Raw genomic sequence first — 57,219 nt, 5'->3', positions numbered from 1 at the left:
TGAGTCGCATCCACCGTACCTGCCGCCGTCTGACTGGAGAGGCTCTCCAACTCACGCAGCTTCTGGCGCGCGCGTTTGATCACATCACGCGGTACACCTGCCAACGCCGCCACCGCCAAGCCGTAGCTCTTACTGGCCGCACCATCTTGCACACTATGCATAAAGGCGATGGTATCGCCGTGCTCCAGCGCATCCAAATGCACGTTCACCACGCCCTCCATTTTCTCCGGCAAGGTGGTCAGTTCAAAATAATGGGTGGCAAACAGCGTCATAGCCTTGATTCGGCTGGCCAGGTTTTCTGCACAAGCCCAGGCCAGAGAAAGCCCGTCGTAAGTGGAGGTACCACGGCCAATCTCGTCCATCAACACCAGGCTGTTTTCCGTGGCGTTATGCAGAATATTGGCGGTCTCGGTCATTTCCACCATAAAGGTTGAGCGGCCAGAAGCCAGATCGTCTGCCGCGCCCACGCGGGTAAAGATACGATCCACCGGCCCGATGGTGGCTTTTGCCGCCGGTACATAGCTGCCGATGTGCGCCAGCAACACAATCAGTGCCGTTTGCCGCATATAGGTACTTTTACCGCCCATATTCGGGCCGGTAATGATCAGCATACGGCGCTGCGGCGAAAGAGAAACCGGGTTGGCAATAAAGGGTTCGCTCAGCACCTGCTCCACCACCGGGTGGCGGCCGTCGACGATGCGAATGCCGGGTTGTTCACTGATGGTCGGACAGGCGTAGTTCAGCGTTTCGGCACGTTCTGCCAGGTTGGCCAACACATCCAGCTCGGCCAAGGCTCCGGCGCTCTGTTGCAGTTGCTCCAGGTGCGGCAACAGCAGATCGAACAGCTCGTCATACAGCCCTTTTTCGATCGCCAAGGCTTTGCCTTTTGAGGTCAGTACCTTGTCTTCATACTCTTTCAGCTCGGGAATGATGTAGCGTTCCGCATTCTTCAGCGTTTGGCGGCGCACATAGTGGATCGGCACCAGATGGCTCTGCCCACGGCTGACCTGAATGTAGTAACCATGCACGCCGTTGAAACCGACCTTCAGCGTATCCAGGCCCAGCTTCTCGCGCTCACGGATCTCCAGGCGATCCAGATAGTCGGTAGCACCGTCGGCCAGCGCCCGCCATTCATCCAGCTCTTCGTTATAACCCGGGGCAATCACGCCGCCATCACGGACCAGCACCGGTGGGGATTCCACAATGGCGCGCTCCAGCAGTGCCTGTAATTCGTCAAACTGGCCGACCTGTGACAACAGCTTTTGCATCTGTGGTGCATCAGCGTTTTCCAGCAGGGCGCGGATATCCGGCAACTGTTGGAAGGCGTGGCGCATGCGGGCCAGATCTCGTGGGCGAGCCGTGCGCAGTGCCAAACGGGCAAGAATACGTTCCAGATCGCCCACCTGGCGCAGTGGCTGCTGCAACTCGCTGCTCAATGGCTGCAATGCGGCGATAGCTTGCTGACGGTTGTTCAGCACCTGGACGTCGCGAGTTGGCATATGCAACCAGCGCTTGAGCATACGGCTACCCATGGGGGTAACGGTACGATCGAGGATGGCGGCCAAGGTATTTTCACTGCCGCCGGACAGGCTTTGGGTGATCTCCAGGTTACGGCGAGTGGCCGCATCCATGATGATGCCGTCCTGCTGGCGCTCCATGGTGAGGCCACGGATATGCGGCAGCGAGGTACGCTGGGTATCTTTGACATATTGCAGCAGGCAGCCCGCAGCGCGCAGCGCCTGATGGGCCTGCTCGACGCCAAAGCCGGTCAGATCGCGGGTGCCGAACTGCAGGTTCAACTGCTGGCGTGCGGTGTCCAGCTCAAATTCCCACAGTGGGCGGCGGCGCAGGCCGTGGCGCTGTTCGATCAGCGCCATTTGCTCGAAGTTTTCCGGGTACAGCAGTTCTGCCGGGTGGGTTCGTTGCAGCTCGGCCGCCATGGTTTCAAGATCTTCTGGCTGGGCGACGCGGAAGCGGCCGGAGCTGAGATCCAAGGTGGCATAGCCAAAGCCGCGGCCATCCTGCCAGATGGCGGCCAGCAGGTTGTCCTGGCGCTCTTGCAGCAGGGCTTCGTCGGTGATGGTGCCTGGGGTGACGATGCGCACCACTTTACGTTCGACCGGGCCTTTGCTGGTGGCCGGATCGCCAATCTGCTCACAGATCGCGGCCGATTCCCCAAGCTGTACCAGCTTGGCCAGGTAGTTTTCCACCGCATGGTGAGGTACGCCAGCCATTGGGATAGGTTCACCCGCGGAGGCACCGCGTTTGGTCAGCGAGATATCCAGCAACTGAGAGGCGCGTTTGGCATCGTCATAGAATAGCTCGTAGAAATCCCCCATCCGATAGAACAGCAAGATCTCCGGATGTTGCGCCTTAAGGCGCAGGTATTGCTGCATCATCGGGGTATGCGAATCAAGTTTTTCGGTGCTAGTCATAACGTTACTGTTTCCAATCCATTGAATTTAAAGTTGATTGTGATATTCGTTGTCATCATTAGGTATCACTTAGTCTCATTAAAAACCACTAACTCCCACGTGTAAGTGTAGGTTGTTATGTAGGCTACGGTATAATTAAACCACTAAAACGGATAACCTACACTTTCTGAACTAAAATGGATATCAGCCTAAGTAAATCAATCAGTTGGTCATAAAACGGAGCATATATGACAGGCAAACAAGCTGGCAAACCATTGTCATCAAAAACCATAGAGACGATGAAACCAACGGACAAAAACAAAGCTGATACCGGTGAAAATCGAGGCTTGCGCGTTGCTTGCGGCGCTACGGGCATTAAGACCTTTTCTACCGCTATACTAGCCCAGTGACCAATAAGCTGTCACAGGTAAAAATTGGAAGCTTCCCGCAAACTACGCTTGCAATGGCCCAGATGAGGTTGCAAGAGCTAAAGTAAATTAGAAATACAGGGCGCTGTCAGGGTATTGCAGACGTTATCGATTATATCGACAGTTTTTAGAATCTGGAGCGGCGGCATTACCGGCTGGGAAACATCTCGCCGGATGAATACGAACGACGACTACAACAATGTGCCTAAATCGGTGTCCGGTTTTACTTGACCATTACACTGGCCTCATTAGTGTCATGGCTTATCACAGCCCAGCAATTTGCCAGGTTCACAGAGAGTCGGTTCTACCTGTCACTACATCAACTCTTTGACTTCATTTGATAAAGAGGCTTCGCTATATAAACTGTTTTCTGCTCCACCAGTGCCCATGCCATTCGCGCATTTTTGTTCGCTAGTGCCACTACCGCTTTATTCACGCCGCTTCAGGTGATTATTCCTTTCAGAGCCAGCGTTGCAGGCCATTGCCCCTCTCATCCGGGAGGTTTACGACGCGATAGACCACTGACCGGACAGCATGGATAACCGAGTCTCCGTTGTGGGGCATAAGCATCGCTAAAAGTCGGCGGGCGTGATTTTCGTCCTGTGTCTGTTGGATAATTTTTTTCATGATTTTGCGTTCATCAGTCGCACGACTATGCGTTCAAAGGTCGGCTAACCTGCATACTTCCCACTTGCCCTAAACTTCGGGAGGAGCGTTATTAAACGCAGTTATTTAGAGGCTTAGCTATAAGAAAGTGTAGAAATGACGTCGGCATACCAACCGTTAGTTTTTATGCCGCCGTATTGGTCATGTATTGGATTAATAGGGTGGTTTATATGGATAATAAATTTTTAAGTGCTAACAACTCTAATCGGAATTATCAAAATTTTTTCGGTAAAGAGTTTATGCTAATTAATAGCCCTTTCTTGATGACAATATATCCTCCCTCCTTTAGAGAGGAGAGTGTTTTCATTATCCCACTACGCGAAAGTATGCTTCGTTCCTGGATGTATTCCAATGCAGTGGTGGTTGCTCTTATTTCAAAACTTTCAAGACTAAGGGAAACGAGTAAGTTACAGATCAGTTCGTAATTACTTACCCCCACCGTTTCTCTTTGATATTCACTGAAACGTGTTGCCGAAAGCATTAGCATGTAGCTTATTTCTTTCCAAAGGTGATGCTCATCCGCATAGGTTAAAAAATCATCCACGGCTACCATGCCATACTCTACGTCATTGACTGCCAAAAGATGTATATCTGATTTTTCATGAAAAACATCGTGCAAACCGAAAACACTTGGAGAATTGATCGTCGACAATACCAAAGAATCGTTAGTTCTTTTTGCGATACAAGTTCCACTGTAAAGTAAAAAGCACATTTTCTTATCCGTTTGGTCAAGGTAGAATCGCTGGCTTGGTCGACCTTGCCTTATTTTAATTATTGATTTTATTGAATTTAATATTATATCAATAAATGGGGCAGACTTAGATTGTTGCAAAATCTTACTGAAATTATACATGCGGTTTCCTCCAGTAAAGGATAAAACGCGATCATTAAAACCAATGAGTTACAGAGCCAGTGCTAGGTAGTGTTTGAAAATAATTAACTCATTGTTGTTAATACTTTATTGGTTTTTTTACTTTTAAATTAATTTTTTTAAATCAATACATGAACAATCCTTGTAAAAAATTAATTAAACCATAACCCATAAAATAAAAACCATGTATTATATCCTTGCGTTAATTACTTCTAAGCATTATCCTATAAATAACTTAAGGCCTCAAAGACTTTGTTGTTCATTTTTGTCCTGTTTGTCCAAAATTAGACATTCAATCTAAATGGCTCGATGCTTGGTATGGGTAATAAAGTTGAGGAAGGTAATTGCAGACAGATAAATCCATTTCCTGACAAGAAGCATGCTCAGGAATGCTTAGCAACATTAGGATTAGTTATTTATGCGCGATCAAAATACGTTGCGCCGCATAATAATCTGTCATTGTGTTTTTATTGTGGATAAAATATTACAATGATATATATTTTTAAATATATACTTTTTACTTATTAAGGAGATGAGTCTCTCAGTGTTGAAGGGGCAAGCGTGGATGACGACAGTTCTACGCAATAATATTTCGCATGGCAACCAGTTGAGCATAATTATTCATCTCCAATTTATGCATTGCATTACCCTTATGGCTGGAGACGGTTTTGCAACTACGCTTCATTAACACAGCAATCTCACTGATGGAAAGGCCTTGCACGACCAAGTTTATGACGCGTAGTTCTAATGCTGAAAGTTTCTCACGACTAAATTTCTGCTGCTTGCCGTTAGTTAGGTAAATTTGCAAATTTTCTCTATTTTGATGTTGGCTCAATAATGCTTGCCATACAATCAGGGATTCCCCTAAATACATGATGTCGCCTACACCTAAATTACGTAACTTTGTCACTAGGTATGGCACGGGCGAATCCAGCACAATCAGAAGTTGAGTCTCTGGCTGAAAGTTTTTTACTTTTTGAATGAATCGTAATATTTGCGATAAGTCAGTCTGTAAAACGTAAAATGACAAGATCAATAGTTTCACTGGTTGCAGTTTCAAACTTAATTCTGCCTCTGATACGCTTTTACTATGCCAACTCAACGTGGTATTGAAGGTCATAATGAGTGCCTCGATGCCATTATGAAACATCTGGCACTGCGAAACCACAGCAACACTACCTTTCAGAATGGTCATTATTAATTAACATCCCTTTATAATGGTTTGTAAATATCCGAATGGTATTGTATATCTAAAATACTGTATACAAGCTAAGGGGGTTATATTTCTTGTAATATATTTACTGATGGCAATCCATCCTGGCTTTTATGCAAGATTTTACTAATGATATGTTACGAGTAATTAATGTCGTTTGAATAATAAAAAACTCCTCTTAAGAGAGAACAAAGCTGCGTCACTATATACTCCCAGTTTATACATGGCCTTACGTTTATGAGCGCTGATGGTCTTAATGCTGCATTGCAATCGATGGGCCACTTCTATAGAACTCAATCCACAGAAAAGATATTCAATGACTATATACTCACGAGCCGTTAATTTTTCTAATCCTACCGCATACTTAGGGATATTACTCTGAATTATAGGACTATAGACTCTATTTCCTGATAGTGCCTGTAAAAAACAGTCATGTATTATTTCTGGCGTCTCATAACGGGAAATGATACTTGTCTGCGGAAGGTGGTAAAGTGATAGCAGAGTAACGGTGTCATAAGTAGATGTATAAACAATCAGATGGATATCTGGTCGCGAATGATAAAATAACTCCAGTTCTTTTCCCGTTTGCTGTACGGCGTCCTCTACACCACCTAGCTCACAGATCAACAGCTCGATCTGCTGCTCTTGGATGTTGTTGCGTAAAAGCTGCACTGAAGAAAATTGAAGAGTACAACGTATCTCTGGTCGCAGGACTTGAACTAATTCTTCAATCCCTAACCGGGTTAATGGGCTTTCGGCTACGATAGCCAACTGGGCGAGCTGTGATGTCATGTTCATTTTTCTTTCGCATCTGATCAGTTAAATAAGCCGTTTTTCGCCATCCACTTTCCGCGCGAAAAAAGCTCATAGTTATTTCGATAGCCGAGTTTAGCCATGGCACTGCGCTTGTGAGAGCTGATTGTACGGATATCGCGCTGCATTTTTAGTGCGGTATGACTTACGCTATAGCCAGCAAACAAGAGTGTTAGTACATCAATTTCTCTGCTGGTGAGCACAGAAAAATGAGAACTGCGGCAGTCAAAAAGTTGCTGAATTGCCGGACTATCCCGATATGACCACGCCATAGCGGCATCGATACAATGCTCTAATTCCTGTAACGTGTCATGCTTATGACAAATGCTGAGGATTTTAAGTAATTTAACCTGATATAAAAAACGTATATCAGTGAGAGTGGTGCAAATCACTATTGGTGAATGTGGCCAACGTTGTTGGCAAGAGGCAATGCTACGTAATCCTTGCAACACTGATTCATTTTCACCACACAGATCCATTACTATTATATTAGGTGAGTTTGATGTTATATATGATGGTATATCGGAAGCCCTATTGAGCATGACGATCTCACCTGTGCGAAATAGTGACCTTTTCAATACCGCGCATAGGCCAGCACGGGTCATTGGACAAGCATCCATAATTAATGCCCAGGAATGTGATCCAGAAGACAAAGAACCGCTATTGATAGCAGGGATATTTGCCAGTTGATTGTTCATGATTTGGTCCACCATTTAATTAGATGCGCGGGGCTAATACATAATATATAACAACTTTTTAAATCTAAAGTAAACTCTATTTTTAATGGGGGTTGATTTTGCTTTTCTATATAAAAGTATGAAAGCACATTGTTAATCACAGTATTGTATTGCTTGCAATATAATTTGAACTTACAGTGCCATCAAAATGCTACCGACATTGTTCTTCACATGTCGGTAGCATTAATGATAAAAGAGGTTGGATCAGTTATCTATATAAACAGAAGCGGAAAAGAAAAATTCCGGACACCTCATTTATCCTATGACTATAAACAATCTCTACAGGTAATACGAGCTAAATAAAGTCTAATTGATAACCATAAGTCCAAAAAAACACCAAGCCTATTGGTAAGTAAAATTAATGAGTACGGTACTGTTAAAACTACCCGCTGTGGTATTACCATGTACACTATATATTCGGCTTGCAAGGTCAAAAACGGCATTATGTTGGGCGTCAACGTTCATCGTCATGCTGCTGCCGTTGCCTTGCACCACACTTTTGTCCGCATTTTGCGCGATTTGCACCGCCACATTCCCCGCCGTGCCGCTGTTGGCAAAGAGTGTTATGTCATCGGTGGACGGGGTACCACTGAAGGTCGCTGTTACTCTGTTAGTTGAGATTGGGCACTGGGTTACCCTTACGGTAAAGGGAATCCATATAGTAGCAGTACCATTGTCTTTCAAATCGCTGCTGCGTAGCGGGCCAAAATCAACGTCCTGGTTAACTGAGCCGCTGTCAACATTGCAGGAACTTGCCACCACTGTGCCGTTAATATTTAGATTGGTAGCCTGAAGTGTACTACTCATCATTCCAGTGATCGTTATCAGCAGCGCGTTTTTAATCAGTTTTCTCATTCAGGCTTCTCCCTGTGAAACGTGTGTTTTAGTTATAGGTGAAGTTGGCTACAACTACTGCGCTGATAGTACCAGGCGCAGCCTGGCCTGTTGCATTAGCGCGGGCACTTAACACATAGGTCACGGTTCTGTCGGCCTGAACGGACTGTGTTAGCGCGCTGTTGTTACTCAGAATGGTCCCTGTGCTTGGTTGCGACAATTCAACCGAGATGTTTGTTGCTGTACCCGTGTTTTTAAAGCGGGTGCCGCCTGTTGCGGTATCTGGGGTTCCGGTAAAGGTTACCTTGACGCTGTTGGTACCGACAGGGCAGTTGGTTAACACCAGAGCAAATGGTGTCGGCGTTGAGCTTGCACCGGTCGTCAAGGTTGAAGCTGGGATGGCAGTCCCCAAATTAACGTTCAGATCACTGAGGTTGTTATTCACCGTACAAGCTGAAGCCACTACAACACCGGTAATATTGATATTGACCGGATCAGCATGAACAATGGTCATGCCTGAAATTATGACCAGCATAGCCAGGGCGGAATTTTTAAATGCTGATTTCATAATATTTTCCTTATTACGTTTATGTTTCTCTGGAAGTATGATAAAAGAACTTCCTTCATGAACCTTTGTCAAATAAATGTCAATGGCTATTGATAGGTTAATTCTAAAGTTACCGTCGCGTTAGCTGAACCGGTAGTTGGTGTTGCTCTAGTCTGGTAATATTGCGCGGTGAGTGGAAGTGTTTCCGTGCCGCCAGTAGATGTTTTCAATACAGCATTATTACCATTAATCGCAAATGGTGCGCTATTATACAATAATTGAATGCCTACACCAGTTGCTACACCCGCAGTACCCGCATTCGATAGTTTTAATACCCCATTCGCACTAGTATCAGGGTTTTGTGTTCCAATCAGCCTGGCATTAATACGGGCACCAGAGCCGCAATTTAAGCTGATGTTGAATGCTTTGGGTTTCAGCGTCTTACCAACGGCTGTCAGATCGCTAGTCAAAACAGGATCTAATGGAACGGTGATAGACGAATTATTAATCGTACATGAAGTAGATAACACATTAATGTTAGTTGCAGAAAACGTGAGTTCGTTTGTAACAATAGTGATATACTTTAATTGTGCGGTTGGAGACGGAAATGATACCGGTCCAGATTGCAGTGAACCTAACGCAACCAATTGCACTCTATATAAGGATGAAGGTATATACTCCATTCCTGGTCCCGCATCGAAAGCTTCTGCGCGGGCCGGATAATAGACTGTTCGAATCCATTGCCCCAAGAATGGTGTGTTTGCAAAATATGTCCTTATTCCAATCGTGCTGTTGGTGGTTTTATATACATCGCTGTACCCAGGGACTAAAGTCATAGGGGAGACATAGCCCAGATATGTATAATCAGCCCCAGAGCAGTAAAGATCACTAGTACCACCATTTACCCAGCCAGAATCCCAGAGAATCGTTCCTGGAGCAGTATCCCTTCCGAAAGTCAAACTTGCAGGGAGATTCACCCGGGTTTGGATTTTGGAAGCATTGTAGAAGTGACATTCTGAGGCCAGTGATTGTTGGCTGAAAATAATGGATATTACAGCCAATCCTAGCCGTAGCATTTTTTTAGCAGTAATTACTAACATAATAAAACCCTTTACTTACACTGTCCGTTCATGGTCTGAACGCCCAGATTTGTTTTCTGTTTTGTCAGGGAATAGTTCACCTGGCACTGTTGAGAGGCTTCGTTACCCCATTTGACGTTTAAAATACCGCTATCAGCCAGTCCAGTCAGATAAACCTGCCCACCGTCACCCACAATAAAACCTTGTGCCGTCTTCTGCCCTGGAGTGGTTACCGTTGCGCCGAACGGGATAGGTGCATTGCTACCTTGGCGTAGTAGGGTCATTAACACGCGTTGACCCACGTTGGCATTAAAGTTGGCTTGTACCACGGCACCTCGTGTTGGTACTACGTTCTGGCTGGACAGAGTCAAATCAACATCATCTGGTAATGTTGCCGTATCAAGTTGTACCTGGTTTTTCCGGTATGGCGAGGCGTATGGCACGATAGCGTATCCCCGCCAGTCGGTTTTTACTCCGGTCTGGTTGTTGACGCCTACCCCGTTTGCTCCCGGTGCTTTCACCAGCATAATCGTTTCGCCCATCGATTGACCAAAGGTCACACCGTCTTGGTGAACAATTACCCCACCTTGTAGGCCATAGTTCACCCGTCCACTGTTTTTGTCATATGAATAACCAGCGTTCACTTGCCCGTAGGTACCACGGTAGTCCGCATTCACGTTGCCGCTATTGCCTCTCCCTTGGTCGCCATGGCTTTGCTGTACGTTCCAGCTCAGGTTATTGTCCGTCAGTAGCGTACCGTTGAGTCCCGCCGTGTTGGAGGTCCCACCATTTTTGCTGGTGCTCATGTTATAAGTGGCATAGGTGTTGCCTAACCAACGTGACAGCGGGACACTGATGCTGAAGGCCAACACCTGGTCGCGATCGTATATACGACCACTGCTGCCATTATTTGGATTACTGTCGCTATAGTTATTACCTGCCGTTGAGTTTTTGTTATAGCTATAATTCAGACCATAGCTGATACCATTCCAACTGTTGTTATAACCCACACCAATCGACTTCATATTGCGCTTGCTGTTCCAGTAGTCTTCACTCACCAGGCTGATAGACAGCGCCCCGGCGTTTTGCCACAAGTTTTGGCTCATGGTGATTTCGGCCCGGTTACGACGGCGCTCAATCAATGGGCTGCTGTTACCACTTCGATAAGTGTCCATCACTTCCTGCAGACTGTAGTAACCTGCCGTAGAGTAACGATAACCAGCAATGGCAAAGTTGGTTCCGGTCTGGGGGATGTTTTTGCTGTAACGAACCCGCCAGGACTGGCCGCTCTCTTTAGCTCGATCCTGCATGGTTGACCAGGCCTGCGTTACGTCGGTTGACAGGGCTCCAAAGCCACCAAGATTTTTACCTACCCCCAGTGCCAACGACTGATACTTGCTGGCAAACTGGCCACCGCCGTACGCAGTAAAGCCATTGCGCAGGCCGTAAATAACCGTTCCTTGGCTGAATGGGGTTTTATCTACGTTGCTATCATATGAACGGTATTGCCCACCAGTGACCGCATACTTCAGGCGACCTTCACGCTGCAACACTGGCAGAGATGCAAACGGCACCACCAGTTGTTGTTCGCTGCCATCGGCTTCTTTAATGGTGACGTATAAATCACCACTGCCCCCTGTCGGGAACATATCGTTGATTTCAAACGCGCCCGGTGCCACATAGGTCTGGTAAATGACATAGCCGTTCTGGCGAATAATCACCTGTGCATTGCTGCGGGCAATGCCACGGACCACCGGGGCATAGCCCTGCAGGCTGTCCGGGATCATGCCATCGTCGGAAGCCAACTGCGCCCCTCTAAAGGAGATACTGTCAAACACATCCGCCAGTGAACTGGAGTCCCCCAGGATCAGTTGACTCTTCAGCGCCACAATATCGCGCTGTGCATAGGTGTAGACCGTGTCCCACCGATCTTGTCCGGTGCTTAAACGGTTGTAGGTAGTGTAATTACGTAACCGCCAAGAGCCGACGTTCAGCCCTGGGCGCAGGTTGACGTATTGACTGCTATTGCTCTGTGACGTGCCATTGCGAGCGTTATTGTTAGCCCCAGTCATGCTGTAGTTCAGTAACACAGCCGGAATACCGTTATCCCACTGTTCCGGGGCAACATATCCGCGTGCCGTCTGAGAGACCGCCGCTTGCGGAATACTGATCAACAACTGTTGAGCACTGAATCGATATTCCGTACTGGCCATAGGAATGGCGCTCAGATTGGCGCATTCACTTTCGCCCAATCCAGGAAATAGGTCGATTTTTACGCCCATTGCAGCTAGGAATTTACTGCTTAGGCAAGGTTGTAATTGTGGTTTTCCATCCTTCCCCTCGATGGACTTGAAAGCGACATCGCGGGTATCAACCTGTTCATTGTTGAGGTAAATATCAACATGATAAGTGCCCGGTGCTTGGCTTCCGCTCTCTTCAAATACTGATAGGTCGGTCATCCCTTGTTGCGGGTTATCTATTTGCAACAACTCAGGATTAAAATAATCTCGCGCTTGGGCCGTGAAAGTGATGCTGCCCAACACTGTGGCAACCAGATAGGCAAGTTGGCTTATGCGTGGAACATGACGCCATGTGTTTTTATATTTTCTACTTTTCATCCGTTATTGCTCCCATGCTTACAAGGCTTAATGATTGCCCTGGTTCCTTGCCTCACGATCCTGCGAGGTTGATGTTCTTGCCTGGTGTAAAATAAAACTTACAATGTGCTGGTATGTGGCTCACCTATGCCACCGTAGTCGCTGATAATTTTCCACTGAACGTTGCCACTACTAGCAGCAGGCAGTGCAAAGCTAGCACTACTCATTGGTGCTACATAGGTGGCATCTTTTACTTCCTTACCGCCCACTTCAACAGACTGGAAATTCATGTAAAACGGCGTTGGGTTGGTGACCTGTAACTGATTTCCATTGCGCTTCCATTTCAGACTGTTGGCGACATCTTCGGGCACACCATTCAGACCTTGTGGTCGGAAAATCAATTTAATTCGGGTTTTTACAGCGACCTGCAGAGTATTCTTTCCCTCAAGTTTCGGGGCTGAGGGAATAGATTTAATATTTAGCCAATAGAGCGTTTCCTGGCTGTTGGAAAGGTTTCCGCCAGCTCTCACTACGCGCAGCACGTTATCCTGTCCACCGTCAAGGCGGAATAGCGGTGGCGTGACCATAAAGGGGGCTTTCTCAGCGGCATCACCGGTTGTTTCAACCCAAGACTGGATTAAATAAGGCACTTTATCCGGGTTGCTGACGTTCAGTGAAGCCTCCTTTTTATTGCCGTCATAAATCAGCCTGGTTCCACCTACCACCACACCGGCCTGTGCAGCGCCAATAGTAAATAACAGAGCAGCGGTAACTATTCTGGGAATAAATTTCATTTTGAGGTCCATATAGGATTAAGAAGAGCGGGTCAACACACAGTGGCGCTGACCCGGATTTCAACGCCTGTAAACAGCGGACAAAATCTTAGTTGTAGACAACAGTGAAGCTAGCAACAGCGTTTGCCGGGCCTGCTGTTACAGTTGCAGAGTTAGAGATATAACGTGCTACGAAGTCCAGATTGTTCATGCCGGTAGACACAAGTGGATAGGATGCTGAAGCGGTAAACAGTGGCAACACATTTTGAGAAGAATCAGTCAGCTGGATGCCTACACCGGTAGCAACACCGCTCTGTTGAGTCAGAGCCAGGATGTTGTTGTCACCGTTTGCCGCAGTACCATCGAACTTGACTGAAGCTTTGGTTACCGTGACCGGACAGTCTTTCAACTGCAAGGTAAACTTGGTAGCAGCGGCCGTATCGCCAGCAGCTGTGAACGCAGTTTTGGAAACCTGGCCCAGAGTTACGTCCAGCGGATTGGTCATGTCATTAACAACGGTACAGGCTGAATCAATGATTTCGCCTTTGAAGTTAACCTGACCATCAGCAGCAAAAGCAGAGGCAGAAGACAGAACGGAAACAGCAGCGATGGCAACAGCAATAAGACTCTTATTCATGACAAAATTTCCTTAAAAATTAAATGTTCGCCAGTAAAGAACGCGCAGGTTAATTGTGAAACTGGCGGCTGTTTTACGTGGCTTTTCCATGGTGATGATAGAGCAACAGTAAAAAAAGCTAAGTATTGCTTAACATTAAAATAACAGGCACACAAGACAATGCCGTGACTGTAATTAACATTACGCTTTTACTTAAATCATTTTCCATCTGTTAATTGTCATTATCCATGTTCGACGTGGTAGCTCAACTGATTTCAGGTTTAAATATGTATTAAAAGTCTTTTTTTGGACTTTTTAATTTATTTTACCACTCAGATCCATTGGTGATCACATAAGATACCCTCCAAAAATAAATACAATAACAGTAAAGCTTAGGTGTTCTAGATGTTAAAATCAGGCTGGTTTTAAAATCTTTTTGGCAAGGAGTTTATCTTGATAAGTACGCCTTTTTTCATGGTTACATACCCTCCTTCTTTTAACGACGAGAGTATTTTCATTATTCCACTACGTGAAAGCATACTGCGCTCCTGGATATACTCTAATGCAGTGGTTGTCGCTCTTATTTCAAAGCACTCAGTGCTAAGGGAAATTAGTAGGTTGCAAATGAGTTGATAATTGCTGATGCCTACAGTTTCTTTTTGATACTCGCAAAAACGTGTTGCTGATAACATGAGTATATAACTAATTTTTTTCCATAGATCATGTTTATCCGCATGGGATAAAAAATCATCCACTGACATTATTTCATATTCTATATCACTAATTGCTAATAGGTGCATATCTGATTTGATATTAAAAATGTCCTGCAAGCCGAATATATGTGGGGATTGTATTGTTGATAAAACCAGAGAGTCCTGGGTTCTTTTGACAATGCAAGCCCCGCTATAGAGTAATAAACACATTTTTTTATCAGCATATTTAAGGTCGAGTCGCTGCCCTGCGCACCCTTGCTTTAGTTTATTTCTTGAATTTAGTAGTGTTAATATCTCTTCAATAAATGAGGTGAGTTCGGAGTGTTCTGTTAGCTTATTGAAATCAAACATACAACTTCCTCAAGTAAATGGCAATATTCTATCTTGAAAGAGATGTGACCCTTTCGTGTTTTTACGATATTTTTTCGTCAGAGAGCCTTCGGTATTGTAGATGTTCATGCTGTATTTGGCATGGCTCAATCCGCTTGGTGATTCAGGATATTAGGCGATAGTTTAGATTACTTTAATTGTTTAACCTTCAGCTCGTTCTATGGCGCTTATAGTAACTAGGGGGATTCTGTCAAAACATAAGGAATTCCTTAAAGTGAAAATGTCCTTTTTCCTGTTCCCTAATCTGTTGATGGCTTAGTGGAAGGCCTATGGTAAATGGCAGACAGCATGACCCTACCCCAAAATCCTGCTCCATTCAGAAACAGAATTCCGGCATGATAAACACTCCCCCTGAGTGGAGGTTGTGCCGATGAAAAAGTCACGATTCACCGAAGAACAGATTGTCTTTGCCCTGAAACAGGCCGAGCTGGGTACATCGGTGCCTGAAGTCTGCCGTAAACTGGGTATCTCTGATGCCACCTTTTACACGTGGCGTAAAAAATACGGTGGAATTTCTCCTTCAGAGCTGAAGCACATGCGGCAGCTCGAAGAAGAAAATCTCAGGTTGAAGAGGCTGGTTGCCGATCTGAGCCTCGACAAGGCGATGCTGCAGGATGTGCTGGCAAAAAAGAACTGACGCTGGCACGCCTGCGCGAATGGGTCAGGGATTTACAGGCCCGATACGGTGCCAGCGAAAGACAAATCTGTTTTGCGCTACGGCTCAGCCGCAGCTCGTTTAGATATCGTTCTGTTGCTGCTGATGACAGCGCACTGCGCCTGCGTATTCGTGAGATCACCGAAACGCGAATTCACTACGGATATCGCCGGGTACATGTGATGCTCCGGCGTGAGGGCTGGCGTGACAATCACAAACGGATCTACCGCCTCCCTCGCGCAGCGCCAAACTGCTCGGGACTGATTGATACAGGCCGGTTAACGGCCGGAACTGCAGGTTTATATTGGCATCGATAAAGTCGGAGGATTGTCCACAACTGGTGATGAGTGGATAGGATTGCACGGCCAGCTCGGCCCCGGCCTGCGGGTCCTTCATCACGTTGCCAAAGGCGATTGAAATGGGGGTATTGACCGCACACTCGAGCGTGGATATGCGCAGCTTGATAGCGGACGGGAGGATTGAAGCTCTTCTATCCCCAGCCGCTACCTCTGAGAAACTGGCAGCATACATCTCCGGTAAGGTTATTTCGGCAGCCTTCTGTTGACCATCGGCAACCAGCACCCAGGTACCCGATATTACGGCAGCACGAGTCGTGGAAGGGGAATAAAAATATTCCTGAGAAGTCATTGCTGGCGGCAGGCACCAGCTATAAGCCTCAGGTGAGGTTACTTGAGTTCCGTTGCTGCTTACCCCTTTGGTTTCTGGCAGCCCCAGCGTACCGGATAGCAAAACGAAGCTGCCCATAAAGGTGTAATAGCCTACCTGACCGCTGGCTCTGGGTATGAGCCCCACGCCCGGTGCTATCTCTAGGGCTGGATAACCCGCAATGACCTTCAGAAAACCAGTCCCTTGGCAACTGCCCTTACTTGAAGAAACAGCCAATAGCCCGTGTTTGACATTAAGGCGTGCATGCTCCATAGAGCCACTTAAGCTTGCCGTAAACGGCAGACCTTCCCACAAAATCCCCGTCCCTTTACCCATGATAATGGTTTTTGCCAGAACGGCTGGTGGGGTCAGGCTCAATAACAGCGCCAGCAGGCCGAGTGCGCAGCAGCGGTGGCAATATAGAGTAGGCTTTGGCGTACTGGCGCTGTTTTTCACTTTATTGTCCTAGCTATGCTAATTAAACGTCACCAGCATTTCGGCGGCGGCACTAACGTCACCGAGTGGCAGATCTTTGCCGCCGGAACACAAGCGCCAGGTCACCTGATTGCTGATACTCAGGCTGGTTTGCGCCTTGGTGATACGGCCGATTTTTAGCTGGCGATTATCGAACTTCAGTCCGCTGGTGGCGATACAGCTTCCGCTGCCGGTCACGCCGTTATCAATCTCACCGGTGATATAGCCCCCGCCCTCGCGCAGGGCCAAACGGCTCGGGGCTGATTGATACAGGCCGGTCAATGGCCGGAACTGCAGGTTGATATTGGCATCGATCAGGTCTGAACTTTGCCCACAGTTGGTGATCAGTGGGTAGGATTGCACGCCCAGTTCGGCCCCGGCCTGCAGGTTTTCCATCACGCCACCAAAGGTGATTGAAGTGGGAGTATTGACCGTACACTCAAGCGTGGATATGCGCAGCTGGATATTGCTCGGGAGGATAGAGGCCGATAGGTCCCCAATCGACACCGATGAGAAACTGCCGGCATACATCACCGGGACGGTTATTTCAGTAGTCTTCTGCTGACCATCGGCAACCAGTACCCAGGTGCCTGATATTGTGGCTTTTCGAATATAGTTAGGGTTATAGTAATTGTTTTGGTATTTCATTGATGGCGGCAGGCACCAGCTAAAAGTATTAGGTGCGATTACTTGACTCCCGTCGCTGTTCCCCCCTTTGGTTTCTGGTAGCCCCAGCGTACCGGATAGCGAATCTTCCTTGAGGGAAGAATACCGGGCAAAGGTTGCATTACCGAAGCCTCTGGGAATGAGCCCCACGCCTGGCGCTAGTTTGAGTGCTTGATAACCCGCGATGGACGACAATTCATCATTGGGTTGGCACATATTGGAGTGTGAAGAGATCGCCAATAGCGCATACTTAGGAGTAAGGTCTTGTCTCCCTATCGTGCCACTTAAGGTGACATTAAACGGCAGGCCTTCCCACAAAATGCCTGTACCTTTGCCAATAGTAATGGTTTCCGCCAGTGCGGCTGGTTGGCCCAGGTAGGCTAACAGCAGTATGCAGGAGGCTTGGTAGCGGCGGTTTAGCGTATGTCTTGGTATGCCGGCGGTATCTTTCACTGTCACTTGTCCTTGTGGATTGGTTTGTGCATGGTTATCGGCCTGTTTCACAACGTGCCGTCAGTTGGCGGATCGGGTTGCTTGCAGAGGGAGCGGCAATGCCGCTCAGGTTGAAACTGGCACGGCACTGCTGATGGTCAGCGTGCCCCCATTTCGCCGTCAGTGTGCCCTGTTCCGGTAGCCCGCTCAGATACACTTGGCCCGAATCTCCAACGATACCGGTATTGTTTTTTCCTGCCGGAGTATCCGCCACCGTAATCACCGTGCCGAATGGCAGGCTGGTATCCCCCCGTAGCAGCGTCACCAGCGCCTGGTAACCCACTCGGGTGTCAAATCTCGCCATGACGACGGCCCCTTTGGTTGGGGAGACGTTAAGGCTTGATTGCGCCATATCCACATCCTCCGGCAGGGTAGTGGGGTTCAGACTGATGCTGTTGTTCTGGTAGTTCGCCAGATACGGCACCAGCGCGTAACCGCGGCTGTCGGTGCGAATGTTGCCGTTGAGCACCTCAACGCCGCCAGCGCCTGGCGCGCTGACCACCGCCACCGAATTGCCGAGCATGGACCCTAGCGTCACGCCTTCCGGGTGCAGCAGCAGGCTGCCGTTGCCGCTGAGGTTGAGTGAGCGGAACTGGTTGCTGTAGCTGTAGCCCAGATTGGCCTGGCCTTTACTCCCCCGATAGCCCATATTCAAGTTGCTGTTATCACTACCATTATCGTTCGACCAGCCCTGCATCAGGTTGTAGGAGAGGCGATCGTCCATGGCGTTGCCACTGATGCCCGCCTGTTGTTGTATCTGGCCTTGATTGTTATGGGTTACCTGGTAGCTGGCATAGCTTTGGCTATTGGCAGCCGCACTGCCAAACAGGCGGAAGGGGACCTGCACCGACATCGATAGCTGGCGGTTCTCTGGCCAGCTGCCGTCGCCCTTGATGCGGTCAATCCCATAGGCAACGCCGTAGCTGACACCACGATAACTGCCGTTGTAACCAACGGAAACGGTGTTGTTCACTCGGCTGTTCCCCCAGTAATCGTTGCGTGAGGCCGATAGGTACAGGGCCCCCCAAGAATCCAACTGCTGGCTGATACGCAGTTGGAAATTGGAGCGTTGGCGTGTCAACGCCCAGGGCACCTGCCCTGCGTTGAGCTCAAAGCCCAGGTTGTTAAAGTCGGCGAAGGTGTAATAGTTGCGAGTGGAGTAGCGGTAGGCCGCGAGATCTACCGAGGTCCCGGTGCTGAGCAGGCTTTTGGCATAACGCAACCGATATGAAGCCCCTTGGTGGCGTTGGTTTTGCCCTGCTAACCGGGCATCCGAGGTGGTGACGTCTGCCGAGATGGCGCCGAAGTCACCCAACGACAGGCCAGAGCCTGCCACCAGGGAGTGATAATCGGTGGCAACCAGCGCACCTCCGTACAGAGTGACGTTATAGGGTAGGCCATACATTAAGGTGCCCAACCCGAAAGTCGCTTCTCGGGAGGCTTGGGTGATCCCTCCGTTATAGCGCCCGCTGGTGAGTTCATACTTCAGTGCGCCAGGGCGTTGCATCACCGGTAATGACGAGAAGGCCAGGGTTTGGCTGCGTACTGAACCGTCTGCCTCGGTGATGGTGACCGTCAGATCGCCACCTTGGCTGCTCTGGTACAGATCGTTGATACGAAACGGGCCAGGAGCGACATAAGTTTGATAGACAATGTTGCCGTTCTGGCTCACCGTTACCCGTGCGTTGCTTTGGGCAATGCCGGTGATCACCGGAGCAAAGCCGCGCAGGCTATTGGGCAGCATATCTTCGCTGGAATTCAGTTTGACGCCCCGGAAGGGAATGCTGTCGAACACGTCATTTCCGCTGCTGCTTTCACCCGCCAGGATCTCGGAGCGCCACGCACGGATATCGTGTTGTAAATAGGTATCGGAGAATTGGCTGCGCTGATAACGGCTTGAAGAACCTCCCACACGGCTTTCATTTTGGGTATAGGTCATGGTGCTGCGCAGGCGCCACCCTTGGTAGTTGATCCCGCCAAGCAGGTTGGCGAACAGATTGCTCTGCTCGCTTTTGCCCATGCCGGACTGTGCGCGTTGCCAGTTGCGGCTCCCGTTCAGGCTATAATTCAGCAACAATGCGGGGACACCCTCGTCCCATTGTTCAGGGGCGACGTAGTCCCGGGCATGTTGCTGCATGGCGACCTGCGGAATACTGATGTCCAGACGCAATTGGGCCAAATCGAAGCTTAGCTGCGATTCAGTAATGAGCTTTCCCAGGCTGGCGATGGGAGTCTCAGGCGGCAAGCCGCTAAAGCTGGGAAGTGCCTGAGTATTGACGCCAAGCTGGTGGAGGAATGCCGGAGTCAGCTGCGGTAGCACCTGGCCCTGGGCATCTTTTTTGAATATCAGACTGTATTGCCCTTGTTCCGACTGATTCATCCACAGCGTCACCAGATAGCGCCCTTCAGGGGTCTGGCCGGAGGATTCAAACACGGTCAGATCGGATGTAGCCAACTGGTTGCCACCTAGCGCCAACAGGCCGGGATCGAAATAGTCTCGGCCCCAGGCAGGTACGGCACCGGCCAGCAGCAGGGCTCCGGCCAAAGAAGGTGAAAGACCTCGAATGCCGGGCCTGTTTTTTATTGATGTTCTATCCATGATTTTAGCGCGTCCTTAAACATCCAATGGGGGCAAGCCCTGCTGACAAACGGGAGTATTCCAACCATCCTCATCAATAAGTTGCCACTCGACATGGCCGCTGGTCCCGGTAGGGGCGGGATAGCGTTGTTGTCCTTTCGGCGGCACCATCAAACGTAACGCGGGTTTATCCAGCGAGACGCGGTCCGATTTCAGCCGCGAAAAGGTGAGCCAATAGGGAGTGGGGTTATCGGCAATCAACTCTTTTCCCGCGCGGTGAAAACGCAGTTGGCAGGCCACGTCGGCCACGGCGCGTTTAGCCAATCCCTTAGGGCGGTAGAACAATTTCATATTGCTGACTACCGTCACCGCCATCTGGCCTACCGGCTGTGGTTGAACGTTTTGCACCTGCGCGGGGATCGCTTTCATGGAGATAAAAAATACCGACTCGCGATCTGTCGGCAAGGGTTCTCCATTGCGCCGGATACGCAGTGTCAGTTCACTCTTGGCCTCTAAGCGCGCCAGCGGTGGCGTGACAATAAACGGCATTTTCGCTTGCTCGCCCTCGCTCAAATCGACATCGCCGGTCTGGCTATCGACCGGGCGCACCCGGGACTGCATCAAATAGGCGGCTGCGCTTTTGTTGTCTACCGCCAAACTGACGCCTTGCTTGGCGCTTTCGGGATAAATCACCCGCAGAACATAAAATGAGATCCCCGTGGAGTCGGGCTCTGCCGCCTGGGGAGCGGTCAAAAACGGCAGGCTGCACAGCAGCAATATCGCTTGGCCAAGGTGTTTCATGCGGGTGGGTCCTTTGGTGATGGCAGGGCCTGCAGGCATGGTGCAGATAAGCCGCCGAAGTCGGTAATGGTTTGCCAAACGGCTTGCCTGGCCGACGGGTTACCGGGGTACACCTGTGCGCTCATCGGGGCAATCATCGCCAGCTGGGTGTCCAGATCGATAAGCTGACCATCGAACTTCAGTGAAGCAAACGTGAGAAAATAGGGGGTCGGGTTGTCAATGCGCACCCCTGCTGCCGTAGGCGTCAATCGCAGTTGGCAACTGGCGTCCCTCGGGGCGATGTTGAGGCCCTCAGGGCGGTAAAACAGTTTGATGGCAAAGCGAAACCCCATCGATAAGTGCGCCTCTGCCAGTGCCGACTGTTTCTGTGCGGGGATCGCCAATACCGAAAGGTAAAACAGCGACTCCCGATCCGTGGGCAATGCCTGATCCTGTTTGAGGATGCGCAGTAATTGTTTGCGCTCAGGGCCGAGCTGCAACAGCGGCGGCGTGACGATAAATGGCGTTGGAGCCTGGTCGTCGAGTGCGCGTTGGATACGGCTTTGGATCAGAAATTTTTGTGTGCCGCTATTATTCACCGTGACGGTTTGTGCCCTGTCCGCTGCGGAAAACACCACACGGGTCTGATTTAAGCTGATACCGCCGTCGGCTATTGCCATCGGTCCGGTAAAGAGCAACAGCAACAGTGCGATAGATGAATAGCAGGCAGATGACATGGCAACCTCAGCGGTAGGCGAATGTAAAGGTGATACGGGCGATAACCTTCCCCGGCTTCACCGTCGCGCAGCCGGTACTACCACCGCAGCTGATACCAGCAAAAAAGGGGAGGTCTTTACCGACCGGTATCTGCCCCATGGCCGCCAAGGGGTAAGTATCGGTAGGTTTGACCTCGGTGCTGTTGTAATTGGGCATGTTGGCACTTTGTACCAACATCACCCCGCTCCCACCGGCACTGGAGTCGCTGCTGCGAAACAGCCATTTGCCATCTTGGGTCACGCCCTCACCGCTGACCGTAATCATCGGCTGTAGGCCAGCAGTGGCGACACCGTCACAGTTGCCAGCCTTGAGGGTAAACGGCTGTGAGTTGATCAGGGCACCGCTACGCAAGCGCGCCTGCGACATCTCATCCAGCGGCAGTACGCTTTTATCCAGGCTTAGGGAACAGGTGCCTGGCATGATCGTTGCGGAAAAGTTCAGCGTCACGGCGGGGGCCGTGCTGCTGGTTAATCCGGTAACCATAGCGAGTGAGATGAGGGATACCTTCTTAAGGCAGAGCCTGTTTAAACGCATCAACGCCTCCCTGATCGTTAATGGTCTGCCAGTCAATGGCCCCACTTTTCGCCGTGGTGGGATAGATATGGGAACCGAATGGCGCAATCATCAGCGCGTCCGGCGTATCCAACTTGAGCCGTTGCCCGGCAAAGGTCAGGCTGGCCAGGCTGACAAAATAGGGGGAGGGGTTACTGACCCGCAGCCCGCTATTGACGCGGGTGAAGCGCAGGTTTTTCTGTGCTGAACCCGAATCTGCTGGTAGCTCTGTAGGGCGATAAAACAGCTTGATGATGTTGCCGACGCCAAATTGGGCGGTGGCACTCACGTTGGCGCTCTGTTGGCTGGCGGTCGGCTCGGTTGCGGCTGGGATCGCCATGGCCTGGAAATAGAATACCGACTCGCGATCTTTGGGCAAGGATGCGTCATTACCGGTAATGCGGACCTGACTCTCGCTCTTGGCTTCCAGCCGAAAAACCGGTGGTGTGACCGTAAATGGAGCGGCGTCACGACTATCTGGGGTCAGGCTTACCGCAGCCTGTACCAGATAAGGCAAGGCGGGCTGAGTGTTGCGCAGCGTAACGGCAATGCTGCCTGCTCCCTGCGGGTAGATAAGCCGGGTTGCATTAATACCAAATCCCTCCGCCACTACGGCGGACGAACTGCACAGCAGCGCCATCAGGACGGGAAAAAATAGCGTTATGCGCGTCATTTATTGCCCCTTGGTAGGAAAAAAAAGCAGGCAGCCGAAGCCGCCTGCCTAGAGGTAAATCAGTTATAGGAGAAAGCAAACAGGATCGGTGCCTTGACGGAGCCAATGTTGGTTTTGTCCGCGCTGGTGGAGGCCAGGCCCACCTGCAGGCTCAGCGTTTTGGCATTAAAATCGCCAGCGGCTGGCGTTGCGCCTGCGGTTGCGATCAGGAGTTTGTCACCTGCCTTGATATAGACGTTTGGCTTGCTAACTTCGCTCAGCATGATACCGGTGTTGGTGCCGGTGGAGTTGAAGACGTTTGAGTTGGCAGCCAGCGTTTGGCCGCTGACGACCAGGTTAGCGGTATCAGCAGCGGCAACAGGGGCCTCACAGTTGTTCAGACCCACGGTGAACTGTTTCTGGCTGGACGCGATCGGGGTCAGAACGCCGGTAAATTGCTTGGGTGAAAAGTTACCCAGATCCAGGCTGTTGGTAGACAGTGAAACGTCACAGGTGGCAGCAACCACGTTGGCCGTTACGGTTAATTGGGCGTTAGTTGCCGCTTGAGCGTTGCCCGCTACGGCCAGTAAAACCAATGCAGCCGGAGCCAGAGTGAAAATTGATTTACGCATGAGTGCTATTCCTTTAGATTGAGATGGCTTATTAAAAACGAGTTGATGCTTGCTAGACTTACAGTTATCTCTGCTCAGAAATAACTGGATGTCTATCTGTTAACGGGTTCTTTATTCATTTACTACGCTAGGTAGGCGATATTTACTTCCGAGGGGGGCTCCCTCTGTATTTCGCTTTTAATAATTTCAAAATACGTCATGGTTGTCAAAATGTAAGGGGGGTGCATGGTTTGAATTTAACACATTGATTTATAAGATTTATTATTTAATTTATGGATTTTTTATGTGAAAACATTAGTTTTTAATTTTGTTACTTTAGGTTTTCATAGGTTTTTATTCTTATATTAATATTTACTTGGTTTTTATGTCTTTTTTTGGGTGTTTTTTATGGAGTAGGTGAGGGAAAGGCATTTGTAGGCTATAGATAATAAAAAATTATGGAAATTATCTAAATTAAGTGGGTGCAGACCAATTTAATTATGTTGCGGATTGATAGTCTAAAAATAATTATGTCGCTATTACGTTCATAGAATAAAAAAAGTGGTTTTGCGTTCACCTGGGGGGGGCAACTCTCGGCGATCCTAAGTCTGGATGAGCAACTCGAGACTCTTGCGGAATCAGATCAAAGACAGGCCTACCAGATGAGAGGAGTCACGCAGTTCAATCCACCGGTACAACTCCTGGTTAGTCTTGACGCACAGTTTGCGCATGGCATTGCGCTTATGGCCATTGACAGTCTTGTCCTTGATGCCCTGCGGTGCCACGCCCGCTCATTCCTATGGCCAGATACTTCAGCACTTCAGTTCCTTGAGCGTCAGTAATGAGGAACATCCGCTTTTCCCTACCCTGGAGCGCTCTACTTCCTGCAGGAATAAGGCTTTGTCGAGTAGGGCTTCAATTGCCTAAAAATCAAAGCGTAAAAATACGCATTGATTGGGTTAGACATTCTGATTGAAAATTAATTTGCTGGGTTGTATTGAATGTCATGCTTTATTGTATTGCCGTTCATAACGGATTTAAATGGGAGTTTTCTCTTTGTTTTTTCTTTTTGTCTTATAATTGGTTGCATGCTTGAATAAATTCATCCATAAGCGATTATAAAATATGGGGAATATTTCTCATGATATCTAATGGTTATTGTAAGCAATAAAATCGATTGACGATAATAATTTTATAAGAATATACTGATAAGGCTGGGTGTAAAGGAATGTCATAACTTTATCCAGGTGGTGAGAGAGTTGTTTACATAAATCAAAGAGCCAAAAATTAATTTTGGTTTGCTCTGCCTATGGTATTAGAACCTGGATATACATTAAAGACGATATTGGGTTGCCAGTCATTGGTGCACCTGAATGCTGCGCGTTCCAATATGGATGGATTATTTTTACCAGGAGGTAAGTATTCCAATGATTCTAATAGACTCGGATTATTCCTGTTCGCTAAGTAAAATAACCTTTAAATCGATCATCGATTCCTTAAGGTGTGATCTAACCCCTGCCTTGCGTTATGGCGAGGGTTCAATCGCTTTTGTTGATGGGGATTCGGCTAATATCTACAGCGTCGTCAAGTCGGTTTACGAGTTACGCAAGAACAGCGAAGTTGTTTATATGGTCACATTGCTGTCAAAAGATAAAGATTGCTCCTCAGTGATCAGGCATTTATCTGATTATGTAGTGGATAAAAAAATCACCTATGACGATCTGCAACGGCTGATCAGAACCATGGTTACGGCAAAACCCAAGGCGTTAGCAGATAATGTTTTTGGCGATATCTGGGGGGATATCTTGAAGTCTTCTCATAAGGAGTATCTGGTGTTGAAGCTGTTGCTGGATGGCCACAGCCAATACAAAATAGCCAAAATGTTAAACTTATCGATAAAAACCATCAGCAGTTATAAGGTTAAGGCGATAAAAAGACATGGGGCAAGAAACTTCAACGAGCTCTACATGTTAAAGCTAAGCAATCATGATTGATATCATCCAATAGACAGCATCCTTGGCGGTGAGGTTAAGCAACAGGGTGAGTTGTTGCTGAATACCACCGCTGCCTCTATAGTGTTAAATCCCTTTTTATTGTTAAAAAAACTTAAAAGCAAGAATTTAAACCTATAAATAGTGTGTTTTTAGTTATAAATAACTCCGTGGTAACTTTTCATGTAAATTAAGGCTCAGATTGATGCAAGGCGCAGTTTGCCGGGTTTAGGCCTGGCAGGCCGCAATGTCAATCCTGAGTAGTCACGATAAGTTAGGTACCAGGTAGAGATCAGAAAAACCCTTAAGGGGTTAGGCCTCTGACGTCGATTCACAATGAACAAGGTTATCTTGGATAGCCTTAGGCCTGGTACTTCACCAAATCTACATATTATTTTGCAGGAAGTTACCCATGTTTATATTTGACACGAATTACCCTTGCCATTTTAATAAGATTGCCTTCGATTCAATAGTCGAGTCCTTAAGTACTGAGCAAAACTCAAACTTACGTCATAATGAAAGTTACGTCGCTTTTATTGACGGGGACTCAAACGATATATACAACACCATAAAACAGATTTATGGTCTGAAAAAGGAAGGCAAAACAATTTATGTGATCACGCTGCTTTCCAAAGGTAAAGAGTGTTCTGCGATGGTTAAGCATTTATCCGACTTTGTGGTCGATAAAAAAATTGCCTATGCCGATCTGAAAAATCTGGTCAAAACTATGGATTCAGCGCAACCCAGGACGGTAGCGGATAATCTCTTTGGTGATATTTGGGGGGAGGTACTGAAGTCGTCGCAGAAAGAGAACCGAGTATTAAAGCTTTTAGTGGAGGGTTACTCGCAATCACAAATAGCCAATATGCTGCACCTTTCGATAAAAACGGTCAGTGGCTATAAGGTCAAGGCGGTAAAACGGCATGGAGCAAGAAACTTCAATGAACTTTATATGCTTAAGTTCGGTAATACTCATGTGCAATAAACCACGACATACTCGTGCGATGGCGTTGGATGTTATCCTTCAGCCACCGCATTCACCGAATGGCTAGAGAGAGCGCTTTATAGCTTAGCTATAAATTGGCCTGTTATGGATTGTGTATGCACATCATGACTGGCGAAAAGTCATTCCACAACAAATAGCCATCACCGACTTCGGTGATCCTCAATTGTCTGGCTTTCACCGAAAAATCAAAAATGGACTGGTTAAACAGCTCATTCGGCATAGTATCGCTGGCATTTTTATTGACATCCACCAGCTGCAAGGCGAGGTGGCCATTACCTTCATAGCGATAGTCAAAATTGACGTTACGCAGAAGATTATACTTTACTGCGCCAGCGCTATCCCTGACCGTTGCGGAAATATGCATCCTCCCATGGCTTACACCATCAATATGCAAACTCATGACGCCCCGAGTTTGTAAGTCGCTTTGTACCAGGAAAAAGGCGGCACAGCTCACTTTGGGGCCTTTCTCAGTAATGAAAAATTTGTGCATCAGGAGGTTGAAGAGCAAAGCTACGGCGACCAAGGCGAGAGCAACCACCCCGATGAACTTGCCTGAGTGATTATTTAGCGAAAGCATAGACGCCCTTACAGTCAGAGAAATGAGACAGGGTATGATCACTATTGGTACAACGGATTATGAAGGCTCTGCCGGATTGTTGGTAGGCATAGTGTTCACCAGAGTGAAAAATAAACACCTCATTGTTGGCGCACGGAACATGCGCAGCAGCCAGCTCTGCGGCGAGTTTTTCCTTGCGTGCAGCAATGTCAGGCGAGCTAGCGCTAAGCGTATAGAGAGGACAGGTTGCTATATTGCCAATTTTATACAAAGTAGATTTTGGGAAACGGTAATCCAGATGATCAGTAGCGAAACGGAAAGGTTGTAGGACCAATAAGGTTGAGATGATCAAGCTGATCGCGAGCAACGCGGGTTTATACCCTCTGAGTAGCCTTGATTGCTTTATTGCAGGTTGAGCTTTGGTGCTCGTGGTTTCAACGCTCGGCGGTGTTTCCTGATTGTAAGATACCAATTTCCCGGAGATATAAAACCCGACGCGAGGAATAGTTTTAATGATCTCTTCTTCACAACCTAACTCACTCAATGACTTACGGATCAGCGAAATATACTGATTGACCGAGTTATTCGATGGTTCCAGACCATATTTATTCCAGATATTATTGAGTAATTCTTCACGGCTTACCATTTTATCGGCGTTTTCCAACAGGTAGGTAAAGAGCCGGGCAGGAATGGTAGTGAAGGAGACCCGTCTATCGGGCTGCGCAATGTTCCACATCGCCCCGTCTGAGCTTCTGAACGCAATCATGTTAAAAATCGTAAAAACCATGTCTCCCCCTGCAGGTTAAGATCTGACTCCACCTGATTAAACCAGCCTACTCTGCTGTTAGGCTACAGTACAGTGTCGCAGTCTCACAATTTTAAATTATAGCTGACACGGTCTCCTGCTTGTGGCATCACGGTATGCATAAGAGGGGAAAACGCTTAGCTCGCGACGAGTGGTTGCGCGAATGTTAAAAAACGTTTATCTAATGTATTTCGTGCAGAAAGTGTTGATAACAATACCCTGCATAGGCTTTTTTTGCCTATTTTTTAGCAAAAAAAAGATTAATTAAAATACTGTTTTTTTATTTTTATTAGTATATTCATGTGCTTAATGGATTCGTTATTAAGGCGTTTTTTTTTATAAGACAGTAAGAGAAAACAAAGAGGAATGTCCTATATAAGTATTTTTCTCTGGCGTTATTATAGCGCCAATCCTAAGCAACGGCATTATTGTTGGGTAGTGATAAAAGGCGTAAAAGTGTATTTCACAATTCGCCTAATATTTTAGTTAATATATAAATCATAGGAACGGATTTCATGAAAGTTAAAGCAATTGCAATGATCATTGGCGCTTCCCTGGTGGCTAGCACGGCTTACGCAGCTAACCAAGGCGAAGGCAAGATCACCTTTACCGGCTCTATTACTGATGCACCTTGCTCTATCGCTGCAGGTTCACTGGATCAAGTTATCCCATTGGGTGCCGTGTCTAACGTTGTTCTGGCAGCTAACAATAATACCGGTGTTTCTACGCCACAAGCTTTCAGCATTGAGCTGAAAGATTGCGTCATTGCTACTGCAGGCACCAAAGATAAAGTCTCTGTGACCTTCACCGGCACGGCTTCTTCATATGATGCTACCAGTCTGGGTCTGATCGGTACTGCTGAAGGTGCTTATATTCTGATGTCTCAGGCTGACGGTGCCAAAGTGGCTCTGAACACCCCTACCGCAGCTCGAACTTTGGTTAATGGTACCAACAACTCCCTGACCTTCACTGCTGCTTTGAAAGGTGGCGGCGAAGATGCCGTGATCAAACCAGGTAGCTTCCAGGTTCCAACCAACTTCGTACTGTCTTATCAGTAAGTCTGTTGCGTAGTGTTGAACAACCTGCGGCGGCTCTGCCGCAGGTTTTTTTGCGCCCCATAGAGCTGTTAATGAAATGGACTTATGACGCTTCACCTTGTGTGGTGCCTTCCCTGCTGATGTGTTGTGTCCTGGCGTTTTCCGGGTGTGCATTTTCCGCTGATGTGCTGGGGCAGGGGCGCGTCAGCATGGAAGGCGCCATTGTAGAGACGCCTTGTGCGATTGAAGTCGGGGACCATGACCAGAGTCTGGTAATGGACACCCTCCCGGTCAGCCAACTGATCCGGGAGGGGCACGGGCCAGAAAAAGAGTTCTCCATACGCCTGGTGAATTGCGTTCTGGTCCGTATTGACGCGACAGCTCCCTATTGGCAGCGCTTTCAGGTGACCTTTGATGGCGACGACGAACACGGTCATTTCGACATGAGCGGAGAGGCACGCGGCGTGGTGTTGATGATACGTGATGCCAAAGGCGAGGTAGCAGCACCGGGTGATGCTTTGAGGCCAGCTCCATGTTGCCAGGAGAGAGGCAACCGCATTACACCTGATAATCAACAGACGTTGCGGGCAGGGGATTACCGTACGGCAATACGGTTCAGAATGGATTATTACTGAAGGGACTTTCTTCATGGCGCGTTATTTTTCCCGCTCCCTGCTTGCCATCTTGTATCAGGCCAGCTTGGGCAGCAGCGTATTGCTCGGCGCAGTGAGCGTGGCCCAGGCAAAAGATATCCAGTTCAACACGGATGTCCTGGATCTCAAGGATCGTGACAACATTGATTTAGGCCAGTTTTCGCACCAGGGCTTTATCCTGCCGGGTACTTATGATCTTGCTTTGAGCTTGAATAACCAGGTGCAACCGGCACGCCCGGTAACCTTCTTGGCGCCGGACGACGATCCGAAAGGCAGCCAGGTCTGTCTGAGCAAAGAGATGGTGGACCAGTTGGGTCTGACCAAGGCCGCATTGGCTGGTTTGACCTGGTGGCATCAAGGCGAGTGTCTGGATCTGGCTAGCCTGGATGGGCTTCAGGCCCGTCCCGATCTCGGTACCAACACGCTGTACCTCAGCATCCCGCAGGTTTATCTGGAATATAGCGGTGCGAACTGGGATCCGCCTTCGCGCTGGGAAGAGGGGATCCCTGGCATTTTGCTGGATTACAACCTGAATACTCAAGTTCAGCGGCAGAACCAGAACGACACCCAGAATTACAACCTCAGCGGCAACGGAGTGGCAGGGGCGAACCTGGGAGCTTGGCGGCTACGGGCTAGCTGGCAGACCAGGATCGACCATCAGAGCGATTCGGCAAAAGAGAATACCCGCAGTTTTGACTGGACACAGTATACCGCCTACCGGGCGATTGTACCGTGGCGCGCCAAGCTGACGTTGGGGGAGGATTTCCTCAATTCCGACATCTTTGACAGCTTCCGTTTCACCGGGGGCAGCCTGGTCTCGGATGACAACATGTTACCGCCGAATTTGCGTGGCTATGCACCAGAAGTGACCGGTGTGGCACGCGGCAACGCCAAGGTCGTGATCAGCCAGCAGGGGAGGGTGATCAAGGAAGTCCTGGTCGCCTCCGGACCATTCCGTATTCAGGATCTGGATAGCGCGGTCTCTGGTTCATTGAATGTGCGGGTTGAAGAGGCTGACGGCAGCGTACAGAACTTCAAGGTTGATACCGCCACCATTCCGTATCTGACCCGGCCAGGACAGGTGCGCTTCAAGCTGGCGATGGGCCGTCCATCTGATTGGCAACATAAGGTCAATGGGCCGATGTTTGCCACGGGGGAGTTCTCCTGGGGCGTGAGTAACGGTTGGTCGCTGTACGGCGGCGGGCTGGGAGGGGATGGATATTCGGCCCTGTCACTGGGGATGGGGCGTGATTTGATGGCCTTTGGAGCCTTGTCTGCGGACGTGACTCAGTCCCGGGCTCGGTTACCGGATCAAGGTACTCAACAGGGGGGGTCTTACCGCCTGAGCTACTCGAAGCGCTTTGATGATACCGGCAGCCAGGTCACCTTTGCCGGCTACCGCTTCTCCGACAGCGGTTTTATGTCGATGGCGGACTACTTGAGTGCCAAGGATAACGCCAATGGGATAAGCCCAGGGCGTAGCAAGGAGATGTACACCCTGTCCTTCAGCCAGCAGTTCGAGTCGCTGGCGATGAGTGGGTACCTTAACTACAACCACCAGACCTATTGGAACCAGGCTACCAGTGACCGCTATGACATGACGCTGGCGCGCTATTTTGATATTGGCCGCTTTCGTAACATCAACCTGTCGCTGACGGCTTATCGCAACAATTTCAGCAACACCAAGGATGACGGCATGTATCTGTCGCTGTCCATGCCGTGGGGAAGCAGCGGCATGCTGGGTTATAACGGGTCTTATGCTGCGGGAGACAATACCAACTCGGTCAACTATTCCGATCGGGTTGGTGATACCGACAACTATACGGTCCGGGCTGGGATGGCAAATAGCGATGCTGATTTCAGCGGCTATTACTCACACCGTGGCACCCTGGCACAGGTGAATGGCATGGCCAGTTACCGCTCCGGGCAGTATAGCTCGGCAGGGGTGTCGATGTCGGGCGGAGCTACCCTGACGGGTGAAGGTGGCGCTTTACATCGTACATCGATCATGGGCGGGACGCGGATGCTGGTTGATACCGATGGTGTAGCAGGAGTGCCGGTGGGCGGTTATGGCAACACGGTTAACTCCAATATCTTCGGTAAAGCGGTAGTGGCAGATGTGAACAGTTATTACCGCAGCAGCGTACGTATCGACGTAGACAAACTGGCGGATAACGCTCAGGCCACCGGCTCGGTGCTGCAAGGCACGCTGACCGAAGGGGCCATTGGCTATCGTCACTTTGAAGTCGTAGCGGGCGAGAAGGCGATGGCGGTAATACGCCTGGCCGATGGTTCGGTGCCGCCTTTCGGAGCCACGGTACTGAACGCCAAGCAACAGGAAACCGGCATGGTGAACGATGCAGGCAACGTCTATCTCAGCGGTATCAAGCCGGGTGAGACCATGACGGTGCACTGGAACAGTGCCGAACAGTGCCGCATTACGCTGCCGAAGGAAATACCGGTGGGGATGACCGCCAACCTGCTGCTGCCTTGTGTAAACGGATAACGGCAGCGAATTAAACCCGATGAACAGTAAAGGGCGTCATTGTCCGCAGGCTTTTGCGCCTGCCGAGATGTCGTCCGATAGGAAGAGTATAGGAATGATGATGAAAAGATATTTTGTGATGAGCCTGTTGGCAGGCGTCGCGATAGTCACATTGGCTCCGTCTGCACAGGCGGCCATTTCGCTGGATCGGACCCGCGTGGTATTCCCAGGGAATGAAAAGTCGGTGAGTCTGACCGTGCGTAACCAGAACCCGGAACTGCCCTATCTGGCTCAGGGCTGGCTGGAAGACGCTCACGGCGCCAAGCTGGAAGGAAACAGTGCGTTTACTGTGCTGCCACCGGTACAGCGTGTTGAACCCAAGGGGCAGACCCAGGTAAAAATCCAGGCAACGCCGGGAGCCAACATGTTGCCACAGGATCGCGAATCGCTGTTCTTCTTCAACCTGCGGGAAATCCCGCCGAAAAGCGACAAATCGAACGTATTGCAGATAGCGCTGCAGACGCGCATCAAGATGTTCTATCGCCCGGCAGCACTGGCCGAAGCGGCGGCCAAGCAACAGGCGACGCCGTATCAGGAGCAACTGACGCTGAGCAAAAAGGGTGACCAATACACCGTCAACAATCCAACGCCGTATTTTGTGACGTTGATTGGTGCCAGCGTCAAGAAAGAAGGCGATGTGGTGAAAGGTTTTGAACCGGTAATGGTACCGCCAAAGGGTAGCATCAAGCTGGGCGGCAGTGCGGCGGCGTTAGGGGCGAGCCCGGTGCTGGTGTATGTCAATGACTACGGCGGTCAACCGACGCTGACTTTCAAATGCAGTGGCAGCAACTGCCAGGTGGATGAAAGCAAGCGCGATAAATAATCACCCGGCATCAGTGGTGGTGATGGGCGGTGCCTGGCGGGTATGAACCGTGAAGGAAGAACAAGGAAAACAATCATGGAAAAGAGAAGACTGCCCGGCAAGACGGCAAAGTGCTCCGTCCTGAGCGGACTGGCACTGGCTGCCCTGCTTTCTCCCGTGGCGCAGGCTGCTATGGGGTTGCGTCTGACGGATGACTCCCGCCGCGACGTCGTGCCGGGGGGTGGCCGGACAGCCGCAGTTGCTGACACCTGGCAACAACGTACTGACCTACTATATCGCGCCGGAGCGTACCGGGGCGCCGCTACAAGCTGGCGCATATCTGGCCCATATCAACTTCAGGCTGAGCTATGAATAGGCTGGTTTATCGGCTTAAGGGCCGTTCCGCTCTCAGGAGCTTTTGGCGTACGGCTCTCGGTATGGTGGGGAGCCTGGTGTTGTGTCTGTCTGTGGCACAGGCCAGCAACCAGCTTGCGCTCACCATCAAGGGGATAGTGATGACGGGACCTGCTTGCATAGTGAATGGTAACACCGCGATTGACGTGAACTTTGGCAGTGCCTTGCAGACCACCAGCATTGATGGCAACAACTATGCCACGCCGGTGCCGTTTTCCCTTAGCTGTACCGGCAGCGCTTCCAGCTTGCGTCTGCGGTTCCAGGGTTCGGCTAGCGGTTTTGATCCTGACGTGTTGGCAACCAACTTTACGGATCTGGGGATCAAGCTGTTGAAACCGGACAACAGTGCGTTAGCGCTGGGTGAATGGTTTACCTTCAGTTATTCGGCCACGCCGCCTGCCATCAGTGCCGTGCCGGTGAAACGGCCGGGGGCCATTTTGCCGGGTGGAGTCTTCAACAGCACGGCAACGCTGCTGGTGGAGGTGTTATGAAACAGCTAACAGCGGTATGGCCTGTTCTGGCCCTGACGATCGTTCTGAGTAGCGCTTTACCGGCGCAGGCCGTGGACGTCAAGTTCACCGGCACCCTGGTGGTACCACCACCCTGCGTGATTAACAGCAACAGCGATATTTCGGTGGTGTTTGGCAACGATATGCTGGCCGGGCGGATAAATGGGGTGAATTACGAACAGCCCATCACTTATACGCTGGACTGCACTGGCGCGACCTCCGCAACGCTGAAACTGCAATTTCAGGGCGGAGGGGCAGGTTTTGATGCCAGTGTGCTAGGTACCAGCAAAACCAATCTGGGCCTCGAGTTGCGCAGTGACGGCGTCAAATTGCCGATGAACACCTGGCTGAATTTTACCAATCCGGCTCGTCCTGCACTGACGGCAGTTCCGGTTAAGGCCACGGGTAGCACTTTGAGTGGAGGGGCCTTTACCGCGGCTACCACGCTGTTGGTGGACTATCAGTGAGAGATGAATAATGACGGCTAAAACAGTTTCCCTGGCAATGTTGCTGGGCATGATGGCTGCACTGGTGCAACCAACGCAAGCGGTGCAGGTGAACTTCCAGGGCGGCCTGGTAGAGGCACTGCCCTGTACTATCAATAACGGTGACCCGATCGAAGTGGATTTTGGTGACAACCTGGTGATCCGCAATCTCGACGGGGTGCGTTACCGCAAGCCGGTACCTTACCAGATTGATTGCAGCGCCGCAGGGTCAGTTCGGATGAGCATTCAGGGCACGGCAACCCGTTTTGATGATGCAGCCATTCAGAGCAGCATCGTGGGATTGGGCATTCATATGTCGCTGGGAAATGACAATCCGTTTTATCTGAACTCGTTTGCCAGCCAAGTTACAGCGCAATTCCCCCCGCCAATAATGGCGGTACCAGTGGCCGATCCGGCGCAGCCACCGAGCCCGGGATCATTTACCGCCCGCGCCACGCTGCTGGCCGAATACCAATAGGAGCCGTTTGATGAAGCAATGGCAAGCGTTACCACGGATCGGTCTGGCACTACTGTCAACCTGCACGCTTTTATTCTGCACCTCGGTCCAGGCAGTTGAGAACATGGAATTCAGAGGCGCGCTGGTGAATGCGCCCTGTACCCTGCGCCCAGGTGACGAGGCCATAGAGCTGAATTTTGGCACGCTGGTTAACAAGTTCCTGTACACCAATACGCGCACCCCCAGCCAGACGTTCTCGTTGCATCTGGATGACTGTGATACGGCGGTGGCAACGGGTATGAAGCTGACGTTTATGGGCACCGAGAGCACGGCATTGCCAGGGCTGTTGGCGCTGGATGCTGCCAGCGTGGCCCGCGGGGTGGCGGTGGGGATGGAAACAAGCGCTGGCCAGGCATTACCGCTCAATGTCCAGGGCTCCACCACGCCACTGACGCAGGGCAACATGACAATAGCTTTGCAGGCCTATGTGCAGGCAGAACCTGCGGCCAAGGCCAACCAGGGGATAGTCGAAGGGGCATTTACGGCCACGGCGACTTTTGCGCTGGAGTACCAGTAGCAAGCCGTGCCGCCGGATAACGGCCCTTTCCTGAAACCGAGATTTGAGAAATATGAACATCGTGAAACGAATGAAATCGCTGATTACTTTACTCTGCCTGATGGCCAGCCCGTCCAGCTTTGCTGCGTTCGTCATCACCAGTGCGCAATTCGACCAGGCAACACAAGAGCTGTTCTTCACCTATACCGACGGTGTCGAACAATACGATACAACAAACATCCGCCCGGCCAATACCTCGTACTTTAACGTGTGTGTGACCAAGAATAATGTTGGATGGAATGCCTATGCCACAGATACGTATTGCGCCTTTAGTTATTATACTTCCACCTATGCAAAGAATTATTATTACTGGGCGGATTTCCAAAAGGAATTAATGAAGAGAACGAGGCTTGGAACTAGTGGGAGCTGGAAGGGCAAGGCTAGCAGTGTTAATGCGAACATAGGAAATACTCGCACCTGTGTTGTCTATGAAGGTGCTGATGGCCGGAATGCGAGGTTGACAACGTCGTGCGTAAACACTGTTCTCAAACCTTTCACCACCGGGTGTGATATAACCGGGCCTACAGTGCTCGACCATGGCCTGGTGGACAGCACTGACTTTAATGGGAATACCGCCAGCCTTACGGCGAAGATAACCTGCCCGACTCCCGCTAAGGTTGTGATAACTGTCCCAGCTCTATCGGATAACACCGTCAATTTCTACAATGGAATACAATCGACTATCACTATCAACGGCTCAAAATTCCCGCCGCCAATCACCATTAATGGTTCGGCAGATGTGCAGATTGCATCGACTCTCACCCCCACAGGGGGGACCGTCAAGGCTGGCGCGTTCAGCGGGTCTGCGGTTGTTGTGGTAGATGTGCTGTAGATAAGCCGTACCAAACCACGGCGATATTATCACCGTAGGAAAGAGATACTTTCCTACGGTTTTCTGTTTTAGCCATTCGATCTCCGCGTTAACGAGTATCCTCCACAAAGTGAAACTCGTTAACGTCAAAATTTCACTTACGTGCACAGTAAAATGACGGTACCTGCCCGGTAGAAAAAACGTACCCTTCTTTGGTAGCAGGGTAAGCGGTGAAGTCGAACTTCAGCCCCGGTTCCAGGTAAAAAAGAGGGAGGTAACGGGCGAGATCTTTGCTGTCACTGTTGTCGGCCGGTGTGGTCACCGCTGAAATTGACTTAAGATGATAAACTTGTTTCATCTGATTGAAATCAAAATAGCTTTTTCTGCTGACGCTGGTGGTCTTATCGCCCTGCTTAAGGGTGCCCTTCAGGCTGGCAATGCCATTATCACCCTGGAAGATAAAGTTAACCATGAGGGCCAGTTCCGCATCATCTTTGTGAACCAGCAGCATGGCTTCGCAGTTAAAATGTGTTTGCTGATATTGGCTATAGAGGCGGTATGCTCCCAGCGCGAGCAACAGGAACAACAAAGAGAGTAGTGTAAATACACCGAAAAGTTGGGGCTTATTCATTATGCTGCCACTCCAGATAATATTCAGAAATACAGAGATTCTTGGTCCCTGAAGCAAATGGCCATTCGCAGCGAATGACTGAGGCTCGTGGAACCAATGGGTTGGCAGTAAAGTAGACAACCTCCTGTTTTTTGCAGGTGAAGTTGTTCTGCGCAATAAATTGCCTGTAGGACTGCAACGATGTCTGGCCGCTGTGGAGGTAGACCGAACACTGCTCTATATTCCCTACGAAGTTAAAAGTAGAGAAGAAATTCGTGTTCTCTGTGCTATTCCATGCAGCTAACAGCGCAATACCGACACCAAAAGAGAGACTAAGCAATATTGCCCACATATGGCGAGACCGAGAGGATGCTTTTTTATCCACTTTGCTGGGTGTTGGCAGTAGGTTTTCCTCCACGCTAGGCATTTCTTCGGCAGGGGCTGTACTCGTGTCCGGTATTATTCTTGCTACCGGAACCATTGAGGGAACGGTAAGGCCCTGGCGGGGCACTGTTTTTATCACTGCTTGTTCATAGCCGGCAAGCTTTAATCCTTTACGTAACATAAGGATGTTTTGGTAAAAGGTATTGTTAGACACCTCTAAACCATTTTTTTGCCATCCGGCCTCAAATAGCTCCCGCTGCGAGACCAGTTCACCTTGTTGGATTAATAGCAGCTGAAAGCAGCGGGAGGCTGCGACAAATAGCGTGATCTTTTCACCGTTGATACGAGAATACAGTAAGTTATCCTCAGGCCAGAACTCAACGCTGTCACCGATGAGATAATAATAACCGCTACAGTTACTAGTCATTCCTTTCACTTCCTTGTCCAAAATCACGAGCGTTATTAAAACAAAAAACAACGGATAGTATACGATTTTATTAAATGAGATTTTTCTTACTGATTGTTAAAGCATCACCGTTGAACCGCCAGGATACAGGCCGTTACTGGTCTTGCGTAATAAAACTTAGCAAGATTTTTCTGATTAGTAAATTGTTTAATATCGATTAATGCTCAAATATACCGCTCTAGGCATCTTCTTAAGCTTGCTTGATCTTAAGTGAAATTTTTCACATCATAATGATTTTATTGATTTTTATATATTAATTAAATGAAATTTCACAGGTTGATATAAATTGATTATGACATTCTGGCGTCGGTCGCTAACATGCATCCAACTTTTCAGCGATAGTGGCGGGAAGCAGATGTACGATAGCCGATATGGATTTGGCGATAAGTTTGGTAGTGTTATGGATGACGGGTGTGGTGTGAGTGAATATGATTTCGATTATCATAGTGAAGATATCACTGAGATTTCGTTCCATATCTCCAGCAACAATAGCTACTTTTTACAAGGTATCAGATGTAATTTACTTAAATTGCAGCAACAGCATGGTCATACTGCCTTTGAACATTCGATATCGGATGGTTCGGCACGTAGTGCGTTGTTGATTAGCGAAATGATACGTGAGAAGAAAAGCCGAACGTTGATGGTGGTGATTGCCAGTACTGCGTTATTGAATATATTGTCGCTAAGCATTGAGCAACGCTATAGAGATCGGGTTGTTTTTATTGCGGCCAATGAGTGTTCGCATGCACTGCTGAAACAGATTGCCGATTCACCAAATACAACATGGGCAAAACGCGACAAGTTTATCCCTAAAGGGACCCTGGCTGCGTTAAGCAATAGAGAAAAACGAATTTGCTATTATCTTTTTCGCGGATACACGCCAAAAATGATCGGTGCGATTTTAGGTATTAATATAAAGACGGTCAGCAGTCATCGCGTGTCCGTTATGAAGAAAATTGGTTGCACCAATAAAATAGGTTTATATAAGACCCTGCGGGTCTATTACGGTACCAGTGTGGAAGGCTGACCGTTATAACCTACCTTGAGTGCCCGGAGTATAAAAAATGAAGCGTATCCCTATTGGATAATGGGCGAGCGTCTCATGTTTTTTGCAGTCCCCAGACCATGTTTGACATGGATGGTTATTAGTCGTTTATATCAATTTATTTAATAAAGGAATAGAAATATGAAACTGAACAAATTCATGGTTGCCGCAATCGCTTTGGGTTTTGTTTCTGCTGCCAATGCTGCACAGGACGCGGGCCATGGCACAATCGAATTCTACGGTTCCATCATTGATGCACCTTGCTCTATCGCCCCAGGCGATGACAACCAGCGTATCCCTATGGGCCAGATCGCTAACGTGGCACTGAAAGACGGCGGTAAATCTACCCCTGAAAACTTCTACATCCACCTGGAAAACTGTGATGCATCTACCCTTAAAACGGTAACCACCACCTTCACAGGTCCAACTTCTGCAGGTAACGCCGATCTGCTGGGCATCACCGGTACTGCTCGTGGCGCTAGCCTGGCTATCACCGACGGTAGCGGCACGCTGATCAAGCTGGGCCAGCCAACTGCTCCACAGGGCATCCAGGATCAAACCAACATCCTGAACTTCTCTGCTTACCTGCAGGGCGACATGGGTGCAGACGGTAAAACTGCTGCAGAAATCGTCCCAGGCGACTTCAGCACCACCACTACCTTTACCCTGGCTTATCAGTAAGTTTTAACCGGTTTAACGGTCACACATGCGGGGAAACCCGCATGTTTATTCTTAAGGTCATGGTGTCGAAGGGAATTAACAGCGTGAACAACATGGAATATATCGTGGCGAGTTGCCTGCTCAGCGCTCTGTTTAGCGTAACCGCAACGGCGGATACGTTTTTGGGACGGGGCCGTGTCGTCATGGAAGGCAGCATTATTGAAACTGCCTGCGCCATTGAGATGAGCAGCCGTGAGCAAGTGATTGAGATGATCACCGTTCCTGCGTCACAGATTGCTCATGATGGGCAAGGTATCGCCAAACCTTTTGTTATTCGCTTAATTAACTGCACCTTGCCACGCTTTGATCCCACGATGCCCGATTGGCAAGCATTCCGCGTGACCTTTGATGGTTTGAAGGATGGCGCCTTGCTGGGGATTGAAGGCGAGGCCCAAGGCGTTGGGCTACAGATCAAAGACCAATCCGGCAACATTGCATTACCCGGCGTAGCTATGCCCCTGGCAGAGTTAAGCTCCGGAGATAAGCTCCTGCAATACACCGTAAACCTGTTGCCGAATCACCAGATACTGCGAGCCGGTGAGTACCGCTCCACCGTGCGTTTCAAAATGGATTATTACTGATAAACGGAATTTTTATCGATGGCCAAACCTGTTGCGAATTCTACTTTCCGACTGCGCGGATTGTGGGTCTGTATTGCTTTATCGCTGGGAAGCCCGGTTTATCTTACGCATGCCGCAGATGATATTCAGTTCAATACCGATGTGTTGGATATTAAAGATCGGGAAAATCTCGATCTCAGCCATTTCTCCCGTGGCGGCTATATTATGCCAGGGACTTACACCATGGCGGTGTTTCTCAACCGGCAGCAAATCGCGGAGCGTTCAATCACCTTCGCGCCCTCTAAAGCAGATCCTAAAAGCAGCGAACCTTGCCTGACGCCTGAACTGATCGAGCTGTTTGGCCTGAGAGACAGCGTGCTCAAGGACATTGTCTGGGAAGACGACGGGCAATGTCTCGATCTGCAAAGCATTTCAGGATTGACGGTACAGGGCGATTTGGCGACGTCATCCCTGCAGCTCAGCGTGCCGCAAGCCTATCTTGAATACAGTTCTGAGGATTGGGATCCGCCTTCCCGTTGGGATAATGGCATCACAGGTGCGTTGTTTGACTATAACCTGAATTTCCTGACCTCGCGCCAGCAGCACCAGGATCAGGCCTATAGCCTGAGTGGTAATGGGACCACCGGGGCCAACTTTGGCCCTTGGCGTCTGCGCGCGGATTGGCAGTTGCAGATGAGAAATCAGTCTGGCGGCAACGGCGAAAATAGCCTGGATTGGAGCCGTTATTACGCTTATCGGGCCTTGCCCAAGCTGCTTGCCCGCCTGACGCTGGGAGAAAACTTCCTCAATTCCGATATTTTCGACAGCTTCCGTTTCACCGGCGTTACGCTTAACACCGATGACAACATGCTGCCACCTAACTTACGCGGTTACGCCCCGGAAGTGAGTGGCGTCGCCAAAAGTAATGCCAAGGTGACCATTAGCCAGCAGGGCCGGGTGTTGTATGAAACGCAGGTCGCGCCAGGCCCGTACCGCATTCAGGATTTGAATGATGCGGTTTCCGGCCAACTGCAGATTCGCGTTGAGGAGCAGGATGGCAGCGTGCAGGAGTTCACCGTGAACACTGCCAGCATCCCTTATCTGACCCGTCCAGGTTCGTTGCGCTATAAACTCGCGGCAGGTCGGCCAAGCGATTGGAAACACAACGTCAGCGGGCCACTGTTCTCCACCGGCGAATTCTCCTGGGGGGTTAGCAACGGCTGGTCACTGTACGGTGGCGGCGTGGGGAGCGACGACTATAACGCGTTGGCGCTAGGGGTGGGCCGCGATCTGATGATGCTGGGTGCACTGTCGTTCGATGTCACCCAATCCCGGGCTAATTTGCCGCAGGAAAGCTCGTTGTTTGGTAACTCTTATCGCCTCAGTTATTCCAAGCGTTTTGACGATTATGACAGCCAGGTGACGTTTGCCGGCTATCGCTTCTCAGAACGCAACTTCATGAACATGAGCGAATTTTTGGACGCACGGACTATCGGTTACCGCACCCAGAGCAGTAAGGAGATGTACACCGTTACGTTCAATAAGCAGTTTGTCGACCTGGGCCTGAGCACGTTTATCAATTACAGCCACCAGACCTATTGGAACGACAGTGCCAACGATCATTATAACCTGTCGCTGGCGAGATACTTCGATCTGGGCAAGTTCAAGGATCTTAACCTTTCGTTGACCGCCTATCGTAACAAATTTAACGGCATCAACGACGACGGTATGTATCTGGCGATCACCATTCCCTGGGGTCACTCCAGTTCCATCACCTACAGCGGGTCATGGGATCGCAATGAAAATACTCACCAGGTGGGGTATTTCGGTCGTGTGAATGACGCCGACTCCTATCAGATTAGTGCAGGTGCTGCTCGCCAAGGCGCGGTTGCCAGCGGTTATTACACCCACTTGGGCAACGACGCGCAAGTGAGTGCCAACGCGGGTTATCAAGCTGGGCGTTCCAGCTCTCTGGGCCTGATGCTGCAAGGTGGGGTGACGGCGACCGGGGAGGGCGTGGCTATGCATCGGATTGGCATGCCAGGCGGAACGCGCATTTTATTGGATACCGACGGAGTCGCAGGCGTTCCTGTGCGCGGTTATGGTGCCACCACCTTATCCAACCGCTTTGGTAAAGCCGTGGTGTCCGATCTTAACAGCTACTACCGCAACCAGGTCAGCATCGATCTGAACGCGCTGGACGATAAGACCGAGGCGCTCAGTTCGGTGCAGCAGGCGACATTGACCGAAGGGGCGATTGGTTTACGGCGTTTTGAAGTGGTGGCTGGTGAAAAAGCGATGGCGGTGGTTCGTCTGGCTGACGGGTCATCACCGCCTTTCGGGGCTACGGTACAAAATAGCAAGCAACGGGACGTTGGCATTATCAACGATGACGGCAGCGTTTACCTGAGTGGTATTCAGCCCGGTGCCAAGATGACTACCAGTTGGAATGGTATCACCCAGTGCGAAATAACACTGCCAACGCATATCCCACCGCAAGGGACACAGAATTTACTGCTGCCTTGCCGGCCAATCGCTGCAGGGGAAAATCCGGCAACGGAAAACAGAAGCTGAACGGAAAAAGACTGATGAAATTAACGACCACACATTTACTAACTGCTGGCGCCTTGCTGCTGGCCATCCTTAGCTCACAGGCTAATGCGGCGATTGCCCTGGATCGTACCCGGGTGATTTATAACGCTTCCAGTAAGTCTGTCAGCATGAACGTCAGCAATGAAAACAAACACCTGCCTTATCTGGCTCAGGGGTGGATTGAGGATGAGCAGGGCAACAAGATCACCAGCCCGCTGATCGTTCTGCCTCCGGTGCAGCGTATTGAGTCTGGTGCCAAAAGCCAGGTGAAAGTGCAGGGGCTGCCTGCTTTGCAGCAATTGCCGCAGGATCGTGAATCGCTGTTCTATTTCAACCTGCGTGAAATTCCACCGCGCAGCGACAAGCCGAATACGCTGCAAATTGCGCTGCAGACACGCATTAAACTGTTCTACCGCCCGCAGGCGATTGAACCGACCAAGGAACAGATGAGTACGCCGTGGCAGGAAAAAATGACGCTGACGCGCCAGGGCGATCGCTATGTGATCAACAACCCGACGCCGTATTACATCACCATCGTTGAGGCTAGCACCACTAAAGGTGGCCAGAGCGCCAAAGGGTTTGTTCCGTTGATGGTTCCCCCTAAATCCAATGCGCCGTTAAGCGCCAGCGTCAGTGCTTTAGGTAGCGCGCCGGTGCTGACCTACGTGAATGACTTCGGCGGCCGCCCAGAACTGATTTTCCGCTGTGCGGGTGATACCTGTCAGGCAGAACCTGGCAAACGTAACTCATAGCCTACACGCAACAGAGGTGAACTATGCCGTGGAAAACGTCGACGGGACTTGCAGGTTTGATACTGGTTTTGGGCATGTCATCAGCCGTTGCTGCGACGTCCAACCTGACTATCTCGGGCAACATTTTACTGCCGCCGCCCTGCGTGATTAACGGGGATCAAACCATCATGGTGGATTTTACCAACGAGGTGATGACGACCCGGGTTGATGGTATCAACTACCGTCAGCCGGTGCCTTACACGTTGGAATGCTCGGCAGGCAATACCAACGCGTTAAAAATGCAGATCCAGGGCACGGACGCCGGTTTTGCCGGCGCTCTGCAAACCTCGAAAGGCGATCTGGGGATCGCCTTGTCAAATGACGGCCAGGCAATGCCAGTGAATAGCTGGCTGAATTTCACGCTGCCAAATCAGCCTGCATTGTTTGCCACCTTGGTGAAGCGCCCAGGGGGCACTCTCACCGCTGGCTACTTTACGTCGGTAGCCACGATGGTGGTCGACTACCAGTGAAACGGGAGAAAGGAATGAGATCGGTTGCAGGGATGTCACTATTGCTATCGTTTGCTGTGCTGGCCATAAGCCCATTGCAAGCGGCAGAAAATATGGGCTTTAGCGGTACGTTGATTGAGCCACCTCCTTGCCAGGTGAACAATGGCAAAGACCTCGACGTGCCTTTTGACCGGATCGGCGTCAATAGCGTGGATGGGGTGAAGCACCGCAGGCAGGTAGATTACGTGCTGGACTGTTCGGCGGGATCTGCATGGAGCATGGTGCTGACGTTGATCGGCCCGGGTGCCGCCTTTGAGCCAGCAACGCTACAGACCAACATTGCCAATCTGGGCATCAAAATTTACCAGAACGGCGAGCCCTTTGAGCTCGGTACGCCTATCTCTATTGACCCAAAAAATCCACCGATGTTAGAAGCCGTGCCGGTTAAAAAACCGGGCACCGAGCTGACAGAAGGGGCATTTGAAGTCACGGCGACGCTGCTTGCGGATTACCAATAAGGAGCTGATATGCGGCAAATACTGAGATATCTCTGCGCCACCGTCGCTCTGCTAGCGCTGAGCCAGGGCGTGCAGGCGGCAAAGATGCGCTTACACGGCACGCTGGTGGCGGAACCTTGCATCATCCCTCCGGGTGAAGAAACCATTCCGTTGGATTTTGGTTCGGTGATCGACAAACAGTTGTATCACAATCAAAGAACCCGCAGTTGGGAGTTCAAACTGCATTTAAGCAACTGCGATCAGACGTTGAGCAAATCGGTACAGATCACCTTTACCGGGGTGGAAAATCCTGCCTTGCCGGGATTACTGGCGCTAGATGCCTCCAGCCAGGCATCGGGCATTGGTATTGGCGTTGAGACAGAAAATGGCAATCCTGTGCCATTGAACCAGTTAGGTACTCATCGCTACCCATTAGCGGCAGGGGACAACTATCTGCGTATGATGGCTTATGTGCAAGGCGAGCCAGACGCGATTACCAACCGAACCATAAACCGCGGTCCTTTCAGTGCCAGCATGACCTTTGCATTGACCTATGACTAGGGACTGACGCCGCTTGGCCTCTGTGAAGGCGCTAATCAGTAACAGCGCAGAGCAATAAGGAACAGATAATGAAGTTAATAGGAACAGCACTACTCAAAAGAACCGTGCTGGTTGCTGGTCTGCTGATGCCTCTATATGGTTACACCGCCGGAATCGATGTGAGCTGGACCGGGCCAAAGCAACAGACCATTAGTGCCCAGCCTGATGGTATCGGTGGCTACACCACTGTGTGTAAAACCGGCAAGACAGTTTACTTTTACGCGATATTGAGTACCACCACGGGTATGTATCAACGAATGATTGCCTCCGCGTCGGGGGTGGCAAGCGGAAACTGTAGTGAAGTTTTAGCAAAAGTCCTCCCTATCACGTTTACATTGCAAGCCAATGAAGTAAATTTCTTCGGGCTGGGTCAGGAAGTTGGCAAACGTCCTGCGGATGGTCCGACTATGAACGTTTCTCTTGAACATAACAGCGGAACCGGTGATGGCTGGAAGCCTCAGCCACCGCCAGGCCCCGCCTGTTCACTGATTGGCACTTCGGTAGATATCAGTTATGGGGACATTCAGGCTGCTAGCGTGCCAGGATTGAAAAAAAGCTCTGACTTGTTCGTTAAATGCACTGCCAGTGCTACGGTTAAAGTTACGGTGATCGGTTACACGACCACCACCGGTATCAAGCTGCGTATGGATGGCTCACTGGCGGCGGATTTGTTTGTCCGCGACCAGCCAGCCAATGTTGGCACTCTGGAAAAGATCGCGGCCAATCAAACGATAGCCGTACCCATCGCTTCAATATTGAAGGTTAACGGTAATCTGGCGGGGGGGGCTTTTCGCGGTTCGGCAGTGATTAATATGGATATCCTTTAACGTGTTATCCTGAGGACGTCAGCCTGCGTTTTGCGGGCAGACGCCCTCAGCCGTTTCCGACAGGTTCCACGACCTTCTACCGTGCGGGTTGTTATTACCGTTCCACTGCCTTCCCTTTATCTGAACTTCCCAATCAATAAAGCAATACACGTAATAAGCTAATGTATTACCGCTATAGTTATGTGACATTTTGTCAGGTTAAAAATAACAGGATGAACAATTGATTAGCAAAATAGCGTGACGGCATTTTCATCTTATTACAAAATTTAAAATTCTTTTTGGCTGATTTTTGTCTAGCAGAGTGATTAGGAGAAAACCTCGTTTTAGCTGTAGGTGTCAGGCTAGCCCTGGCCTTGCTTAAAAAACGCTCTTTTGGTGAGATAAATCTTACGCTTGTGAAGTGTTGGAAATAGCCCATTAAATTTTTATGGTCTTGCTGTTTTTTTTAGTTTTAGCCAGCGGGTGGGTAAACCTATTTTTATTTGGTAATCCTTCATCACAATAGGCTATGCTTTAAGCAATCTGTCAGCGACAGATTTTATTAATTCTTGAGCGAGTAATATCCAGCCTAATTGCAATAGGAGTTTTTTGTGGCACAACGTAAATTTCTCACTCTCACCGAAGTTAACAACCTGATGAGTGCAGCCCGGAATAAACAGACCGGGATACGGGACAGTTGCCTGATCCTGCTTGCCTTCCGCCATGGGTTTCGTATCAGCGAGTTGTTGAACTTGCGTTATCATGACCTTGAAATGATTGAAGGACGGATAAATATACGCCGGCTTAAGAATGGATTCTCTACCGTTCATCCTCTGATGAGTGATGAATGCAAGGCGATTATGGAGTGGAACCAGGTCAGGGCGCAGTGGAAGCCTGCAGTGGATCCACAGATTGTTTTTATCTCCCAGCGTGGTACTCAGCTATCGCGCGGCCAGGCTTGGCGAATTATCCGTCAGGCAGGGGAACTGGCGGGCACCGCTACCCATACGCATCCCCATATGCTGCGCCATGCCTGCGGCTATGAATTGGCGGAAAGGGGCACAGATACCCGTTTGATTCAGGATTATCTGGGGCATCGTAACATCAGGCACACCGTGCGATATACCGCCAGCAACGCGGCGCGCTTTGTCGGGATGTGGGAGCGTAACGGATTGGTTATAAAGGATTTATTGATAAATAATCAGGTGAAAGATGAAACAATTGGGGCTAAACTGTTCCTAATTCTTAAACGAAAGATAAGATTTTGCAATGCCCTGTATTAGAAAATTCCTTGATCAAGATCTATCTAACTGAAAAACAAAGTTATATTTTTACTTCCGTAAATCGCTATCTCTACCCTCTAAATTTTGGCCACTGCGCCAGCCTGCTGTTGCAAATTCCTTAAATATCCAAAAACACATTCCCCTAATAATAGCAAAGCATTTAATCTTTTATTTTAATGATTAAGCAATGAAAATTAGTCAATTAATTCGATGTTAATGTGTTTACCGTTTTTTTATAGGGTGCGACAAAATAGCCCCAAATGTCTCATGTTGTTGGCGAAAACTGAACGGAATAGGGAGGTCCGGCCGTGAGTAGAAATGAAGTCTGTGCGGTTGCCCGCCAGGGGAATCGACCTCCACACTTTTTCATGGTTATGAAACATTATGTGTTCAAAGGAAAATAGTATGAAAATCAAATCACTGGTTGCTGGTATTGCCGCAGTTCTTTCTCTGGCTGGCGTCGCTAATGCGGCAACGGTTACTACCGTCAACGGTGGCCCTATCCATTTTAAAGGGGAAGTTGTTAATGCGGCCTGTGCCGTGGATGCCGGTTCTATTGGCCAGACAGTGCAATTGGGGCAGGTTAAAACAACTTCACTGGCTACCGCTGGTGATGTTAGCTCCGCTACCGGGTTCAACATCCAACTGAATGATTGTGATTCAACCGTTGCTACTCAGGCAGCTGTTGCTTTCAGCGGCACAGCGGTTAACGCTACCTATCCTACCGCGCTGGCCCTGCAAGGTTCTGCGGCGGGTAACGCAACCAACGTCGGCGTTCAGATCCTTGACCGCACCGGTACTGCGTTAGCGGTTGATGGCGCTACCTTCAGTGCGGCTACTACGCTCTCTGATGGCACCGTTATTGTTCCATTCCAGGCTCGTTATATCGCGACCGGCGTAGCCACTGCCGGTATTGCCAATGCTGATGCGACCTTCAAGGTGCAGTATCAGTAAGCTGAATTAGCTATCAAGGATGATGATGACAGGCCAGGGAGGCCTGATTTTCAGCTATCGGAGGCAAGGAGTGTGCGATGTGGAGAATGGGAGCGGGACTCCTGCTAACTCTGCTGTTGGTGGGGAAGGCCGTTGCTGACGATCGTTGGGAGGAACAACCTCTCGGTGGCCTGATGCGCTTTCAGGGTGAAGTGATCGCTGAAACCTGTTCGGTGGAAGCCGGAGATCGCAATTTGACGGTATCGATGGGGAATATCACTACCGACCGGTTTCGTATGCCTGGCGATGAGGCCGATCCAGTCCCCTTTGATTTACATCTGCAGAACTGTACTTCCACGGTCAGTCGTAACGTGGGCGTGATGTTCCATGGCATGGCAGACAGCAATAATCCGCAGGTGCTTTCTGTTGGTGACGGGCCAGGTGTCGCCTCTGGCGTAGCCGTGGCGTTGTTTGATGACAGAGGCCGATTTATTCCACTCAATACCGCGCCGCGGTACTGGGTGCCGTTGCAAGAGGGGCCGGTGATCCTGCATTTCGTAGCGAAATACCGTGCCACCGGACAGCCGGTGAACAATGGTTTGGCTAACGCTCAGGCCTGGTTCGCACTGACTTATCAGTAGGCCTTGGCCGCAAGATGAAAAGTAATAGCGCTGTGAATGTTTGGCCTTTGGCCACGCAGTGTTATGGAAGTCAGATCCTGATGGACGAGGTAAATGTGAGAACAATTTCGAAGGTTGGAAAGGCAATGTCCGTGCTGTTGTTGTTGGCGGCGGGGCATGTGGGTATGGCAAACGCCGGAGTCGGCCTGGGTGCGACCCGGGTGATCTATCCTGCCGATCAGAAGCAGGTGACTTTGGGAGTCAGCAATAACGATGAGAAAAGTACCTATCTGATCCAATCCTGGGTAGAAAACGCCGATGGCCAGAAAGACGGTCGGCTGATTATTACGCCACCGTTATATTTGATGCAGGGAAAAAAAGAGAACACGCTGCGCATTATTGACGCGACTAATCAAAGCTTGCCGAAGGATCGGGAGAGCCTGTTCTGGGTTAACGTCAAAGCGATCCCCTCACTGGACAAATCACGCCAGGATGAAAACACCCTGCAATTGGCTATTACCAGCCGTATCAAACTTTTTTATCGCCCCAATGGGCTGAGTATTGCGCCAGACAAGGCTCCGGAGCAACTGCGTTTTAAACGTAGCGGCAAAGAGTTGACGATCGTCAATCCTACACCCTATTTCATCACGCTGAGCGAGTTGAACGCCGGCACGCGGCAGTTGGCAAACACCATGGTGTCGCCGATGGGATCGACCAATGTGGCGCTCCCCGCCGATGCAGGCAGCACGATTTCCTATCGGACGATCAACGATTACGGTGCCCAAACGCCGGTATTCAAGGGTGTGATGCAGTAAGGCCTGGAGCCGCCATCCACTTCATCAAGCTATAACCAGATAAATCAGGCAGCCGGGCGACCTGTATCGAACCGGAGGGATCATGCTATACCTGAAAAACGGCACGGAAAGTCGCAGAGTGATAAACGATAACCACCAGGGTGCCCCCATCTTAAAGCTGACTTTAACGCCTTTAGCCTTGATGCTGTGGGCGCTATGTGGCGATGCATCGGCTCGAGCGGAAAATTACTTCAACCCTCGTTTTCTGGCTGACGATCCGGCGAAGGTAGCCGATCTGTCAGGGTTCGAAAAGGGACTTGAGGCGCCTCCGGGTATCTACCGTGTCGACATTTATATGAATGACGGGTTTATGTCGACCCGGGATGTCTCTTTCCGGCCCGATGCCGACAACAAGGCCTTGGTGCCTTGCCTGACTCGCAGCCAACTGGCCACCATGGGCGTTAATACCCGGGCTGTCCCAGGAATGGCCATCTTGGCATCGGAAGCCTGCGTACCCTTAACCTCGCTGATCAAGGAAGCCTCCACTGATTTTGACGTCGGGCGGCAGCGCCTGTCTATCAGTGTTCCCCAGGCTTACATGGGCAACTCTGCCCGTGGTTATATCCCGCCTGACCAGTGGCAAAACGGCATCACTGCCGGGCTGCTCAATTACAGCTTCACCGGCAGTAATGTCCGTAACAGCCAGTCGAGCAACAGCAATTACGCCTTCCTTAACTTACAAAGCGGCGTGAATCTGGGAGCCTGGCGACTGCGGGATAATACTACCTGGAGCTATACCAGCGGCGGCGGATCGAGCTCCAATCAAAACCGCTGGCAGCACGTCAATACCTATTTGCAGCGGGATATTGCGCCGCTGCGCAGTCGCCTGACGTTGGGTGACGGCTATACCTCAGGGGACGTTTTCGACGGCGCGAACTTCCGCGGCGTACAGGTGGCGACGGATGACAATATGTTGCCAGACAGCCAGCGAGGGTATGCTCCCGTGATCCGCGGAATTGCCCGTGGCACCGCCAGGGTCACGGTCAAGCAGAATGGGTTCGAGGTGTATCAAACCACGGTGCCGCCAGGCCCATTTACCATCGACGATCTGTCTGGATCGGGCAGCGGCGGTGATTTGCAGGTCAGCATTCAGGAAGCCGACGGCACGGCTCAGGTCTTTACCGTGCCCTATACGTCGGTTCCTGGGCTGCTGCGCCAAGGGCAGGTGAGATATACGGTGATGGTGGGGCAGTATCGCAGCGGCAACGATCAGCAAGAAAAACCTACCTTTGGCCAAGGCACCCTGATGTGGGGGCTGGCCGACGGCTGGACGCTGTCTGGCGGTACTCAGCTTGCCGACCGCTATCGTGCATTCAACCTTGGGGTGGCTAAAAACCTGGGCATTTTCGGCGCGGTGTCGTTTGACATCACCCAGGCTCGCGCCACCTTGCCGGATGACAGCACCCATCAGGGTCAGTCGCTGCGCTTCCTTTATAACAAGGCATTAAACGAGTGGGGCACCAACCTGCAACTGCTCGGTTACCGCTATTCCACCAGTGGCTATTACGCGCTGGGTGATACGACCTGGCGCCAGATGAGCGGTTATAAGGCGGCAACCGATGAAGGTATTGTCGAACTCATGCCGAAACTCACCGATTACTACAATCTGGCCTACAACAAGCGTGGGCGGTTGCAGATGACGGTGACTCAGCAGGTTGGGGACAATGGCACCTTTTATCTGACCGGTAGCCACCAGACTTATTGGGGGGTAGGTAAGGCGGATGAACAACTGCAGGCCGGTTTCAGCGGTACGTTGGAGGATATCACTTATACCCTCAGCTACAGCCTGACCAAAAATGCCTGGCAGGACGGACGCGACAATATGCTGGCCTTCAACATCAGCATCCCGTTCAGCCATTGGCTGCGTTCCGACAGCCAGTCCGCTTTCAACCGCTCCAGCGTCAGCTACAGCATGTCTGACGATCTGAGCGGCAGGATGACTAATCAGGCTGGGGTGTATGGCACGTTACTGGAGGATAACAACCTGAGTTACAACGTGCAGGCCGGTTACGCCGGAGGCGGAACGGGCACTTCAGGCGGGACGGGTAACACCTCGCTGAACTATCGCGGGGCTTCTGGCAACGCCAACGTGGGTTACAGCCGCAGCAGCGGTACCAGCCAACTGTATTACGGGCTAAGCGGCGGCGTGCTGGCGCATGAGAACGGCATCACCCTGAGTCAACCGCTGAACGACACCCTGATCCTGGTCAAAGCACCGGGGGCGGGTAACGTGTCGGTGGAAAACCAGAGCGGGATACGTACCGACTCGCGGGGATATGCCGTACTGCCGTTTGCCATGGATTACCGGGAAAACCGCGTGGCGTTGAACCCTAATACGTTGGCAAACAACGTCGAGCTGGATGACGCGGTGGTCAGCGTGGTGCCGAATCACGGCGCGGTAGTGCTGGCCGATTTTAAAACCCATGTCGGGCTGAAGGTACTGATGACGCTGACCTATAACGGACAGCCGTTGCCATTCGGGACGGTAGTGTCCTTCGATAATGGCCGCTCTGGCAGCATTGTTGCCGACGGTGGGCAGGTCTATCTGACCGGGCTGCCACCACGTGGCGAGGTGAAAGCCAAATGGGGTGAGGGTGCAGGCGAGCAATGCGTGACGAGTTACCAACTGCCGCCGGAAAGTCAGCAGCGGGCACTCAGCTATCTAACGGCAGTATGCCGATGACGCCGGGCGGGAGAGGCGAGCAATGAGAATACAACTTTATAGCCTGTGTCTGCTGGCGCTGTTTAGCTCCAGGGTAGCGCAGGCCGCGGACAGCACCATCGCCATTAACGGTTACGTTAAGGACAATGCCTGCTCAATAGCTCCGGGGTCGCAAAGTTTTGTGGTGGATCTGATGAGTAATGCGGCTAAGCAGCTGCATCGGGTAGGGGCGACGACGCCGATGGTGCCGTTCAGCATAGTGCTCGATAAATGTGGCGGTTCAGCCATCGCGGTGAAAACGGGTTTCACCGGTGTGGCAGACAGCGACAATCTGACGTTGCTGAAAATCGACGGTGGTGCCGGTGCGGCAGCTGGCATGGGCATACAGATCCTCGATAACAGCGGTAATGCCATTGCTCTCAATGAGATCTCGAGTGGGCTGAACTGGTCAAACATCACTGCCGGACAATCCAATACGCTGTATTTCTATGCGCGTCTGATGGCGACCCGCGCCCCGGTGACTGCCGGGCAGGTCAGAGCGACGGCAAACTTCACCCTGGAATTTCAGTAACCGGAGAAAAGAGCTATGAACATGAGCAAGCGGGTTCCGATCGCAGGGTGGTTACTGATGATGGTACTCCCCCTGGCGCATGCGGCAGATGTCAACATCACCATCAATGGCAAGGTGGTGGCAAAACCCTGCACGGTATCCACCGTGTCTACCACGGTAGAACTGGGTGATTTATATACCTTCAACCTGCTGGCGGCAGGTGCCACTTCGCCATGGCATTCGGTGACATTAAACCTCACCAACTGCCCGGTAGGGACCTCAAAGGTGACCGCGACCTTTTCCGGCACGGCCGATAGCACCCGGAACTATTACGCCAATCAGGGCGCGGCCCGCAATATTGCATTGCAGCTGGCCGATAGCGGCGGGGTAAATCTGCCCAACGGCAGTACCAAAGTCGTGGCGGTGAATGACGCATCGCTGGCCGCCAGCCTGGTTTTGCAAGTGAGGGCCATCACGCCCAGCGGCAATGTGACGCAGGGGTCGATTCAATCCCTGATCAACGTGACTTACACCTATTCCTGATGATGAAGAACATATGAAAGACTTAATCCGCGTATTTCTGAAATATCTGGGTGCAGCTGCGCTCTTGATTGGCTATTCATCCAGTGCCCATGCCTTTGCTTGCCGAACGGCGGCCGGGGCAACCATCCCTATCGGTGGCGGCAGCGCTAACGTGTTTGTGGATTTGACTCCGCAGATCGGGGTGGGCCAAAACCTGATCGTTGATTTGTCCCGTCAGATCTCCTGCCGTAATGACTTTCCAGAGAACAGAATAGACTATGTTTCTCTGCAGAGAGGCTCGGCCTATGGTGGCGTATTGGCAAGTTTCACCGGTAGCTTTGTGTATGACGGTACTTCTTACCCATTCCCGACAACCTCTGAAACCAAGTCCGTTGTCTATAGAACCACCACTATGACGCCATGGCCCGCCGTGCTTTATCTCACGCCTATCAGCACTGCAGGTGGCGTGGCGATAACCAGTGGTTCTTTGATTGCGGTGTTAAATATGCATCAAACCAATAACGTGGGGGAATCGCATGCGTATATTTGGAATATCTATGCCAGCAATAGCGTGGTGATCCCTACCGGTGGCTGTGATGTTTCTTCCCGAGATGTCACCGTGAATCTGCCAGAATACCCGGGAACGGTATCGATACCGTTGACGGTGCGCTGTGCCCAGAACCAAAACCTGGCCTATTACCTGACCGGGCCAACCACGGATGCTGCGTCCACGATTTTTGCCAACACTGCCTCTGCACCGGTGGCTCAGGGAATTGGTATTCAGGTTGCCAACCGCAATGGCGCTATTCCGACCAACAGGAACGTCGCGCTGGGGACCGTCGGTAGTTCTGCAGTCAGTTTAGGTTTGACCGCCAACTATGCACGCACAACCGGTCAGATAGTGGCGGGTAACGTCAAGGCCGTGGTGGGTGTGACCTTTTTGTATCCTTGAATGTGCGTATGAACGAGGCCTCAAGCCTGGGGAAACGGCACTAAACACGGTTATTTAGGAGGAAAAATGCAGCAGGCAAATCATCAGCAAGCCGAGCATGCGACAGCGGAAAGCCGCAAGCGAATTCTGGTTGTTGAGCCATCCAGGATCAATTGGATCGGGCTGCAGCGGTTACTGGGGGACGCGGGCAGCACGGAGTTAAGTTTTTGCCGGGTCAGTAAATTGACCGATGCCAAAAAGAAAGTTTATGAATTTAAACCTGATGTGATCTTGTTTAGCTCATTATCTCGTGGCACTGACTATCTGTCGTTATTATCCTTTTTGTCAGATATTGCCAGTTATCATCATAAAACCAACTCGGTGATCTGGTTGCAGCATGATATGGCCTGGATGGTGCAACTTCTCCACGCCTTCGGCGTAGATACGGTATTGATCGATCCGGTTAACCTGTATCAAATTACCCAGTGTTTAGGCCGCGATCGGACCGATAAAGCGCCCAAAAATGCGGCTTTATTAGGTAAGCAGGAAAGATTGATTGCGCTGGCCTTACTGCGCGGGCGTAGTGCCACGGCTATCGCTAATGTGACCGGCAAAGATGTACGCACCATCAGCACGCAGAAGAAATCGATCATTAGAAAGTTACAGATGACAACCAATGAGGAGCTCTACCTGCTGGCGGGTAAGCTGGTTTATTTAACCAAGATAAACGGACTGAGTGGTGAGACTCGATGAAAAAAATAATGATTATGCATCCCTGTATTGTTACCTGGCATGGTTTGCATCAGTTATTCAGGCGCAAACTGCCCGACGCTGAGATCGTACCGGCGCACTCCATCTATGATTTGGTATTTGATGATGATTTATCTGATGTTGATCTGATCGTCAGTGAATTCTATGGCCTGAATGAAAATATCACTATGGGGGCGAAGTTGCTGTCATTTGTTCAATCAGTCAGGCAGGACAAACCGTTACTGATTATGACCGATGTGCCAGGAAAACAGGTATTGGAATGCCCGGGTTACCTACCGGGGGTGTCCTATATTGCTTTATCTGAAGATATTCGTCAGTTAGTTAACCAGGTCGATCAGGTTCTGGCTGGCAAGATTGTTATCAGTCCGTCTCTGCGTAGTGAACAGGGGAGCAGTCTGTCCAACATCGACACCAGACCTTTTTCCCGCTCGGAAATAAAGGTTTATAGCTTATTGCAGGAGGGCTTCAGTATCTCGCAGATAGCGAAGAAGATTTCCCGCAGTGTCAAGACCGTGAGTGCACATAAACGCAACATGATGGGCAAGCTTGGCATTGAGAGTGAAGTCGAGCTCTATGCCTGTTTTAATCAATAGCCCTATATCGGTTACCGCCTGATTTGGAGATCGCTGTCATCAGCGATCTCCGGCGGTGGTGGAGCATAGTTTGCTGTATAATACACAAAAAGTAAGGCTATTCCGGCGGGTTTAGCCGTTTTTGCGTTTACCCGCTTCCCATATCCCCGCGAATCGTGCCGCATTACTGGCGGTATAGCGTACGGTATGGCGAATATTTCGGTGCCCCAGATAATCCTGAATCAATCGGGTATCCGCACCTCTTTCCGCCAGTTCATAGCCGCAGGCATGGCGTAACATATGAGGATGCGTATTGATGACCGTGCCCGCCAGTTCGCCAGCCTGGCGGATAATGCGCCAGGCTTGACCCCGCGATAGCTGGGTTCCTCGCTGAGAAATAAAGATAATGTCCGGGTCTGCACCGGGTTTCCATTGGGCCCTGTGCTGCTTCCATTCCAGAATTGCCTCGCATTCGTCATTCATCAGAGGATGAACGGTAGAGAATCCATTTTTAAGCCGGCGTATATTTATCCGTCCTTCGGCCATTTCAAGATCGCGAAAGCGCAGGCGCAGCAGTTCGCTGATACGGAATCCATGGCGGAAAGCCAGTAAGATCAGGCAGCTATCTCGTACTCCTGTCGGTGTATTTCTGGCAGCACTCATCAGTTTGCGGACTTCTGTTAGAGTGAGAAATTTACGCTGTACCAAAGAAAACTCCTATTTTTTTTCGCTTAAAAAACGCCAGAGTTAGGATTAAATAGAATAAAGTTCTTACCTACCATTATTAAATCCAAAGAGTGCAATAAAAGTTTGTTAAAAGTGCAGTTGGAGGTAATCTCATAGGATAATTCCTATTTGGTGTTTATTGTGATGTTACAGGTGACTACCGTCAATATCCAGCATTTACGGGGGAGGGCAATTGCACTGTTTAATTAGCATTGATAATACAGTCTATAACTTGACTGTTTCCCGCAAACATAATGAATATTGGGTTTCTTAATAGAGTAAAGTGTAATGAATTTCACATTTGTCAGAATAAAAAGTTGATGTACAGCGTAGTGAACCGGCACTAGCCAAAAATTGTACATTGAGCCTATCATGATAAGGATAACCCCAAGCCCCTTGCTAGAGACTGCCAAATGAATATTCAAATAAAAGTTGATAACAATCTGTTCGACAACCTCTCTGAGAAAGCCCGTGAGGCGTTGCTGGACGAACTGCAAACTCGCGTCCATGAGGTCTACCCGGCTAGTCACCTCACGGTGATTGCTGGGCTGAATGATAAGACTGAGATCGTGACCAGTGATTTTTTTAACGACGTTGAGGCAAAATTGACCGTGCAGGAAATTGTCGACGATGTCATCCTGCATGGCCACTGGCGTAACGCATAGCCCTCACCCCAACCCTCTCCCACAGGGAGAGGGAGCTGTCAGCCCCTGCTCGTTTGGTTGTAAAGTGATAAGTTCAGCAGACTCGATCTCTTTCTCATCCAAAGTGAATCCCCTAAGGGAGAGGGAGCTGTCAGCCCCTGCTCGTTTGGTAGTAAAGCGATAAACTCAGCAAACTCTTCCACAGGGAGAGGAGGCTTGTTAGTTGTCAATGCCAATCGAATAGTGACCCAGGCTGCCAAAGTAAATCTGACCCACCCCTGTTAGCGGTTAGCCAGAAATGTCGGCGGTTGCCGGCTTCTTCAACTGACCACTTTTTAACTTGTCCTTCA

58 protein-coding genes and 2 pseudogenes (1 of these 60 only partly in view) are annotated in these 57,219 nt (G+C 50.1%); 34 read left to right on the top strand and 26 right to left on the bottom strand.

The features are described from left to right. A protein-coding gene (gene mutS / locus ACMV5H_RS16810) for a DNA mismatch repair protein MutS (RefSeq protein ID WP_218519857.1) crosses the window boundary here: on the bottom strand, positions 1-2,435 show its 5' portion. Its footprint begins 121 nt before the window's first position; the window shows 2,435 of its 2,556 coding nt (coding positions 1-2,435); the start codon lies at positions 2,433-2,435; its stop codon lies off the left edge, out of view. Positions 2,436-2,662: 227 nt separating this feature from the next. Between mutS and ACMV5H_RS16805 the strand changes: the two are divergent. Then, a pseudogene (locus ACMV5H_RS16805) lies at positions 2,663-2,907 on the top strand (Arm DNA-binding domain-containing protein); the annotation flags it as partial. 815 nt (positions 2,908-3,722) lie between these two features. Here the strand turns inward: ACMV5H_RS16805 and ACMV5H_RS16800 are convergent. The 11 genes from ACMV5H_RS16800 to ACMV5H_RS16750 form a co-directional block, all read right to left on the bottom strand. Further along, entirely contained in the window at positions 3,723-4,361 is a 639-nt protein-coding gene (locus ACMV5H_RS16800; protein ID WP_414822136.1) for a helix-turn-helix domain-containing protein, read from the bottom strand. Positions 4,362-4,956: 595 nt separating this feature from the next. After that, complete coding sequence (locus tag ACMV5H_RS16795; protein WP_414822135.1) at positions 4,957-5,574, bottom strand: LuxR C-terminal-related transcriptional regulator; 618 nt, start codon at positions 5,572-5,574, stop codon at positions 4,957-4,959. A gap of 165 nt (positions 5,575-5,739) precedes the next feature. After that, on the bottom strand, positions 5,740-6,384 hold the full coding sequence (locus ACMV5H_RS16790) for a LuxR C-terminal-related transcriptional regulator (protein ID WP_414822134.1): 645 nt from the start codon (positions 6,382-6,384) through the stop codon (positions 5,740-5,742). Positions 6,385-6,407: 23 nt separating this feature from the next. Further along, positions 6,408-7,103, bottom strand: a complete 696-nt coding sequence (locus ACMV5H_RS16785; RefSeq protein ID WP_414822133.1) for a LuxR C-terminal-related transcriptional regulator — start codon at positions 7,101-7,103, stop codon at positions 6,408-6,410. Between the two features lie 381 nt (positions 7,104-7,484). Further along, positions 7,485-7,997: a fimbrial protein gene (locus ACMV5H_RS16780; RefSeq protein WP_414822132.1), complete on the bottom strand. Its 513-nt coding sequence runs from the start codon at positions 7,995-7,997 to the stop codon at positions 7,485-7,487. Positions 7,998-8,025: 28 nt separating this feature from the next. Next, a complete protein-coding gene (locus ACMV5H_RS16775; RefSeq protein ID WP_414822131.1) occupies positions 8,026-8,544 on the bottom strand; it encodes a fimbrial protein in 519 nt (172 codons plus the stop codon). An 86-nt stretch (positions 8,545-8,630) separates the two neighbouring features. After that, positions 8,631-9,623: a fimbrial protein gene (locus ACMV5H_RS16770; protein WP_414822130.1), complete on the bottom strand. Its 993-nt coding sequence runs from the start codon at positions 9,621-9,623 to the stop codon at positions 8,631-8,633. A gap of 11 nt (positions 9,624-9,634) precedes the next feature. Then, on the bottom strand, positions 9,635-12,220 hold the full coding sequence (locus ACMV5H_RS16765) for a fimbria/pilus outer membrane usher protein (RefSeq protein ID WP_414822129.1): 2,586 nt from the start codon (positions 12,218-12,220) through the stop codon (positions 9,635-9,637). Positions 12,221-12,318: 98 nt separating this feature from the next. Continuing rightward, the gene (locus ACMV5H_RS16760; RefSeq protein WP_414822128.1) at positions 12,319-12,993 is read right to left on the bottom strand and encodes a molecular chaperone; all 675 of its coding nucleotides are present in this window, start codon (positions 12,991-12,993) and stop codon (positions 12,319-12,321) included. Between the two features lie 88 nt (positions 12,994-13,081). Beyond that, positions 13,082-13,609 (bottom strand): fimbrial protein, encoded by a 528-nt coding sequence (locus tag ACMV5H_RS16755; protein ID WP_414822127.1) that lies wholly within the window; start codon positions 13,607-13,609, stop codon positions 13,082-13,084. A gap of 404 nt (positions 13,610-14,013) precedes the next feature. After that, on the bottom strand, positions 14,014-14,652 hold the full coding sequence (locus ACMV5H_RS16750; protein WP_414822126.1) for a helix-turn-helix domain-containing protein: 639 nt from the start codon (positions 14,650-14,652) through the stop codon (positions 14,014-14,016). A 409-nt stretch (positions 14,653-15,061) separates the two neighbouring features. Between ACMV5H_RS16750 and ACMV5H_RS16745 the strand changes: the two are divergent. Beyond that, positions 15,062-15,585: pseudogene (locus tag ACMV5H_RS16745) on the top strand (transposase); the annotation flags it as partial. On the opposite strand, the gene ACMV5H_RS16740 reads toward ACMV5H_RS16745, so the two are convergent. The 9 genes from ACMV5H_RS16740 to ACMV5H_RS16700 form a co-directional block, all read right to left on the bottom strand. Continuing rightward, on the bottom strand, positions 15,485-16,468 hold the full coding sequence (locus ACMV5H_RS16740) for a hypothetical protein (RefSeq protein ID WP_414822147.1): 984 nt from the start codon (positions 16,466-16,468) through the stop codon (positions 15,485-15,487). The pseudogene ACMV5H_RS16745 and the gene ACMV5H_RS16740 overlap by 101 nt on opposite strands. Positions 16,469-16,486: 18 nt before the next feature. Continuing rightward, complete coding sequence (locus tag ACMV5H_RS16735; RefSeq protein WP_223498908.1) at positions 16,487-17,605, bottom strand: hypothetical protein; 1,119 nt, start codon at positions 17,603-17,605, stop codon at positions 16,487-16,489. Positions 17,606-17,639: 34 nt separating this feature from the next. Continuing rightward, positions 17,640-20,243, bottom strand: a complete 2,604-nt coding sequence (locus ACMV5H_RS16730) for a fimbria/pilus outer membrane usher protein (RefSeq protein WP_115160375.1) — start codon at positions 20,241-20,243, stop codon at positions 17,640-17,642. A 15-nt stretch (positions 20,244-20,258) separates the two neighbouring features. Then, positions 20,259-21,023, bottom strand: coding sequence for a molecular chaperone (locus ACMV5H_RS16725; protein ID WP_115160374.1), 765 nt, complete (start codon positions 21,021-21,023; stop codon positions 20,259-20,261). Beyond that, positions 21,020-21,739: a molecular chaperone gene (locus ACMV5H_RS16720; protein WP_261454453.1), complete on the bottom strand. Its 720-nt coding sequence runs from the start codon at positions 21,737-21,739 to the stop codon at positions 21,020-21,022. Before ACMV5H_RS16720 ends, ACMV5H_RS16725 begins: the two co-directional genes overlap by 4 nt. Before the next feature lie 7 nt (positions 21,740-21,746). Further along, complete coding sequence (locus ACMV5H_RS16715; RefSeq protein ID WP_115160373.1) at positions 21,747-22,313, bottom strand: fimbrial protein; 567 nt, start codon at positions 22,311-22,313, stop codon at positions 21,747-21,749. Beyond that, the gene (locus ACMV5H_RS16710) at positions 22,288-23,004 is read right to left on the bottom strand and encodes a molecular chaperone (RefSeq protein WP_094982099.1); all 717 of its coding nucleotides are present in this window, start codon (positions 23,002-23,004) and stop codon (positions 22,288-22,290) included. The genes ACMV5H_RS16715 and ACMV5H_RS16710 overlap by 26 nt, the downstream gene beginning before the upstream one ends. Before the next feature lie 59 nt (positions 23,005-23,063). Then, complete coding sequence (locus ACMV5H_RS16705) at positions 23,064-23,615, bottom strand: fimbrial protein (protein WP_094982098.1); 552 nt, start codon at positions 23,613-23,615, stop codon at positions 23,064-23,066. Between the two features lie 617 nt (positions 23,616-24,232). Further along, complete coding sequence (locus ACMV5H_RS16700) at positions 24,233-24,379, bottom strand: LuxR C-terminal-related transcriptional regulator (RefSeq protein ID WP_115160371.1); 147 nt, start codon at positions 24,377-24,379, stop codon at positions 24,233-24,235. A gap of 588 nt (positions 24,380-24,967) precedes the next feature. On the opposite strand from ACMV5H_RS16700, the gene ACMV5H_RS16695 reads away from it, so the two are divergent. Both ACMV5H_RS16695 and ACMV5H_RS16690 read left to right on the top strand, forming a co-directional pair. Then, positions 24,968-25,588, top strand: coding sequence for a helix-turn-helix transcriptional regulator (locus tag ACMV5H_RS16695; protein ID WP_094982096.1), 621 nt, complete (start codon positions 24,968-24,970; stop codon positions 25,586-25,588). A 409-nt stretch (positions 25,589-25,997) separates the two neighbouring features. Next, positions 25,998-26,570: a helix-turn-helix domain-containing protein gene (locus ACMV5H_RS16690; protein WP_094982095.1), complete on the top strand. Its 573-nt coding sequence runs from the start codon at positions 25,998-26,000 to the stop codon at positions 26,568-26,570. A gap of 103 nt (positions 26,571-26,673) precedes the next feature. On the opposite strand, the gene ACMV5H_RS16685 is transcribed toward ACMV5H_RS16690, so the two are convergent. Continuing rightward, complete coding sequence (locus tag ACMV5H_RS16685; protein ID WP_094982094.1) at positions 26,674-27,168, bottom strand: hypothetical protein; 495 nt, start codon at positions 27,166-27,168, stop codon at positions 26,674-26,676. Further along, positions 27,152-27,934 carry a winged helix-turn-helix domain-containing protein gene (locus ACMV5H_RS16680; protein WP_414822125.1) on the bottom strand — a complete coding sequence of 261 codons (783 nt, stop codon included), beginning with the start codon at positions 27,932-27,934 and terminating at the stop codon, positions 27,152-27,154. Before ACMV5H_RS16680 ends, ACMV5H_RS16685 begins: the two co-directional genes overlap by 17 nt. A 533-nt stretch (positions 27,935-28,467) precedes the next feature. Here ACMV5H_RS16680 and ACMV5H_RS16675 point away from each other — a divergent pair. From ACMV5H_RS16675 to ACMV5H_RS16630, 10 genes are all read left to right on the top strand, one after another. Further along, complete coding sequence (locus ACMV5H_RS16675; protein ID WP_094982092.1) at positions 28,468-29,010, top strand: fimbrial protein; 543 nt, start codon at positions 28,468-28,470, stop codon at positions 29,008-29,010. Positions 29,011-29,081: 71 nt separating this feature from the next. Further along, the gene (locus tag ACMV5H_RS16670; protein WP_147281038.1) at positions 29,082-29,624 is read left to right on the top strand and encodes a fimbrial protein; all 543 of its coding nucleotides are present in this window, start codon (positions 29,082-29,084) and stop codon (positions 29,622-29,624) included. A gap of 13 nt (positions 29,625-29,637) precedes the next feature. After that, positions 29,638-32,148: an outer membrane usher protein gene (locus ACMV5H_RS16665; protein ID WP_115160369.1), complete on the top strand. Its 2,511-nt coding sequence runs from the start codon at positions 29,638-29,640 to the stop codon at positions 32,146-32,148. Positions 32,149-32,248: 100 nt separating this feature from the next. After that, a complete protein-coding gene (locus ACMV5H_RS16660) occupies positions 32,249-33,010 on the top strand; it encodes a fimbria/pilus periplasmic chaperone (protein ID WP_115160378.1) in 762 nt (253 codons plus the stop codon). 220 nt (positions 33,011-33,230) lie between these two features. After that, a complete protein-coding gene (locus ACMV5H_RS16655; RefSeq protein ID WP_414822124.1) occupies positions 33,231-33,365 on the top strand; it encodes a hypothetical protein in 135 nt (44 codons plus the stop codon). A gap of 76 nt (positions 33,366-33,441) precedes the next feature. Beyond that, the gene (locus ACMV5H_RS16650; RefSeq protein ID WP_414822123.1) at positions 33,442-33,894 is read left to right on the top strand and encodes a fimbrial protein; all 453 of its coding nucleotides are present in this window, start codon (positions 33,442-33,444) and stop codon (positions 33,892-33,894) included. After that, complete coding sequence (locus tag ACMV5H_RS16645; protein ID WP_071926044.1) at positions 33,891-34,379, top strand: fimbrial protein; 489 nt, start codon at positions 33,891-33,893, stop codon at positions 34,377-34,379. The genes ACMV5H_RS16650 and ACMV5H_RS16645 overlap by 4 nt, the downstream gene beginning before the upstream one ends. 10 nt (positions 34,380-34,389) lie before the next feature. Continuing rightward, positions 34,390-34,875 (top strand): fimbrial protein, encoded by a 486-nt coding sequence (locus ACMV5H_RS16640; RefSeq protein ID WP_115160367.1) that lies wholly within the window; start codon positions 34,390-34,392, stop codon positions 34,873-34,875. 10 nt (positions 34,876-34,885) lie between these two features. After that, positions 34,886-35,431: a fimbrial protein gene (locus ACMV5H_RS16635; RefSeq protein ID WP_115160366.1), complete on the top strand. Its 546-nt coding sequence runs from the start codon at positions 34,886-34,888 to the stop codon at positions 35,429-35,431. A 52-nt stretch (positions 35,432-35,483) separates the two neighbouring features. Further along, positions 35,484-36,302 (top strand): PapG chaperone-binding domain-containing protein, encoded by an 819-nt coding sequence (locus tag ACMV5H_RS16630; protein ID WP_414822122.1) that lies wholly within the window; start codon positions 35,484-35,486, stop codon positions 36,300-36,302. Positions 36,303-36,435: 133 nt separating this feature from the next. Here ACMV5H_RS16630 and ACMV5H_RS16625 read toward each other — a convergent pair whose 3' ends face one another. Together ACMV5H_RS16625 and ACMV5H_RS16620 are read right to left on the bottom strand one after the other, a co-directional pair. Next, positions 36,436-36,912, bottom strand: coding sequence for a hypothetical protein (locus ACMV5H_RS16625; RefSeq protein WP_094982084.1), 477 nt, complete (start codon positions 36,910-36,912; stop codon positions 36,436-36,438). Beyond that, positions 36,905-37,702: a winged helix-turn-helix domain-containing protein gene (locus ACMV5H_RS16620; protein WP_414822121.1), complete on the bottom strand. Its 798-nt coding sequence runs from the start codon at positions 37,700-37,702 to the stop codon at positions 36,905-36,907. Before ACMV5H_RS16620 ends, ACMV5H_RS16625 begins: the two co-directional genes overlap by 8 nt. A gap of 394 nt (positions 37,703-38,096) precedes the next feature. Between ACMV5H_RS16620 and ACMV5H_RS16615 the strand changes: the two genes are divergently transcribed. From ACMV5H_RS16615 to ACMV5H_RS16525, 19 genes are all read left to right on the top strand, one after another. Next, positions 38,097-38,768 (top strand): helix-turn-helix transcriptional regulator, encoded by a 672-nt coding sequence (locus tag ACMV5H_RS16615; RefSeq protein WP_172413943.1) that lies wholly within the window; start codon positions 38,097-38,099, stop codon positions 38,766-38,768. 159 nt (positions 38,769-38,927) lie between these two features. Beyond that, a complete protein-coding gene (locus ACMV5H_RS16610) occupies positions 38,928-39,467 on the top strand; it encodes a fimbrial protein (protein ID WP_059199840.1) in 540 nt (179 codons plus the stop codon). Between the two features lie 41 nt (positions 39,468-39,508). Next, positions 39,509-40,087 carry a fimbrial protein gene (locus ACMV5H_RS16605; RefSeq protein WP_223498923.1) on the top strand — a complete coding sequence of 193 codons (579 nt, stop codon included), beginning with the start codon at positions 39,509-39,511 and terminating at the stop codon, positions 40,085-40,087. A gap of 18 nt (positions 40,088-40,105) precedes the next feature. Continuing rightward, complete coding sequence (locus ACMV5H_RS16600) at positions 40,106-42,640, top strand: outer membrane usher protein (RefSeq protein ID WP_414822120.1); 2,535 nt, start codon at positions 40,106-40,108, stop codon at positions 42,638-42,640. Positions 42,641-42,654: 14 nt separating this feature from the next. Next, the gene (locus ACMV5H_RS16595; RefSeq protein ID WP_209524108.1) at positions 42,655-43,410 is read left to right on the top strand and encodes a fimbria/pilus periplasmic chaperone; all 756 of its coding nucleotides are present in this window, start codon (positions 42,655-42,657) and stop codon (positions 43,408-43,410) included. A gap of 74 nt (positions 43,411-43,484) precedes the next feature. Beyond that, the gene (locus ACMV5H_RS16590) at positions 43,485-43,919 is read left to right on the top strand and encodes a fimbrial protein (RefSeq protein WP_115160376.1); all 435 of its coding nucleotides are present in this window, start codon (positions 43,485-43,487) and stop codon (positions 43,917-43,919) included. Positions 43,920-43,933: 14 nt separating this feature from the next. Continuing rightward, complete coding sequence (locus ACMV5H_RS16585; protein WP_094982078.1) at positions 43,934-44,416, top strand: fimbrial protein; 483 nt, start codon at positions 43,934-43,936, stop codon at positions 44,414-44,416. Between the two features lie 9 nt (positions 44,417-44,425). Then, positions 44,426-44,956 carry a fimbrial protein gene (locus ACMV5H_RS16580; protein WP_115160359.1) on the top strand — a complete coding sequence of 177 codons (531 nt, stop codon included), beginning with the start codon at positions 44,426-44,428 and terminating at the stop codon, positions 44,954-44,956. Positions 44,957-45,024: 68 nt separating this feature from the next. Then, a complete protein-coding gene (locus ACMV5H_RS16575; RefSeq protein WP_115160358.1) occupies positions 45,025-45,822 on the top strand; it encodes a hypothetical protein in 798 nt (265 codons plus the stop codon). 590 nt (positions 45,823-46,412) lie between these two features. Next, positions 46,413-47,084 carry a tyrosine-type DNA invertase gene (locus tag ACMV5H_RS16570; protein WP_115160357.1) on the top strand — a complete coding sequence of 224 codons (672 nt, stop codon included), beginning with the start codon at positions 46,413-46,415 and terminating at the stop codon, positions 47,082-47,084. Between the two features lie 405 nt (positions 47,085-47,489). After that, positions 47,490-48,038: a type 1 fimbrial major subunit FimA gene (gene fimA, locus ACMV5H_RS16565; protein WP_024530428.1), complete on the top strand. Its 549-nt coding sequence runs from the start codon at positions 47,490-47,492 to the stop codon at positions 48,036-48,038. 77 nt (positions 48,039-48,115) lie between these two features. Beyond that, a complete protein-coding gene (locus ACMV5H_RS16560) occupies positions 48,116-48,658 on the top strand; it encodes a fimbrial protein (RefSeq protein WP_021179445.1) in 543 nt (180 codons plus the stop codon). 125 nt (positions 48,659-48,783) lie between these two features. Then, positions 48,784-49,452: a fimbria/pilus periplasmic chaperone gene (locus tag ACMV5H_RS16555; protein ID WP_059199855.1), complete on the top strand. Its 669-nt coding sequence runs from the start codon at positions 48,784-48,786 to the stop codon at positions 49,450-49,452. 82 nt (positions 49,453-49,534) lie between these two features. Continuing rightward, complete coding sequence (locus ACMV5H_RS16550) at positions 49,535-52,174, top strand: fimbrial biogenesis usher protein (protein WP_094983302.1); 2,640 nt, start codon at positions 49,535-49,537, stop codon at positions 52,172-52,174. A 22-nt stretch (positions 52,175-52,196) separates the two neighbouring features. Continuing rightward, complete coding sequence (locus ACMV5H_RS16545) at positions 52,197-52,724, top strand: fimbrial protein (protein ID WP_115160355.1); 528 nt, start codon at positions 52,197-52,199, stop codon at positions 52,722-52,724. A gap of 15 nt (positions 52,725-52,739) precedes the next feature. Then, complete coding sequence (locus tag ACMV5H_RS16540; protein WP_021179449.1) at positions 52,740-53,246, top strand: fimbrial protein; 507 nt, start codon at positions 52,740-52,742, stop codon at positions 53,244-53,246. A 13-nt stretch (positions 53,247-53,259) separates the two neighbouring features. Beyond that, positions 53,260-54,177: a fimbrial protein gene (locus ACMV5H_RS16535; RefSeq protein WP_414822119.1), complete on the top strand. Its 918-nt coding sequence runs from the start codon at positions 53,260-53,262 to the stop codon at positions 54,175-54,177. A 66-nt stretch (positions 54,178-54,243) separates the two neighbouring features. After that, the gene (locus ACMV5H_RS16530) at positions 54,244-54,909 is read left to right on the top strand and encodes a response regulator transcription factor (RefSeq protein WP_094983300.1); all 666 of its coding nucleotides are present in this window, start codon (positions 54,244-54,246) and stop codon (positions 54,907-54,909) included. Next, positions 54,906-55,520: a helix-turn-helix domain-containing protein gene (locus ACMV5H_RS16525; protein WP_414822118.1), complete on the top strand. Its 615-nt coding sequence runs from the start codon at positions 54,906-54,908 to the stop codon at positions 55,518-55,520. Before ACMV5H_RS16530 ends, ACMV5H_RS16525 begins: the two co-directional genes overlap by 4 nt. 111 nt (positions 55,521-55,631) lie before the next feature. Here the strand turns inward: ACMV5H_RS16525 and ACMV5H_RS16520 are convergent, their stop codons facing one another. Next, complete coding sequence (locus ACMV5H_RS16520) at positions 55,632-56,207, bottom strand: tyrosine-type DNA invertase (RefSeq protein ID WP_094983298.1); 576 nt, start codon at positions 56,205-56,207, stop codon at positions 55,632-55,634. Between the two features lie 431 nt (positions 56,208-56,638). On the opposite strand from ACMV5H_RS16520, the gene ACMV5H_RS16515 reads away from it, so the two are divergent. Beyond that, a complete protein-coding gene (locus ACMV5H_RS16515) occupies positions 56,639-56,890 on the top strand; it encodes a DinI-like family protein (protein WP_059199862.1) in 252 nt (83 codons plus the stop codon). The last annotated feature ends 329 nt before the right edge of the window (positions 56,891-57,219 follow it).

It is taken from the genome of Serratia sp. N21D137 (genome assembly GCF_047530005.1).
GTDB lineage: Bacteria > Pseudomonadota > Gammaproteobacteria > Enterobacterales > Enterobacteriaceae > Chania > Chania fonticola_B.
Note: the sequence above shows the minus strand (reverse complement) of the source record. Positions and strands in the feature narration are given on the sequence as shown.

Bases quoted from the DNA above. Each gene is read 5' to 3' on its own strand.
- ACMV5H_RS16695 (WP_094982096.1), top strand. From the start codon at position 24,968: ATGCTGCGCGTTCCAATATGGATGGATTATTTTTACCAGGAGGTAAGT.
- ACMV5H_RS16755 (WP_414822127.1), bottom strand. From the start codon at position 13,609: ATGAATAAGAGTCTTATTGCTGTTGCCATCGCTGCTGTTTCCGTTCTG.
- ACMV5H_RS16680 (WP_414822125.1), bottom strand. From the start codon at position 27,934: ATGGTTTTTACGATTTTTAACATGATTGCGTTCAGAAGCTCAGACGGG.
- ACMV5H_RS16760 (WP_414822128.1), bottom strand. From the start codon at position 12,993: ATGAAATTTATTCCCAGAATAGTTACCGCTGCTCTGTTATTTACTATT.
- ACMV5H_RS16525 (WP_414822118.1), top strand. From the start codon at position 54,906: ATGAAAAAAATAATGATTATGCATCCCTGTATTGTTACCTGGCATGGT.
- ACMV5H_RS16640 (WP_115160367.1), top strand. From the start codon at position 34,390: ATGACGGCTAAAACAGTTTCCCTGGCAATGTTGCTGGGCATGATGGCT.
- ACMV5H_RS16580 (WP_115160359.1), top strand. From the start codon at position 44,426: ATGCGGCAAATACTGAGATATCTCTGCGCCACCGTCGCTCTGCTAGCG.
- ACMV5H_RS16620 (WP_414822121.1), bottom strand. From the start codon at position 37,702: ATGACTAGTAACTGTAGCGGTTATTATTATCTCATCGGTGACAGCGTT.
- ACMV5H_RS16770 (WP_414822130.1), bottom strand. From the start codon at position 9,623: ATGTTAGTAATTACTGCTAAAAAAATGCTACGGCTAGGATTGGCTGTA.
- ACMV5H_RS16635 (WP_115160366.1), top strand. From the start codon at position 34,886: ATGAAGCAATGGCAAGCGTTACCACGGATCGGTCTGGCACTACTGTCA.
- ACMV5H_RS16600 (WP_414822120.1), top strand. From the start codon at position 40,106: ATGGCCAAACCTGTTGCGAATTCTACTTTCCGACTGCGCGGATTGTGG.
- ACMV5H_RS16780 (WP_414822132.1), bottom strand. From the start codon at position 7,997: ATGAGAAAACTGATTAAAAACGCGCTGCTGATAACGATCACTGGAATG.
- ACMV5H_RS16660 (WP_115160378.1), top strand. From the start codon at position 32,249: ATGAAAAGATATTTTGTGATGAGCCTGTTGGCAGGCGTCGCGATAGTC.
- ACMV5H_RS16610 (WP_059199840.1), top strand. From the start codon at position 38,928: ATGAAACTGAACAAATTCATGGTTGCCGCAATCGCTTTGGGTTTTGTT.
- ACMV5H_RS16550 (WP_094983302.1), top strand. From the start codon at position 49,535: ATGCTATACCTGAAAAACGGCACGGAAAGTCGCAGAGTGATAAACGAT.
- ACMV5H_RS16675 (WP_094982092.1), top strand. From the start codon at position 28,468: ATGAAAGTTAAAGCAATTGCAATGATCATTGGCGCTTCCCTGGTGGCT.
- ACMV5H_RS16800 (WP_414822136.1), bottom strand. From the start codon at position 4,361: ATGTATAATTTCAGTAAGATTTTGCAACAATCTAAGTCTGCCCCATTT.
- ACMV5H_RS16685 (WP_094982094.1), bottom strand. From the start codon at position 27,168: ATGCTTTCGCTAAATAATCACTCAGGCAAGTTCATCGGGGTGGTTGCT.
- ACMV5H_RS16595 (WP_209524108.1), top strand. From the start codon at position 42,655: ATGAAATTAACGACCACACATTTACTAACTGCTGGCGCCTTGCTGCTG.
- ACMV5H_RS16575 (WP_115160358.1), top strand. From the start codon at position 45,025: ATGAAGTTAATAGGAACAGCACTACTCAAAAGAACCGTGCTGGTTGCT.
- ACMV5H_RS16535 (WP_414822119.1), top strand. From the start codon at position 53,260: ATGAAAGACTTAATCCGCGTATTTCTGAAATATCTGGGTGCAGCTGCG.
- ACMV5H_RS16790 (WP_414822134.1), bottom strand. From the start codon at position 6,384: ATGACATCACAGCTCGCCCAGTTGGCTATCGTAGCCGAAAGCCCATTA.
- ACMV5H_RS16720 (WP_261454453.1), bottom strand. From the start codon at position 21,739: ATGTCATCTGCCTGCTATTCATCTATCGCACTGTTGCTGTTGCTCTTT.
- ACMV5H_RS16560 (WP_021179445.1), top strand. From the start codon at position 48,116: ATGTGGAGAATGGGAGCGGGACTCCTGCTAACTCTGCTGTTGGTGGGG.
- ACMV5H_RS16590 (WP_115160376.1), top strand. From the start codon at position 43,485: ATGTCATCAGCCGTTGCTGCGACGTCCAACCTGACTATCTCGGGCAAC.
- ACMV5H_RS16690 (WP_094982095.1), top strand. From the start codon at position 25,998: ATGTTTATATTTGACACGAATTACCCTTGCCATTTTAATAAGATTGCC.
- ACMV5H_RS16645 (WP_071926044.1), top strand. From the start codon at position 33,891: ATGAAACAGCTAACAGCGGTATGGCCTGTTCTGGCCCTGACGATCGTT.
- ACMV5H_RS16665 (WP_115160369.1), top strand. From the start codon at position 29,638: ATGGCGCGTTATTTTTCCCGCTCCCTGCTTGCCATCTTGTATCAGGCC.
- ACMV5H_RS16605 (WP_223498923.1), top strand. From the start codon at position 39,509: ATGTTTATTCTTAAGGTCATGGTGTCGAAGGGAATTAACAGCGTGAAC.
- ACMV5H_RS16730 (WP_115160375.1), bottom strand. From the start codon at position 20,243: ATGGATAGAACATCAATAAAAAACAGGCCCGGCATTCGAGGTCTTTCA.
- ACMV5H_RS16715 (WP_115160373.1), bottom strand. From the start codon at position 22,313: ATGCGTTTAAACAGGCTCTGCCTTAAGAAGGTATCCCTCATCTCACTC.
- ACMV5H_RS16540 (WP_021179449.1), top strand. From the start codon at position 52,740: ATGAACATGAGCAAGCGGGTTCCGATCGCAGGGTGGTTACTGATGATG.
- ACMV5H_RS16530 (WP_094983300.1), top strand. From the start codon at position 54,244: ATGCAGCAGGCAAATCATCAGCAAGCCGAGCATGCGACAGCGGAAAGC.
- ACMV5H_RS16765 (WP_414822129.1), bottom strand. From the start codon at position 12,220: ATGAAAAGTAGAAAATATAAAAACACATGGCGTCATGTTCCACGCATA.
- ACMV5H_RS16625 (WP_094982084.1), bottom strand. From the start codon at position 36,912: ATGAATAAGCCCCAACTTTTCGGTGTATTTACACTACTCTCTTTGTTG.
- ACMV5H_RS16615 (WP_172413943.1), top strand. From the start codon at position 38,097: ATGTACGATAGCCGATATGGATTTGGCGATAAGTTTGGTAGTGTTATG.
- ACMV5H_RS16710 (WP_094982099.1), bottom strand. From the start codon at position 23,004: ATGACGCGCATAACGCTATTTTTTCCCGTCCTGATGGCGCTGCTGTGC.
- ACMV5H_RS16515 (WP_059199862.1), top strand. From the start codon at position 56,639: ATGAATATTCAAATAAAAGTTGATAACAATCTGTTCGACAACCTCTCT.
- ACMV5H_RS16705 (WP_094982098.1), bottom strand. From the start codon at position 23,615: ATGCGTAAATCAATTTTCACTCTGGCTCCGGCTGCATTGGTTTTACTG.
- ACMV5H_RS16545 (WP_115160355.1), top strand. From the start codon at position 52,197: ATGAGAATACAACTTTATAGCCTGTGTCTGCTGGCGCTGTTTAGCTCC.
- ACMV5H_RS16795 (WP_414822135.1), bottom strand. From the start codon at position 5,574: ATGACCATTCTGAAAGGTAGTGTTGCTGTGGTTTCGCAGTGCCAGATG.
- ACMV5H_RS16785 (WP_414822133.1), bottom strand. From the start codon at position 7,103: ATGAACAATCAACTGGCAAATATCCCTGCTATCAATAGCGGTTCTTTG.
- ACMV5H_RS16630 (WP_414822122.1), top strand. From the start codon at position 35,484: ATGAACATCGTGAAACGAATGAAATCGCTGATTACTTTACTCTGCCTG.
- fimA (WP_024530428.1), top strand. From the start codon at position 47,490: ATGAAAATCAAATCACTGGTTGCTGGTATTGCCGCAGTTCTTTCTCTG.
- ACMV5H_RS16750 (WP_414822126.1), bottom strand. From the start codon at position 14,652: ATGTTTGATTTCAATAAGCTAACAGAACACTCCGAACTCACCTCATTT.
- ACMV5H_RS16670 (WP_147281038.1), top strand. From the start codon at position 29,082: ATGAAATGGACTTATGACGCTTCACCTTGTGTGGTGCCTTCCCTGCTG.
- ACMV5H_RS16555 (WP_059199855.1), top strand. From the start codon at position 48,784: ATGTCCGTGCTGTTGTTGTTGGCGGCGGGGCATGTGGGTATGGCAAAC.
- ACMV5H_RS16585 (WP_094982078.1), top strand. From the start codon at position 43,934: ATGAGATCGGTTGCAGGGATGTCACTATTGCTATCGTTTGCTGTGCTG.
- ACMV5H_RS16725 (WP_115160374.1), bottom strand. From the start codon at position 21,023: ATGAAACACCTTGGCCAAGCGATATTGCTGCTGTGCAGCCTGCCGTTT.
- ACMV5H_RS16775 (WP_414822131.1), bottom strand. From the start codon at position 8,544: ATGAAATCAGCATTTAAAAATTCCGCCCTGGCTATGCTGGTCATAATT.